The following is a 55,894-nucleotide window of genomic DNA, read 5'->3' as shown; positions in this document are numbered from 1 at the left end:
GGCCTGGGACCAGGTCGGCGAGCAGCACCCCCAGGGGGCCATGCGCCGACTTCTCCACCGTGCGGGCGTCGATCGCGGCGTCGTCCGCCGCTGGCGCAACGAGGCCGACAGCCGCGGCCGCTGGCGCCGCCGCCTGGTCAACGAGGCCCTGCGCCCGGCCGAGGCCACCGCCGACTGGCTGGCCCAGATCGCCAAGCTGCGGGCGGAGTCCGCCAGAGTCGACCCGATCGCCGAGGGCCTGTCGGGCCTGTCCCTCGTCAACGCCTCGGGCGAGGAAGAGGCCGCCCTGGCCTGCGCCCTGCTGCTGCGCGAGGCGCTGGAGACCCCGGGCAAGACCGCCGCCCTCGTCACCCCCGACCAGCAGCTGGCCCGCCGGGCGGGTCTCTATCTGGCCCGCTGGGGCGTCGTGCCCGACAGCTCGGCCGGCGCGCCGCTGGCGGCCTCGGCCCCGGCGGTGCTGGCCCGCAAGCTGGCCGCCCTGGTGCTGGCCCCGCTGGATCCCGTCGGCCTGCTGTCGGTGGCCAAGCACCCGCTGCTGAAGGCCGACGAGGCCGCCCGGACGCTGGAGCTCAAGGGCCTGCGCGGCCCCGCGCCGGTGGACGCCGCCGCCCTGGAACGCCGGATCGCCGAACACCCCGAGGCCCAGGACCTGGCCCGCCGCATCCACGCCGCCGTCGAGATCGCCTGCGCCCCCTATGCCGCCGGTCCCGTCGCCCCGCCGCACCTGGCCGCCGAAGCGCTGGCGAAAGCGCTGGAAAGCCTGGTCGAGCCGTCACAGCTGTGGGCCGGTTCGGGCGGCGAGGCGCTGGCGGCGCTGGTCTCGGCGCTGATCGACGACGGCCAGGCCCTGCCGCCGACCAATCCGCTGGGCTTCCTCGACCTGCTGGGCCGGCTGGTCGACGAGGAGACCCTGCGCGTCGGCGGCGCCACCCATCCGCAGCTGCGCATGCTGGGCGCCATCGAGGCCCGTCTCGTCCGCGCCGACCGCCTGATCCTGGCGGGGCTGGAGGAAGGCGTCTGGCCGCAGGCCGCGCCGATCGACCCGTTCCTGTCGCGGCCGATGCGCGGCAAGCTCGGCCTGCCGCCGCCCGAGCGGAAGATCGGCCTGACCGCCCACGACTTCGCCCAGGCCGCCAGCGCCCCCGACGTGATCCTGGTGCACAGCCAGCGTCGCGGCGGCGCGCCGGCCGTCGAGAGCCGCTGGCTGTGGCGGATGAAGACCCTGGCGCGCGGCGCGGGCCTCTCCCTGACCGAGCGCTCCGACGTGCTGGACTGGGCCCGCGCCCTGGACGCACCCGGCCCTTACGCCCCGGTCAAGCGGCCCGCCCCCTGCCCGCCGGTCGAGGACCGCCCGCGCAGGATGGCCGTCACCCGCGTCGAGGCCCTGACCCGCGATCCCTATTCGGTGTGGGCGCGCGACATCCTCAAGCTCTATCCCCTCGACCGTCCGGACGAGCCGGTGGAGGCGCGGGCGCGCGGCACGGCGATCCACGCGGCGTTCGAGGTGTTCGCCTTGACCTATCCCGACGCCCTGCCGGCCGATGGCGCGGAGATATTCGAGGGCCTCTACATCGCCGAACTGGTCGCCGCCGGCATGCCGCCCTCGGCCCTGGCGCGTGAACGCGCCCTGGCCCGCGAAGCCGCCCTGTGGGTCATGGAGCTGGAGGCCCGCCGCCGCGCGGGGGCGCAGAAGATCGTGGTCGAGGCCGCCGGCGAGATCGCCTTCCAGGTCGACGGCCGGCCCTTCACCCTGACGGCCAAGACCGACCGCATCGAGCCCACCCGCGACGGCGACGCCGCCCACATCCTCGACTACAAGACCGGCGCGGCCCCCAGCCAGAAGCAGGTCGACACCGGCTTCTCGCCGCAGCTGACCCTGACGGCCGCCATCCTGCAGAACGGCGGCTTCAAGGACATCGGCCCGCGCGCGCCGGGCGACCTGACCTATGTGCGCGTCACCGGCCGCCGCCCGGCCGGCGAGGAACAGACCCGCGCCGCCGCCGGCCCCGAAAGCGAGGAGGCCGCCCGCAAGGCCTTCGACGGCCTCGTGGAGCTGATCCGCAAGTACGACGATCCCGACCGTCCCTACCTGTCGCGCACCGCGCCGCAGTTCGTGCACGACCATGCCGGCGACTACGGCCACCTGGCCCGGGTGTTCGAGTGGTCGACCAGCGGCGACGAGGGGGACGGGGAATGAGGGCGCTGGACCTGGCGCGACACGGCAATCTCCTCCCCCGTGGACCGGGGGAGGGGGACCACGAAGTGGTGGAGGGGGCGAGACTGGGCGGGGCCGCGTCCGGCGCGCGCTCGACCTGGCCCTCCCCCCCCCGCCCGGCCGCGGTGGCCCGCGCCCGGCGGCCCCCGCCGCGCGCCCGGCCCCGAGACTGGGCGGGGCAGCGGCGGTCGCCCCCTCCGTCACGCTGCGTATTCGCAGCGCGCCACCTCCCCCGCTTTGCGGGGGAGGAGTTCGCCCATGACCGTCCTCGACCCCCAACGCCTCGCCGCTGACCCCGCCATCTCGGCCTTCGTCACGGCCAACGCCGGTTCGGGCAAGACCAAGACCCTGATCGACCGGGTCGCGCGCCTGCTGCTGGGCGGCGCCGAGCCGGCGGCGATCCTGTGCGTGACCTACACCAAGGCCGCCGCCGCCGAGATGCAGCACCGGCTGTTCGACCGCCTGGGCAAGTGGTGCGTCACGCCCGACGAGGCCCTGCGCGCCGAGATCGCGGGTCTGGTCGACCGCCCGGAAAGCGACTTCGACGCCCTGGCCCTGTCGAAGGCCCGCAGCCTGTTCGCCAAGGCGCTGGAGACGCCCGGCGGCCTGAAGATCCAGACCATCCACGCCTTCTGCGAGAAGCTGCTGCGGCGTTTTCCGATCGAGGCCGGCGTCTCGCCAGGCTTCGAGGTGATGGACGACGGCGCTTCGGCCGCCGTGGCCCAGGCCGCCCTGCACAAGCTGGCCGCCTTCGTCACCGCCACCGACAACGAATTCTCCCAGGCCTATGCCCGCTTCTCGGTGGCGCTGGACTTCGCCTCGTTCGAGGCGATGTTCGCCACCTTCGAGCACCAGCGCGCCAACATCGCCGCCTATCTCGACCGCGCCGGCGGCCTGGAGGGCGTGATCGCCGACATCTGGCAAGCCTGCGGCTTTCCCGAGCCGACCACCGCCGAAGAGATCGCCGCCCAGGCCATGGACGACCTGGATCCGGTGTTCTGGCGCTCGGTCGCCGACGTGCTGTCGGGCGGCGGCAAGACCGACATCAAGTGCGCCGACCAGATGCGGGCGGTGGCGACCAATCCCGCCGCCACGCTCGACGACGCCCTGGCCGTGCTGTTCACCGAGAAGGGCGTCGGCACGCCGGCGACCTGGGTCGGCAAGACCTCGGGCCTGAAAAGCCGCGAGGACCTGCGCGAGCAGCTGCTGGCCGAGCAGGAGCGCCTGGAGGAGGCCCGTGAGTTCCTCCGCGCCGCCAAGGTGGCCGAGGACAGCGTCGCGGCCATGCGGCTGGCGGCGCTCTATCTGGCCGAGTTCATCGCGCAGAAGCAGGCCCATGGCGCGCTCGACTTCTCCGACCTGATCGAGAAGACCCGCGACCTGCTGACCCGCAAGGTCGACGCGGCCTGGGTGCTCTACAAGCTGGACGGCGGGGTATCCCACATCCTGCTGGACGAGGCCCAGGACACCGCCCCCGAGCAGTGGGAGATCCTGTCGGCCCTGACCGAGGACTTCTTCGCCGGGGCCGGGGCGCCGGGCCGCGACGGCAAGGCCGCCGACGGCCGCACCCTGTTCATCGTCGGCGACGAGAAGCAGTCGATCTATTCGTTCCAGGGCGCCCAGCCCGAGCGGCTGCTGATCGAGACGCAACAGTACATCGCCCGCATCGAGGCCGTCGGCCGGGTGGGGCGGGCCGTGCCGCTGTCGACTTCGTACCGCTCGACACGCCAGGTGCTGGATTTCGTCGACGCCCTGTTCGAGGCGCCCGACGCCCGGCTGGGCCTGGCCCCCACGGGCGAGGACATCCCCGCCCACGTGGCCTTCCGCAAGGACCATCCGGGCTGCGTCGACCTGTGGCCGCTGGAGCGCGAACCGGTCGCCGCCGAGCGGGAGGCCTGGGACGCGCCGCTCGACGTCGAGACCGAGCAGGGCGCCAACCGCCGCCTGGCCGAAAAGATCGCCGCCGAGATCAAGGCCCTGGTCGAGCGCGGCGACGCGGTGTTCGACAAGGACGCCCGCGTCTGGCGCCCCGCCCACTACGGCGACGTGCTGGTGCTGGTGCGGCGGCGCAAGGCGCTGTTCGAGGAGGTGCTGCGGGCGCTGAAGCGGCGTGGCGTGCCGGTGGCCGGCGCCGACCGGCTGTCGCTGTCGGCCCACATCGTGTTCGACGACCTCCTGGCGCTGGGCCGCTTCTGCCTGTTCCCGGACGATGATCTGACGCTGGCGGCGCTGCTCAAGAGCCCGTTCTGCGCCCTGACCGACGATGATCTCTACGCCCTGGCCAAAGGGCGGAAAGGAACGCTGTGGGGCGTGCTGTCGGCGCGGGCCGACGAGCGTCCGGCCTGGCGCGAGGCCCACGCCCTGCTGGACTGGGCGCTGACCGCCCGCCGTCGTCGTCAGCCTTACGAATTCTACGCCCTGTTCCTGGGCAAGCTCGACGCCAACCACGTCAGCAACCGCGCCCGCGCCCTCACCCGCCTGGGCGAGGAGGCCGCCGACGCCCTGGACGAGTTCCTGGCCCAGATCACCAACGCCGAGGCCCGCGGCGTGCGCGACCTGGAGACCCTGGTGGCCGAGTTCGCCGCGCTGGACATCGTCGTCAAGCGCGAGATGGAGGGCGTGCGCCGGCAGGTGCGGGTGATGACCGCCCACGGCGCCAAGGGCCTGGAGGCGCCGATCGTCTTCCTGCCCGAAACGACGATGAAGGGCGGGGCGCGCGGCTCGCCGCTGCTGGCCACCGCGGACAAGGGCTTCCTGTGGTGCGCCTCGGGCAAGCAGGACTGCGAGGCCTCGGCGGCGGCGCGGAAACTGCGCGAAGACAAGGCCCAGCAGGAGGCTTACCGCCTGCTCTATGTGGGCCTGACGCGGGCGCGGGATCGTCTGGTGCTGTGCGGCCGCATCGACGCGCGGACCAAGGACGAAAACGTCGGCGGCTGGTACGCCGCCGCCCGCGCCGCCTTCGCCCATCCCAAGGTCGAGGGTGACGTGCGGACGATCGACGAGGAGACCGGGGTGCTGCGCTACGGCCCCGATCCCCTGCCCGCCCCCCCGGCCGCCGAGCTGGTCGAGACGCCGCCCGCCCCCCTGCCCGACTGGGCCCGGCGGGCTGCGGATCCCGTCTCGGCCGGCGCCCGCTGGGCCGCGCCCTCGGCGCTGGAGGCCGAGGAGGAGGCGGTCGGCTCGGCGCCTTCCCCCTTGGCGAAGATCGAGGGCCTGGGCCGCTATCGCCGGGGCGAGATCATCCACCGGCTGCTGCAGCTGCTGCCCGATATCGTCCCGGCCGGGCGACGGGCCGCGGCCGCGCGCCTGCTGGCCGCCGAGCGCGACCTGACCGACGCCCAGCGCACCGAGATGACCGCCGCCGCCTTCGGCGTGCTGGAGGACGACCGCTTCGCCGCCGTGTTCGGCCCCGGCTCTCGCGCCGAAGCCTCGCTGGCCGGGGCCGCCGCGGCCCTGCCGGCGGGCATGGCGATCTCGGGCCGGGTCGACCGACTGGTGGTCGATCCCGAGCGGGTGCTGGTGGTCGACTACAAGACCAACCGCCCCTCGCCCGACCGCATCGAGGACGCCGATCCGGCCTATCTGTCGCAGATGGCGGTCTATGCGGCGGTGCTGGCCGAGATCTTCCCGGGCCGCCGAATCGAGGCGGCGATCGTGTGGACGGACGGTCCCAAACTGATGGTCGTTCCAGAAAACGTGCGGGCCGCGGCGCTTTCGCGCCTCTTCTGAGTTATTGCCGGACGCGTCCCCCGCGCCTACATCTTCGATCAAGAGGCGGTCGCAACCGCCACTGTTATCAATTTAGCGCGACGATCCCCCCGACCCGCCGCGCCAGCCAGGAGCCAGACCATGAGCACCGTTGCGGTGACCGACGCCACCTTCGAACAAGACGTCCTGCAAGCCGAGGGCCCCGTGCTCGTCGACTTCTGGGCCACGTGGTGCGGCCCGTGCAAGCAGATCGCCCCGGCCCTGGAGCAGATCTCCGAAGAGCTCGCCGACCAGGTCGTGGTCGCCAAGATCGACATCGACGAGAACCAGATGACCCCCGCCCGCTACGGCGTGCGCGGCATCCCGACGATGATGCTGTTCCGCGGCGGCCAGATGACCTCGATGAAGGTCGGCGCCATGCCCAAGAGCAAGATCGTCGAGTGGCTGGCCGAAGCCGGCGTCAAGCAGACCGCCTAAGCGCGGCCTCGCCTCGAAAAGAAGAAGCCCCGGTCTTTCGGCCGGGGCTTTTTGTTGCTCGAAACCCGCTCGGCCTCAGCCGCCCTTGACGATTTCCGGCAGCGACTTGCCGCTGACATTGGTGCGGGCCGCGCCGCAGACCTGGGTGGCCACGGCGCGGGCCGTGGCGTCGGTGCGCCGCAGCTTCTGGTCGTGGCCGCCGATCAGGCTGAAGCCCTCGTCATAGACGCGCACGGCGTTGATCTGCTCGCCGGTGCGGCCGCAGTCGATCCGCGAGGAGATCTCGGTGTAGCTCGACTTGTCCTCCGGCCACACGAAGTAGCGGACGAGCGCGACCTTGCCCTGGCGCTGGATCGAGCCGACGTCCACGGCAAGGTTCTGGCGGCCGGCGGGCGCGGGGCGAATGTTGCGCCGCTCCGGGCTGTAGAGCCCCGCCGGGTAGGTCATGCTGACGCCGCCATCGGAAAGGGCGCTGATCGGCAGCTGAACCGACATGTTGGTGATCTTGCTGACCCGCCAGTCCTGCTGGGGCCATTCCTGGGCCGCGGCCGGGGCGACGAACGACAGGGCGGCCAGGCCCGCGAGGATCATCTTCATGGGGTCACTTCCTCCAACGCTTTTGGCGACGCTAGGCCCTCAACCTTGAGTGCGCAACACCCTCGGCAAGGTTGCGACACCTAGAAGCCCCGCAATTCCCCCCAGGTCTCGAAATCATCCCGCCGTGAGCGCCACTGGTTCACCGGCGCGGCCTCGTCGGCGACGCCCAGCGCCATGCCGGAAAACACCATGTGGTCGTCGGGCAGCCCAAGGAATTCGGCGGAGAGGGCGCCATAGGCCGACCAGAACTCCTGGGCGCAGGTGGCCAGGCCCGCTTCGGTGGCCAGCAGCATCACCGTCTGCATGTACATGCCCAGGTCCGACCACTGCGGCGGACCCAGCTTGCGGTCGATGGAGAAGAACAGGCCCACCGGCGCCCCGAAGAACTCGGCGTTGCGGGCGAACTGCTTGAGACGGCCGATCTTGTCCTCGCGGGGAATTTCCAGCGCCCCGTAGAGGTCCTCGCCGACCTGAAAGCGGCGGGTGCGGAACGGCTCCCAGAGGTTGGCCGGATAGACCGCGTACTGCGCCTCGTCGGGCGAGCCCAGGCGAGCGGCGACCTTGGCCTTGAACTCGGCGAGCACGTCACCGGCAATGGCGTGCACCCGCCAGGGCTGGAGATTGCCGCCGGAGGGCGCGCGGGCGGCGGCCTCGAGGATGGCCCGCACCGTTTCTCCCGAGACCGGGTCGGGCTTGAACGCCCGCGCCGAGAACCGCGCGGCGACGGCCTGCGACACGGTCACTGAATCTGGCATCAAGGCCTCCCTAACCAACGCACCCTATCGGCTGTCTTCCTCGTTGGTTAGCATCCGGCCGCAAGGTCAAGGCAAGGGGCGCCCAAGTTTTGAAAGTTCTGCTGCGCAACATCTTCCTGGCGCTGTTCATCGTGCTGGTGGCCGGGCCGATCCTGGCGGTGCTGATCTATCGCTTCGTGCCGGTGCCCGCGACGCCGCTGATGGTCATTCGCGCCGTCGAGGGCAAGGGCTGGGACCACCGCTGGCGGCCGCTGAGCAAGGTCTCGCCCAGCCTGCCGCGCGCCCTGATCGCCGCCGAGGACGCCCGCTTCTGCGAGCACCACGGCTTCGACGTCGAGGCCCTGCAGAAGGCCTATGAGAACAACGAGAAGGGCAAGAAGGTGCGCGGCGGCTCGACCATCAGCCAGCAGACCGCCAAGAACGTCTTCCTGTGGCCGGACCGCTCGTACCTGCGCAAGGGCCTGGAAGCCTGGTTCACGGTGCTGATCGAAGTGGGCTGGGGCAAGCAGCGGATCATGGAGGTCTATCTGAACTCCATCGAGTTCGGCCCCGGCATCTATGGCGCGGAAGCCGCCGCCCAGCGCTATTTCGGCGTCAGCGCCGCCAAGCTGACCCCGGCCCAGTCGGCCAGGCTGGCGGCGATCCTGCCCAGCCCCCTGAAGTGGAAGGCGGTCAAGCCCGGCCGCTACGTCCAGAAGCGCTCGCGGCGGATCGGCGCCGCCTCGGGCACGGTGCGCCGCGACGGCCTGGCTGCCTGCGTGATCTGAGGAACCGCCCCTTATCCTTCGACGGGCTCAGGATGAGGGCGACTGAACGACATTCGAAAACTTCTTCCTGAGCCTGTCGAAGGACGAGGGTTTCGCGCAACGGGAGGAAACGACAATGGCCACAGCGCCCGGTCCCACGCTGGAGACCGCCCGCCTGATCCTGCGCCCGACCGCCGCCGAGGACCTCGACGGCTGGGCCGAATTGATGGGCGACGCCGACGCCGCCCAGTACATCGGCGGCTATCAGACCCGCGAGGCCGCCTGGCGGGGCATGGCCTGCATGGCCGGCTCGTGGGCGATCAACGGTTTCGGCATGTTCTCGCTGATCGCCAAGGACACCGGGCAATGGGTGGGCCGCATCGGCCCCTGGCGCCCGGAAGGCTGGCCCGGCACGGAGGTCGGCTGGGGCCTGCTGCGCAGCGCCTGGGGCAAGGGCTATGCGGTGGAAGCCGCCACGGCCGCCGTCGACTGGGCCTTCGACCACCTGGGCTGGGACGAGGTGATCCACTGCATCCACCCCGAAAACACGCCGTCCCAGCAGGTGGCCGTGCGACTGGGGGCGAAAAACCGGGGACCGCATCCGCTGCCCGCGCCGTACCAGGATCTGCCCAACGAGGTGTGGGGGCAGACCCGCGCGGAGTGGAAGGGGCGGGGCTAAAGACCCTCTCCCTGAAGGGAGAGGTGTCGGCGAAGCCGACGGAGAGGGGTGTGCTTGCGAAACAAGCCGCCTCTCGGGAAGCTGAAAACGTCCCCCCTCCGGCCCTCCGGGCCACCTCCCCCAGAGGGGGAGGATCTATTGGCCCCCCTAAACCTTCGGCCGCCAGTCCTCCGGCGCCAGTTCGAAGCCCTCGAAGCGGAAGCCCGGCGCCACGGTGCAGCCGACCAGGGTCCAGGCCCCCAGCGACACCGCCGTCTGCCACCAGCCGACCGGCACCACCACCTGCGGGCGGCAGCCGGCGCGCAGGTCCGGGCCCAGCGTGTGGGGCGTGGCGCCGACGCCATCGGGGGGCGACAGGGTCAGGCGGATCGGGGCGCCGGCATACCAGTGCCAGACCTCGACCGCGTCAATGCGGTGCCAGGCCGACATCTGCTCGGCCTCCAGCAGGTAGTAGATCGCCGTCGAGGCCGGACGACCGTCGGGGCCGGGGGCGTCCTCGAACATCCGCACGTACCAGCCGCCCTCGGGGTGGGGCGCCATGCCCAGCAGGCGCACAATCTCCTTGGCGCCCAGATCGCCCGAAATCCCCGCAACGCTCATCGTACTCATCCCTTGAAACTGTCCTTGGCCGCGCGGATCTCGGCGAAGGCCTGGGCGGGCGCGAGGCCCGGCCGCAGCGCCGGGGCGCGCAGGAACGGATTGGTGGCCTTCTCCAGGCCGATGGTGGTGGGCACGGTGGCCTCGCCGCGCTCGCGGGCGGCGAACACCTGCTCGGTGCGGGCCTTCAGGGCCGGATCGCTGTCGACCGACAGGGCGAAGCGGGCGTTCGACGCAGTGTATTCGTGGGCGCAGTAGACGGTGGTGTCGTCGGGCAGGTCGGCCAGTCGCGACAGCGAGGCCCACATCTGCTCGGGATCGCCCTCGAACATCCTGCCGCAGCCCAAGGCGAACAGGGTGTCGCCGACGAAGGCCACGCCGTCCTCGGCGTCGTGATAGGCCACGTGGCCCAGGGTATGGCCGCCGCTGTCGATGACGATGAACTTCGTCTCGCCCAGTTCGACCACGTCGCCGCCGGCCACCACGCGATCCAGGGGCGCGATGCGGGTCACCTCCTGCGGGCCGACGATGGTCGCGCCGGTGGCGGCCTTGACCGCCTCGTTGCCGCCGGCGTGATCGGGGTGCCAGTGGGTGTTGAGGATGAAGTCGAGCCCCCAGCCCAGCTTCTCCAGCTGCATCAGTATGGCGTCGGCCTCCGGCGTGTCGATGCAGGCGGTCTTGCCGCTCGCCACGTCGCGCACGAGAAAGCCGTAATTGTCGGAGAGGCAGGGAAACTGGTGGATTTGCAGCGGCATGCGAGCAGCCTCGGTCACGGACGGGGGTTGGCGGGCGTGACGCGGAGGATTCGCCCGCCTACATAGATGGCCTCGACGCCACGGAGAGACAATGCGCCGCGACGTGCTCGACCTCAGAGCCTTCTATGCCGCCCCGCTGGGCCGGGTGGCGCGGGAGATGCTCGGCCGCAAGGTGGCCGAGGCCTGGGGCGACGCCAATGGCCTGGACGTGCTGGGCCTGGGCTACGCCACGCCCTTCCTCGACGAATGCCGCGCCAAGGCCCGCCGGGTGGTGGCCGCCATGCCCGCCACGCAAGGCGTCGAGGTCTGGCCGGTGGGCGAGCGCAACCAGGCCGCCCTGGTCGAAGAAACCGCCCTGCCCTTTCCCAACGCCATGTTCGACCGGATCCTGGCCGTCCACGCGCTGGAGGAGGCCGACGACCCTTCCGCCGTGCTGCGCGAACTGTGGCGGGTGATGGCGCCGTCGGGCCGCTTGATCGTCGCGGTGGCCTCGCGCGACGGCGTCTGGGCCCGCGCCGAGGGCACGCCCTTCGGCCACGGCCGTCCGTTCAGCCGCAGCCAGTTGGAGAACCTGCTGCGCGAAGCCGACCTGGAGCCCGCCGGCTGGACCCGGGCGCTCTATGCGCCGCCGGCCGGCTTCACCGTCGGCTGGGCCGAGGGCTTCGAACAGGTCGGCGCGCGCCTTTGGCCGCGCTTCGCGGGCCTGATCCTGATGGAAGCGGTCAAGCAGACCTTCGCGGTCAAGCCGCGCGGCACGCGGGCCCGGGCGCGGGTGTTCGCGCCGGTCATGCCCCCCGTCCCGGCGGGCGTGGCGCCTGTTCGAAAGGCGCCGGGAACCGTAAGGACCGGAATACTATTGGAAGCTGTGGCGCCAGGGCCTAGCCTTGAGTCGCCGACCAAGCCGTAAACCGGCCGCGTAAAGGGGAATTCGCGCCATGAAGATGATCGTCGCCGTTATCAAGCCCAGCCGCCTGGACGCCGTGCTCGAGGCGGTCACCGAGGCGGGCGCTTCGGGCCTGACGGTGACCGAGGTGCGCGGCTACGGCCGCCAGAAGGGCAAGACCGAGGTCTATCGCGGCGCCGAGTACGAGGTGAAGCTGCTGCCCAAGGTCAAGCTGGAGATCGCCGTGCCCACCGACGTGGCCGACGCGGTGATCGAGGCCCTGCAACGCACCGCCAACACTGGCAAGATCGGCGACGGCAAGGTCTTCGTCCTCGATCTGGAACAAGCCCTGCGCATCCGCACGGGCGAGCGCGACGCGGCCGCCATCGCCGGCTGATCACGCGCCGCTCAGGCGGGATGATTCAGGACAAGCCGCGGTCACAAGCGGAGCTTTACACTGCCTCGCGCGTTGCAGCAGCAGTACGGGCGTAGGGGCGACATGGCGCAAATCGAAACCGTCTTCACTCCGGGCTCGACCTGCTGGCGGGTCGAGACCGCCGAGCGTCTGGCGCTGTTCATCGACAACGACGAGGCCTTCGACGCGCTAAAGGCCCTGCTGCTGTCGGCCAAGCACTCGATCTGGATCCTGGCCTGGGTGTTCGATCCGCTGACGCGGCTCGACCCCGACCGCGTGAAGAAGAGCCGCGACCCCGTCCACGCCGACCGCATCGGCCTTCTGCTGCGTCGTCAAGCGGCGCTGAACCCGGCGCTGGACGTGCGGGTGCTGGCCTGGGACATGCCGTTCCCGATCGCGGCTTCGCAGCTGTTCGGCCCGCAGCGGGGCGCGGCCTTCTTCGCCGGCTCCAAGGTCAAGTACCGCCTGGACAACACCCTGCCCGCCAGCGCCTGCCATCACCAGAAGGTGGTGGTGATCGACGGCGTCACGGCCCTGGTCAGCGGCGGCGACATCGGCGTCGACCGCTGGGACACCACCGCCCACCTCGACAACGACCCGCGCCGGCGCCTGCCGACCGGCCACCACTATCCGGCCCGCCACGAGGTCGCCGCCCTGGTCGATGGCCCGGTCGCAGCGGCCCTGGCCGAGCTGTTCGCCGAGCGCTGGCGCAAGGCCACAGGCGAGACCCTGGATCCGCCCGAACGCCCGCTGGTCGCCCCCTGGCCCGAGCACCTGGCGCCGGTGCTGCGCCGCCTGCCGGTGGCCATCGCCCGCACCCAGCCGCACTGGCGTCGCGACGCCGAGATCAACGAGTGCCTGCTGCTGCACCTGGAGATGATCCGCACCGCCCAGTGGCTGATCTATATCGAAAACCAGTACCTGACCTCGCCGATCGTGGTCGAAGCCCTGGCCGAGCGCCTGGCCGAGCCCGACGGACCCGAGGTGGTGACGGTGGGCCCCGCCCGCAGCCCCAGCTACTTCGACCAGATCACCATGGACAGCGCCCGCACCGCGGCCATCAACCGCCTGCGCGAGGTCGACGTCCACGGCCGCTTCTACGCCTTCAGCGCCCGCACGCCCAAGGGCGCGCCGATCATCGTCCACTCCAAGGTGGCGGTCGCCGACGATCGGGTGCTGCGTCTGGGCTCGGCCAATCTCAACAACCGCTCGATCGGCCTCGACACCGAATGCGACATCGGTTTCGAGGCTCGCGACGAGGACCAGCGCCTGGCCATCGCCGCCTTCCTGGGCCGGCTGATCGGCCACTTCCTTGGGGTCGAGACCGAGTTGGTGCTCGAGGCCTTCATCGAGCAAGGCGGCCTTGGCCCCGCCATCGAGGCGCTGGACGGCAGGACCGGCCCGCGCCGGCTGGAGCCCGTGGGCGTCATGCCGCTGAAGGGGATGAAGAAGTTCGTCGCCGACTGGAGCCTGGGCGACGCCATCGCCCCCGATGACGCCTGGCGCCCCTGGGGCCGCCGCAAGCGCCTGAAGCACGACCTGGCCAGGCTGACCGCCCCTCCGCCGGAGCCGCCGGAGCATCTTCAGCTTTAAATCCCAACCACCGTCATCCCGGAAAGCCCGCAGGGCTTATCCGGGACCTAGGGGACTGGGCTCTGGGGTTGGGTCAAGCACCCCAGCTGGAATGACGGAAAAAGGTCGAGGCCTTCCGGCCAGAGTTGAAACCTCTCACCCTCCCACCGCTTCGCGGCGGGCCCCTACCTCTCTCAAAGAGAGAGGGTATTTACGCTTCGATCTCCAGATCCACCACCAGCGGCAGGTGGTCCGACGCCACCCGGGCCAGGGCGTCATAGGGCGAGAACACGTTCAGCGTCTTCAGGCCCTTCGTGAGAAAGACGTGGTCGATGCGCATGAACGGGAAGGTCGATGGGAAGGTCGCCGTGGGCGCCTTGGCCCAGCCGGCCGAGACGCTCTGGGCGTCGCGGGCGGCGGCTTTCAGCAGGCGGTAGGTGGCCGAATAGGGCGTGGCGTTGAAGTCGCCCAGCAGCACGCCCGGCGCCTTCCAGCGGTCGGACGCCATCCAGGCCTCGCCGACCAGGGCGGCGGCCTGGCGCTTCTGCTCCTGCGGGATCAGGCCAAGGTGGGTGTTGATGATCTGCACCGGGGTGTCGCCGACCATCACCTCGATCCACAGCGCCCCGCGCGGCTCCAGCCCCGGCACGGCGCGATAGAACGGCAGCGGGCCGAACTTGATCAGCTTTTCGGGCAGGTGGGTAAGGATGGCGTCGCCATAGAGCTCTTCCTCCACCGTCATCGCCGGGTGGAAGTGGAAGCCCATCTTCAGGAGTTCGGCCAAGCGATGGGCCTGATCGACATGGCCGGTGCGCAGCCGGCCGACGTCGAGTTCCTGCAAGGCCACGACGTCGGGCTCGTGGGCCGAGATCACCTCGGCCACGCGTTCCACGTCGAGCCTGCGGTCGCCGCCCACGCAACGGTGGACGTTGTAGGTCATCAGCCGCAGCTTCATGGGACCAGAAGATCGCCTGAAACCGCGCCGGGTTCCACACGCTCAGCGGGCGCCCCGCGGCTGAGCAGGAAAAGACAGGTCTCCGAGCGCCAGTTTTCCAGCGCCTTGGTCGGGTCGATCGGCCGTGCGGGGCCGTTTCCGGCGAAGGCGGCGCTGGAGTCCACGCGCACGCCGAGGTCTTCGGTCAGGGCCATGAAGTCGGCCAGGGTGCACAGGTGGATGTTGGGCGTGGCCCACCACGGGACCGGCAGGGCCTTGGTCGTCGGCATCCGTCCCCGGCTGAGCAGCGACCAGCGCACGCTCCAGTGGCCGAAATTGGGGAACGACACGATCGCCCGGTCGGCGATGCGCAGCAGCTCGTCCAGCACGTGGCGCGGATTGCGTGTGGCTTGCAGGGTCTGGGACAGCACCGCGTAGTCGAAGGTCTTGTCGGGGAAGTGGTCGAGGTCTTGGTCGGCGTCGCCCTGCACCACCGACAGCCCTCGCGCCATGCAGGCGGCCACCCCGTGGGCGCTGATCTCCAGCCCCCGGCCATCGACCTCCTTCTGTTGGGTCAGCAGCTCCAGGAGCGCCCCCTCGCCGCAACCGACGTCGAGCACCCGCGCGCCGGGACGCACCAGGCGCAGGATCTCGCGGAAGTCTTCGCGGATCATCACCAAGATCCTCCCCCTCTGGGGGAGGTGGCCCGGAGGGCCGGAGGGGGGCCGTTTTCAGCTTCCGAGACGCTGGCCGACATCGCAAAGACTTCCCCCTCAGTCGGCTTCGCCGACAGCTCCCCCTTCAGGGGGAGCATCCTGAACAGCGCCCTCATCGCCCGATCCCCCGCTCGCGTTCCACCGACGCCATGAAGCCCGTCAGGGCCGCGTCCATCACCGGCTCGTCCAGCAGGAAGGCGTCGTGGCCCTTGTCGCTGTCGATCTCGGCGAAGGCGGCGCGGCAGCCCGCGGCGGTCAGGGCGCGGACGATATGGCGGCTCTCGGCGGTCGGATACAGCCAGTCGCTGGTGAAGCTGAGCACGCAGAACCGCACGTCGCGCGCGGCCTTGAAGGCGTTGGCCAGCACCCCGCCGTGCGGCGCGGCCAGGTCGAAATAGTCCATGGCCCGGGTGATGTAGAGATAGGAGTTGGCGTCGAAGCGGTCGACGAACGCAGCCCCCTGGTGGCGCAGGTAGCTCTCGACCTGGAAGTCGGCGTCGAAGCCCCAGGACAGGCCGTCGCGCTGAAGCTCTCTGCCGAACTTGCGCTGCAGGGCCGGCTCGGAGACATAGGTGATGTGGGCGGCCATGCGGGCCACGGCCAGGCCCTTCTCGGGCCGTGAGCCTTGGGCCGCATAGGCGCCGCCGCGCCATTCGGGATCGGCCATGATCGCCTGGCGGCCCACCTCGTGGAAGGCGATGTTCTGGGCCGAGTGGCGCGAGGTCGAGGCCACGACGACGGCGCTGAACACCTTCTGCGGATAGTCCACCGCCCACTGCTGCACCTGCATGCCGCCCATCGAGCCGCCGACCACCGCCAGCAGGGTGTCGACCCCCAGGGCGTCGATCAGCATGGCCTGGGCCCGCACCATGTCGGCGATGGTGATGATCGGGAACGACAGGCCGTAGGGCTCGCCGGTCGCCGGATTGACCGAGGCCGGCCCCGTGGAGCCCATGCAGCCGCCGATGACGTTGGCGCAGATGACGAAGTGCCGGGCCGGGTCGATCGGCTTGCCGGGACCGACGAGGCGCGTCCACCAGCCGGGCTTGCCGGTGGTCGGGTGGGTGGAGGCCACGTACTGGTCGCCGGTCAGGGCGTGGCAGATCAGGACGGCGTTGGTCCCGTCCTCGTTCAGCGAGCCGTAGGTCTGGTAGGCCACCTCGAGGCCGCTGATCTTCGCCCCGGAATCCAGCACCAGCGGCCGGTCGGCGGGGAAGCGCCAGACACCGCCGCCGAGCGGCGCGGAAACGTCCAGATCAAGGTCGGCCATGTCGCCTTGGACCGCCTGTCGACGAAGGTGTCAACCATGCGCTTTGCGCCTGGGCGGCGGGCTCGTATGAGGAGATGACGAAGACGGCGTTTCTCGCCATTTGCCCAGCTTTAAAACCGCTTTATGGAGTGCGCCATGGACCGTCTGATCCTGATGCGCCACGGCAAGGCCGAGCGGCACGCCGCCCAGGGCGGCGACTTCGAGCGCGCGCTCGCCGAGCGCGGCCGCCAGGACGTGGCGTTGATCGCCTCGGCCCTGGCCTCGGAAGGCCTTTCGCCGGACCTCGCCCTGGTCTCGGCCGCCCGCCGCACCCGCGAGACCTGGGAGGCCGCCGCCGGCGCCTTCCCGGGCGCGACGGCCGAGGTCCTGCGCAATCTCTATCACGCCGAGGCGCAGGAGGTGCTGGCCGCCGTGCGCGAGGCCGACGCGCCCGCCGGCACGGTGATGGTGGTCGGCCACAATCCCGGCCTGCACGATCTTTCGCTGCGACTGGCCCAAGGGGGGCAGGCACAGGGCGGTCCGGCCGAGCCGGCCGAGCTCGCCAAGCTGCGCTCGCGCTTCCCTACCGCCACGGCGGCGGTCTTCGACATCGACGCGTCCGGCGCCCCGCGGCTGGCGCGCGTCTTCTACGCATCCGAACACGGCGGGCACGGCGGCGAATGACCCTGGTCTACAAGATCCTTCCGAAGACGCTCTGGGACGAGGCCAAGGCGGCCGGCCAGTTCACCGGCGCGCCCATCGACCACGCCGACGGCTACATCCACCTGTCGGCCGCCGAGCAGGCCCAGGAAACCGCCGCCCTCTATTTCAAGGGCCAGGAAGACCTGCTGCTGGTCGGCTTCGACGCCGATGCGCTCGGTCCCGAGCTGAAGTGGGAGGCCTCGCGCGGCGGAGCGTTGTTCCCGCACCTCTTCCGCAGCCTGTCGCCCGACGAGGCGATCTCGGAAAAGCCGCTGGCGCTCGACGCCGACGGCGTGCCGCAGTTGGGCCTTTCCTGATGGCCCTGCACGACATCGCCGCCCGCGCCCTGCACGCGCTGGATCCCGAAGACGCCCACGGCTGGGCGATCCGCGGCCTGAAGTGGGGCCTTGGCCCGCGCGACGGCGGCGTCGACGATCCGATCCTGGCGACCAGCGTCGCGGGCCTGCCGCTGGCCAACTGCGTGGGCCTGGCCGCCGGCTTCGACAAGAACGCCGAGGTTCCCGACGCCATGCTGGCCGCCGGCTTCGGCTTCGTGGAGGCCGGCACGGTCACCCCCCTGGCCCAGGCCGGCAATCCGCGCCCGCGCCTGTTCCGCCTCACCGAGGACCAGGCGGTGATCAACCGCATGGGCTTCAACAACGAGGGGCTCGAGCCATTCGCCGCGCGCCTGGCCGCCCGCAAGCACGCCCACGCCGACCGGCTTGGCGTGTTCGGCGCCAATATCGGGGCCAACAAGGACGCGACCGACCGCATCGGCGACTACGTCACCGGCCTCTCCCGCCTGTGGGGCCTGTCGGACTACTTCACGGTCAACATCTCCTCGCCCAACACGCCGGGCCTGCGCGCCTTGCAGACCAAGGCGGCGCTGGAGGAACTGCTGGGCCGTCTGGCGCAGGCCCGGGCCGAGCTGAAGAAGGACGGCGCCGACTATCCGATCTTCCTCAAGGTCGCCCCCGACCTGGAAGAGGGCGAGGTCGAGGCCATCGTCGAGACCGTGCTGGCCTGCGGCCTGAACGGCATCATCGTCTCCAACACCACCATCGCCCGCCCCGACACGCTGAAGTCGGCGCAGAAGGGCGAGGGCGGCGGGCTTTCGGGCGCGCCGCTGCTGGTCGCCTCGACCCGGGTGCTGGCCGAATTCCACGCCGCCGCCAAGGGCCGCGTGGCGCTGATCGGGGCCGGCGGCGTCGCCAGCGGCGCCGACGCCCTGGCCAAGATCAAGGCCGGCGCCTGCGCGGTGCAGCTCTATTCGGCCCTCGTTTATGGCGGCCCGGGCCTGGTGGTGCGGATCAAGAAGGATCTCGCCGCCCGCCTGCGGGCCGAGGGCTTCACCAGCGTTTCGGACGCGATCGGGACCGCATGACCCCTGACCAGAGCCTGGCCTGGCTGCGACGCTTCGGACCGCTGGCGGTCCTGGCGCTGTTGCTCGTGGCGGCTCTGGCTTCGGGCGTGGCCGGCAAGCTTTCCCTGGAGACCCTGCAGGCCGAGGGCGAGGCCTTGCAGGCCTTCGCCCACCATCATCCGCTGCAATGCGCCGTGGCCTTCGTGCTGATCTACGTGGCCACGGTGTCGGTCTCGCTGCCCGGCGCCCTGATCCTTTCGCTCAGCTCCGGATTTCTGTTCGGACCGCTGGGCGGCTTCCTGGCCCTGACCGGGGTGACCGGCGGCTCGACCGTGGTCTACGCCGCCTGCCGCACCGCCTTCGGCGACTTCCTGCGGCGCAGGCCCGGGGCCCTGCTGACGCGCATCGAGGAGGGGTTCAGGGCCGACGCCTTCTCCTACCTTTTGACCTTGCGGCTGATCCCGGCCTTTCCGCTGCTGCTGGTCAATGTCGCCTCGGGCCTGATGAAGATCCCGCTGCGCACCTACCTGCTGGCCTCGGTGCTGGGCATGGCGCCCAGCTCGTTCGTCTATGCCGGGATCGGTTCGGGCCTGGGCCACCTGTTCGCCGAGGGCGATCCGGTGACCCTGGCCACCCTGGCCTCGCCGCGCATCTACCTGCCGATCATCGGCCTGGGCGTGCTGGCCCTGCTGCCGCCGCTTTGGAAGGCCGCGCGCAGGCGCCGCGTTGCCCCCGCCGCCGACGTGAAGTAACCCAGACGAATGGCCGAACCGGTCACGCCGCCCGTCGCTCCCCACAAGCCGCCCGGAAGACGCCTTCCGTGGCCCGGCGGCCTGTCGGCGCGCCTGCTGCTGCTGACCGCCCTCTTCGTATTCGTGGCCGGCGCCTTCATCCTGCCGCCGGCCCTGGCCGACCTCGAAAAGCAGTGGCTGCTCGACCGGGTGCGGTCGGCCGAACTGGCCTCGACCATCGCCGACGCCGATCCCGAGCGCCGGGTCACCGACCAGGTCTCGCAACGCCTGCTCGACCAGGCCGGGGTGATCATCGTGGCCTTGCAGGTCGACGGCGCCCGCCGCCTGGTGCTCCCCACCGAGCCGCGCGCCATCGAACAGCCCTACCTCGTCGACCTGCGCGGCCAGAACCCCGGCTCGTGGCTGGCCGCCCCGTTCTTCACCCTGAAAAGCAAGCCCGGCAGCCTGGTGCGCGTCATGGCCGAGCCGCGCTTCCGCCAGGAGGCCGAGTTCGTCGAGATCGTGCTGCCCGACGCCCCGCTGAAGGCCCACCTGATCGCCAACTTCTGGCGACTGGCGGGGGTGACCCTGTTCGCAGCCGGCCTGGCCGGGGGGCTGATCTATCTGTCGCTGAACTTCCTGCTGGTGCGGCCCATGCAGCGCATCACCAAGGCCATGGAGCGCTTCCGCGCCGATCCCGAGGATCCCGAGGCCCGGGTGGTGGTGTCGCGCCGCCGCGACGAGATCGGCCGCGCCGAGGCCGAGCTCGACGCCATGCAGACCGACCTGCGCACCGCCTTGCAGGCCAAGGCCCGCCTGGCCGCCCTGGGCGAGGCGGTGGCCAAGATCAATCACGACCTGCGCAACATGCTGACCAGCGCCCAGATGGCCTCGGACCGCCTGGCCGCCCTGGGCGATCCCAAGGTGGCCCAGGCCCTGCCGCGCCTCGAACGGGCCCTGGACCGCGCCATCACCCTGGCCAGCGACGTCATGGCCTACGGCAAGTCCAAGGAGCCGGCCCCGGTGATCCGCACCGTGGCCCTGCGCGCGGCGCTGGACATGGCGGCCGAAGACTCCGGCCTCACCCCGCAGGGCGTGGCCCTGGAGACGGTGATCGACGCCCGCGAGCAGATCCAGGCCGACCCCGACCAGCTGCATCGCATCCTCACCAACCTGCTGCGTAACGCCCGCGAGGCCATCGAGGGCGCGCCCGACCGCAGCGGCAAGGGCCGGGTGTTCGTCGAGCTGCGCCGCGCCGACGGCATGAGCCACCTTAGACTGTCGGACGACGGCCCCGGCGTGCCGGCCCGGGCGCGGGCCAACCTGTTCCAGCCGTTCGTGGGCTCGGTGCGCCGCGGCGGCACGGGCCTGGGCCTAGCCATCGCCCGCGAGCTGGCCCAGGGCCACGGCGGGGATCTTGCGCTGGTCGAAACCGGCCCCGGCGGCTCGGTGTTCGACCTTACCCTAGCGGGTACGCCGGAACCCGCCCCGGCGCCCGAAGAGGGCGAGCCGGCGAAGTCGAAGCCGTAGATACCCTTCGTTGCCGTCTGGAACCGAGGACCTCCAAGGGTGGTTTGCGGAGATCAAATCCCTCTCTCATGGAGAGAGGGAGGGGCCCGCGCCGAAGGCGTGGGAGGGTGAGTGGGTAGGCGAAGCCCTCGGGAAATCTTGGCGCCGTTGCGGGCGATGTGCCGGCACGCCGGCTGAGGGTGTAACCACTCACCCTCCCATCGCTACGCGATGGGCCCCTCCCTCTCTCTAAGAGAGAGGGATTCCGGACCGCGCCAGTCCGCCACAAGGCCGGGAATGACGGGAGGTCAGGAGGTCAGGGAGGCCCGAGCCTCAGACCTCGTACTGCTTTGGCAGAGGCGCGCCCTGTTCGGCCGGGGCCAGCGGCGCGCGCAGTTCGACGGGCTCGCTGGTCAGCGTGTCGGGCGCGGGGGCCGGAGCCAGGATTCCGGTCGCCAGCACACCGGCGACCATAAGGCTGCAACTTCCCAGGCCAAGGCCCAGGGCTATGGTCTTCTTCAAGGTCATGCTCAAAAAGTATCCGCGTCGGGGAGGGCGCTTTTACTCACCAGGAACCAAGCCTCTGATGGGCCCTGAGGTTCCCAGGTCCCGCCAGAGGGATCACGTCCATCTCACGGGCGGACGTGCTTTTGCCTGTAAACCATCCACAGGTCCAGCATGGGGCGCCTTAAGGGCGATCTCGCCTCATTTGGGCGAACAGTGGTTGCATAGCCTCGCCGTGAGGCGCATCGCCGTCGCGCGTCAGCAACCGTTCGCGACGCGCCCAGCGAGGGTTCCGGCGCAGCCCCGATCCCCTTATGTTCGCCGCCATGACCGACGCCGCCGCGCCCGAATCCGCCCAGACCCGCCCCCTCACCCAGGACGGCCCTCCCCTGCGCCTGTTCCTGGTGGACGGCTCGGCCTATCTGTTCCGCGCCTATCACGCCCTGCCGCCCCTGACCCGCAAGAGCGACGGCCTGCCCGTCGGCGCGGTGCAGGGCTTCTGCAACATGCTGTGGAAGCTGATGCGCGACATGCAGGGCGACGCCCCCACGCACCTGGCGGTGATCTGGGACCACTCGGAAAAGACGTTCCGCAACAAGCTGTACGACCTCTACAAGGCCAACCGTCCGCCGCCGCCGGAAGACCTGATCCCGCAGTTCCCGCTGGTGCGCGACGCCACCCGGGCCTTCGGCGTGCCCGCCATCGAACTGCCCGGCTACGAGGCTGACGACCTGATCGCCGCCTATGCCTGCGCCGCGCGCGACGCCGGCGGCGAGGCCGTCATCGTCTCGTCCGACAAGGACCTGATGCAGCTGGTCGGCGACAGCGTCTCGATGTTCGACCCGATGAAGGGCGTCCGGATCGGCCGCAACGAGGTGTTCGAGAAGTTCGGCGTCTATCCCGAGCAGGTGGTCGACGTGCAGTCGCTGTGCGGCGACAGCGTCGACAACGTGCCCGGCGCCCCCGGCATCGGCGTCAAGACCGCCGCCCAGCTGATCACCGAATACGGCGACCTCGACACGCTGCTGGCCCGGGCCGGCGAGATCAAGCAGCCCAAGCGCCGCGAGACCCTGATCAACTTCGCCGACCAGATCCGCCTGTCCAAGGCGCTGGTCACGCTGGACTGCAACACCCCCCTGCCCGAGCCGCTGGACGACCTGGTCGTGCGCGAGCCCGACAAGGCGGTGCTGGCCGCCTTCCTCGAAGAGATGGAGTTCAGGACGCTCGCCCGCCGGGTGGGCGACGGCAACGCCGCGGCCGCCCCGCGCACGCTCGATACGCGCCCCTCGGACAAGCCGGTAACCGCCCCGGTGACCAGCGTATCCTACGTCTCGGCCGCCGCCCGCGCCGCGGCCAATCCGGTCGCCGAGCCCGTCGCCATCGACACCGCGGCCTATGTCTGCGTGCGCGACCTGCCAACCTTGCAGGTCTGGATCGACAAGGCCCGGGCCAAGGGGATCGTCGCCTTCGACACCGAGACCGACGCCCTGTCGTCGGCCAATGCCGGCCTGTGCGGCGTGTCGCTGGCCATCGCGCCTGGCGAGGCCTGCTATATCCCCGTCAGCCACGAGGAGAAGCCGCAGGACGGGGGCCTGGCCTTCGAGGCCCCGGCCAAGCTGGAGCAGATCTCCGAGGAGGAGGCTCTGGCCGCGCTGAAGCCGCTGCTGGAAGACCCTTCGGTGCTGAAGGTCGCGCAGAACGCCAAGTACGACATCGCGGTGATGGCCCGCCGGGGGATCGCCGTCGCCCCGATCGAAGACACCATGCTGATCAGCTACGTGCTGGAAGCGGGCCTGCACGGCCACGGCATGGACGAGCTTTCGGAGCTGTGGCTGGGCCACAAGCCGATCCCCTTCAAGGAGGTGGCCGGCACGGGCAAGAGCCAGATCAGCTTCAAGCACGTGGCGCTGGACAAGGCCACGGCCTATGCCGCCGAGGACGCCGACGTCACCCTGCGGCTCTACAACGTCCTGCGCCCGCGCCTGGCGGCCGAGGGCCTGCTGACGGTCTACGAGACCCTCGAGCGGCCGATGCCGGGCGTGCTGGCGACCATGGAGAACGACGGCGTCCGCGTCGATCCCGAGACCCTGCGCCGCCTGTCCAACGAGTTCTCGCTGCGCATGGCCGACTTCGAGGAGCAGGCCCAAAAGCTGGCCGGCCGCCCGTTCAACCTGGGCAGCCCCAAGCAGATCGGCGACGTGCTGTTCGGCGAGCTGAACATGAAGGGCGGCAAGAAGACCGCCACGGGCCAGTGGTCGACCGACAGCGACGTGCTGGAAAGCCTGGCCAACGAACACGAGCTGCCGCGCGTGCTGCTCGACTGGCGCCAGCTGTCCAAGCTGAAGGGCACCTATACCGAGAACCTGATCGCCGCGATCAGCGAGCGCACGGGCCGGGTGCACACCTCCTACGCCCTGGCCGCCACCACCACGGGCCGCCTGTCGTCGTCGGACCCGAACCTTCAGAACATCCCGGTGCGCACCGAGGAAGGCCGCAAGATCCGCAAGGCCTTCGTGGCCGAGCCCGGCAAGGTGCTGATCAGCGCCGACTACAGCCAGATCGAGCTGCGCCTGCTGGCCCACATCGGCCAGATCCCGCAGCTGCAGCAGGCCTTCCGCGACGGCCTCGACATCCACGCCATGACGGCCTCGGAGATGTTCGACACCCCGATCGAGGGCATGGACCCGCTGATCCGCCGCCGGGCCAAGGCCATCAACTTCGGCATCGTCTACGGCATCAGCGCCTTCGGCCTGGCCAACCAGCTGGGCATCGGCCAGGGCGAGGCCGGGGCCTATATCAAGACCTATTTCGAGCGCTTCCCCGGCATCCAGGCCTATATGGACGCCACCAAGGCCTTCGTGCGCGAGCACGGCTACGTGACCACGATCTTCGGCCGCAAGATCAACATCCCCGACATCCACGCCAAGTCGGTGGGCCAGCGGCAGTTCTCCGAGCGGGCGGCCATCAACGCCCCGATCCAGGGCGCGGCCGCCGACGTCATGCGCCGGGCCATGGCCCGCATGCCCGCCGCGCTCGAGCAGGAGGGCCTGAAGGCCCGCATGCTGCTGCAGGTGCACGACGAACTGGTGTTCGAGGCTCCGCAGGAAGAGGCCGACGCGGTCTGTGCGGTCGCCCGCCGGGTGATGGAGGGCGCGGCCGAACCGGCGGTGGCGCTGTCGGTGCCCCTGACCGTCGAGGCGCGCGCCGCAGCGAACTGGGACGAGGCCCACTAACTTCGCCCCCGGCCCGGAATATTTTCAGGCCGAATTTTTGTCGCACCCTCGCTCCGCCACAGGTGGAGCGGGACACTGGTTATCAGCGGTAACACCTTACACACCGCAACCCTGGGGAGTCGAAAACGCCTGGTCGCCGATCGGCGGCATATAACCCGGGTCGCCGGGTGCGACATTCCGCCACGGCACGGTTAATCCCGTGGAAACCGCGATCTCGCCAGAGCTTGCAGCGAGGACGTGTGCTGTTGCGCACATCGTCGGGGCAGATATCCGGAGGCGGGACGTGCGTTTTGGTGACTTGAAGATTCCCCAGAAGCTGATGGTCGTGTTCGGCGTGATGCTGGCCGCGATCGTGGCGATGGGCGTTACGCTGTTCGTTAACCAGCAAGCCTACAAGGGCTCGGTGCAGCGCACGGCCGTGGCGCACGCCAGCCTGCGCGCCGCCGACACCGCCGCCTTCCGCCTGACCCGCCAGGAGAACTCGCTGCGCGGCTTCCTTCTGTCGGGCGACGCCTACTACGTCGACCGCCTGGAAAACGCTCACAAGCCCAAGTTCGTGGCCGCGCTGGACGAGCTGCGCAAGCTGGCCGGCAAGGACGAGGCGGATCTGGCCCGCATCGCCGCCGTCGACGCCGCCTACGCCAACTATCGCGCCCAGGCCATCGAGCCGGCCGAGAAGCTGGGCGCCGATCCGGCGACCCGCGCCCAGGCCATCGACCTGGTCAAGCATGACGGCGTCGCCGACAAGGCCGTCGAGCCGGTCGAAAACGCCATCGAAGCCATCACCACCGACGCCGAGGCCGTCGTCGCCGCCGAGACCGCCGCCCAGGCCGCCGCCTCGCTGCGCAGCACCCTGGTCCTGGCCGGCGGCATCGCCATCGCCCTGGCGGTCGCAATCGGCGGCGGCCTGATGCTGACCGGCGGCATCGCCGCCCCGGTCGCGGCCATGACCACCGCCATGCGCCGCCTGGCCTCGGGTGACAACAGCGTCGCCGTGCCGGCCTCGGGCCGCAAGGACGAGATCGGCGAGATGGCCGGCGCCGTCGCCACCTTCAAGGACGCCGCCATCCACAAGCTGCGCCTGGAAGAGGAGGCCGCCGCCGCCGCCGCCCGCACCGAACGCGAGCGGGTCGAGCGCGAGGCCGAGAAGGCCGCCGAGGCCGAGGTCGACCGCATCGCCATCACCGCCCTGGCCGAGGCGCTCGGCTCGCTGGCCGACGGCGACCTGACCTACCGCATCAACGCCGAGTTCGCGCCGAAGGCCCAGCAGCTGAAGAGCGACTTCAACGCCGCCGCCGGCCGCCTGCAAGACGCCCTGCGCGGCATCAACGGCGCCACCGGCGGCATCCGCGCCGGCTCCGAAGAGATCGCCCAGGCTTCGGACGACCTGTCGCGCCGCACCGAGCAGCAGGCCGCCAGCCTGGAAGAGACCGCCGCCGCCCTCGACGAGATCACCGCCACCGTCCGCAAGACCGCCGCCGGCGCCAAGGAAGCCTCCAGCGTGGTCGCCGCCGCCCGCGCCGACGCCGAGCGCTCGGGCGCCATCGTCAGCCAGGCCGTCAGCGCCATGACCGAGATCGAGCAGTCCTCGGGCCAGATCGGCAACATCATCGGCGTGATCGACGAGATCGCCTTCCAGACCAACCTGCTGGCCCTGAACGCCGGCGTCGAAGCCGCGCGTGCGGGTGATGCGGGCAAGGGCTTCGCGGTCGTCGCCCAGGAAGTGCGGGCGCTCGCCCAGCGCTCGGCCGAAGCGGCCAAGGAGATCAAGACCCTGATCTCGACCTCCAGCCAGCAGGTCGGTGCGGGCGTGGCCCTGGTCGGCCAGACCGGCGAGGCCCTGCAGCGCATCGTCGACCAGGTCGCCACCATTGACAGCCTGGTCACCGAGATCTCCGCCTCGGCCACCGAGCAGTCCACGGGCCTGCACCAGGTCAACACCGCCGTGAACCAGATGGACCAGGTGGTTCAGCAGAACGCCGCCATGGTCGAGGAAGCCACCGCCGCCACCCACTCGCTGAAGGGCGAGACCGGCGAGCTGGCCGCCCTGGTCGGCCGCTTCAAGGTCGGGGCCGAAGGCGCCGCCCGCGCCGCGACCCCGGCCGCCCCGGCCGCGCCGCGCGCCAACCCGGTGCACGCCGCCCAGGCCCGCGCCCAGACCTTCGTCCGTCCGGGCCGCCCCGGCGGCTCGGCCGCCCTGGCGACCAAGGTCGACGAGTGGGAAGAGTTCTGAGCCGAAAAGCTCAGCCGGAAACGGAAAGGGCGGCTCGCAGGGGCCGCCCTTTTTCGTTGCGCGCGGCGACGAGATGAACCACGTACCGAACATCGGTCTCCAGTCGGGGCCGGATCGTGTCGGGGGACATCGAATGCGACTGCGGATGATCGGGCTGGCGCTATCGGCCCTGGCGCTCGCCTCCTCGGCGCCTGCGCCTGAGATCCTCCCTCACAAGGTGGTCGACCGGCCGGAACGCCGCATCATCTCGCTGACGTTCGACGCCGTCGACGAAAAGCCTGTCTGCATGATCGAGGACTGGGTCCTGACCGGCGGACCGGGCGGCGGTCCCGTCGTGCTGGAGGTCGCCGGCAAGCGCTACCCGCTGAAATCAGGCGCGGTCGGACGCTGCGAGCGCGACTGCGTCGTGCGGCTGGTCAAGGGCTACGCCCAGAACACCCACATTCCCTACGACGCCTTCGACCTGCCCGAAGCGCTGGACGAAGCGCCCAAGACCGTCGACGCGACGCTCGTGGCCTCCTCCTGCGAAGGCACCAAGCCGCTGCGCGAGGAAAGCTACAAGGCCACGGAGTGGATGCCGCTGGGATCGAGCGAGCAGCAGATCTGCAAGGTCTTCGGAGAGGTCACGCGCTGGGAGAACCGCGACCGCATCCGCAACGCCCGACAGGCCGGCGAGAGCCCCCGCCGCGTCCCCGACTACGATCGCCAGCAACTGCCCGGCGGCGCGATCTTCGACTACTACCTGTCGCGGCCGGACGCCGAGATGGCCGATCCGAAGGAGTTCAGCCGCGACTTCCGCTTCTACATCCTGGGCGAACGCGGACGGGTCGCGGGCGCGCCCAGACTCGAGCAGATGCGCGACTTCCTGATCAGCGCCCTGCCGCCGGCCAGCGAAATTCGCGACTTCGGCGGCGAGGGCGAAAGCGTACGGTTCAAGCAGAGCAATGCGTTCGGCGTCTACATGCCCGCCATGTGCCGCATGCAGGACCTCTGCCGTCCCCACGGCGTGGTCCGCACGACCCACAAGCTGCCATGCGGCGACATCCAGGAGCTGCCCCGCTAGAACCAGCCCGCTTCGCGCAGGGCCTTGGCGTAGGCGCGGCTGACGGGGGCCTCGGCGCCGCCGGCCAGGGTCAGCACGGCCCGGCCGTCGCCGCGCCTGGCCTCGACCACCGCCGCGCGCGCCACCCACCACGAGCGGTGGGTCTGGGCGCCTTCGATGCCTTCCAGCTCGGCGACGGCGTCGGACAGCCGCATCAGGATCAGGTCCTCGCCCCTGGAGGTGTGCAGGCGCAGATAGTGGTCCTGGGCCTCGACGGCGTAGAGCCTCGCCCCGCGCAGCTTGGGCGGCAGGCGTTCGAGAAAGCGCGGCGGCGGGGCCTCGGCGGCGGCCGCGCGGGTCTCGATCGGCCTGCGGGCGACCAGGAAGTTCAGCGCCGTGATCGCCGCGGTGATGACCAGAACCGGCAGGAAGTAGTGGGGCAGGTTGGCCGTGCGCGGCAAAGCGCCGAACATCAGGCTCGACATCGCCCAGACGTAGAGCGTGCCGGGCAGGGCCACGCCCAGGGTGATGACCGCGCCGCCGACGAAGGGCCGCCGCTCGGTCAGGCCGCTGTTCTGCACGACCGCGCCCACGGCCGCCCCGGCCGCCGCGCCCGACCAGCACAGCACCAGCCAGTAGATGACGCGGATCCACAGCGGCGCGGCGCTGGTGCCGAACGCCCCGGCGAAGGCCAGGAACAGCCCGGCGACCCCCGCCACCAGGATACCGCGTCCGTGCCGCGCCGCCAGGGCCGCCATTCGCGAAGCGTGAACGGCGGGCGGCGGCGATTGGCGAAGCGGAGCCGCCTGCTCACGTAACGGCGATTGAGACACGGACCCGGCGGCTCCTACCGATCTTCGAGACGGCGACGCAGCCCGCCGCCGGACGGAGATCAAGATGCCAGAGACCAACCTGTCAATGCACGCCGCCGCCCGCGGCCTCCGCCGCCGAGGCGTGGCGGGCGTGCTCGCCGCCACCGCGCTGGCCGCCGCCCCCTTCCTGGCGCCCCGCCTGGGCGCCCACCTGCCCAACCTCGCCCTGGTCGCCGCCGCGCCGCTGAAGATTCAGGTCCACATCCTCGCCGCCCTGACGGCGCTGGCGATCGGCACGATGCTGATGATCGGGGTGAAGGGCACGCGCCTGCATCGGACCCTGGGCTGGACCTGGGTAGCGGCCATGGCGACCACCGCCGTCAGCTCTCTGTTCATTCGCGAGATGAACCACGGCGCCATGAGCTGGATCCACCTCTTGTCCGGCTGGACGATCGTCGCCCTGCCGATGGCCGTCTACGCCGCCCGCCGCCACAAGGTTCACCTGCACCGGCGCTTCATGACCGGCCTGTTCGTCGGCGGCCTGCTGATCGCCGGCGGCTTCACCTTCCTGCCCGGCCGCCTCCTGTGGAGGGTTTTCTTCGGTTGAGCGCGTTTGCATTTCGCGGTCTCTGTTTCGTCCGCGCCTTCAAGGACCCCGTCATGCGTCTTCTTCCGCTCCTGGCCTGCGCCGCCCTCCTCGCCGCTCCGGCCGCCGGCCTGTGCCAGGACATCCCCGTGATCGACGCGCCCCCGGCCGCGCCGGCCGCACCGGCCGCACCGGCCGACGCCAGCCTGACCCTGACCTTCCCGGCGCTGAAGGCCCATACCGGCGCGCTGCAGGTGGCCGTCTACGACAGCGCCCAGGCCTGGAAGGGCGGAAAGGCCGTAGCTTCGGCGAGCGTTCCGGCGGCCGAGCCCCAGCCGACCATCCGCCTGGACCTGCCGGCCGGGACCTACGCCGTGCGCGTCTACCACGACGTCGACGGCGACGGCCGCCTGGGAACCAACGCCTTCGGCATTCCCGCCGAACCCTACGGCTTTTCCAACGACGCCAAGGTCGGCATGGGCCCGCCTCCGTTCGAGGCCGCCGCCTTCACTGTCGCGCCCGGCGAGAACGCCCACGCCGTGACGCTGCGCTGAGGCGCTGGCCGCCTGACGGTCGAACCCAGCCTTGCCTATGGGATTCCAAGGGAATTTCACGGCCTGACCCGACATCCTCGAAACGGCCGCGCTCTTGCCAGGGCGCCGGAAGCGGGCCTATCCGGGGAACAACGCTGTTCACGGATGGGTCTCTTCCACATGACCGCCGCCAAGACCCGCGCCCGCTCCGGCGGGCGGGGCCGTCCTTCCAAGGCCACGGGCCTGGACCTGAAGGAGACCATCCTCGACTCCGCCGAGGGCCTGTTCGCGCGCCATGGCTTCCACGGCGTGACCACCCGCCAGGTGGCCTCGGAGGCCGGCGTCGACACCGCCCTGATCCACTACTATTTCGGCGCCAAGCGCGAGCTGTTCGACGCGGTGTTCCTGCGCCGGGCCGACATTCTCAACCAGGCCCGCAGCGTCTCGATGAACGCCTATGTCGAGACCTTCGGCCCGCGCATGACGGTGGAGGGGGTGATCACCGCCTTCATCGACCCCCTGCTGCGCATCTCGCAGGAGGGCGGCGGCGGCTGGAAGAGCTATTTCGCCCTGGTCGCCCAGGTGAACAACACCCCGGCCTGGGGCGGCGAAACCATGGCCCGGTTCTTCGATCCCGTCGTCCACCAGTTGGTCGACACGCTGAAGATCGTCCGTCCCGACGCGGAATATCGCGACCTCTACTGGTGCTACCAGTTCCTGACCGGCTCGATGATGCTGGCCCTGTCGGAGACCGGGCGGATCGACTCGCTGTCGGAAGGCCTGTGCCATTCCAGCGACCTGGAGGCCGTGCGCGCCCGCCTGTTCGCCTATTGCGCGGCTGGTTTCGAGGCGGTCGTGGCCAGGTCCGGCAAGGCCTGAACGCCTTACCTTCCGCCCGCGGATTACGCTTTTCACCACCTGGTGAAAAAAGGCTGGCGCATTTCCTCAACCTAGGTGACAGTGAAGTCGAATTCCCGCGACGGTGAAATCGTGCGGGAAACGCTGGAAACGAGGCTGCTTGAGACGGCCCGGCCGGCGTGAGGGACGAAACGCATCTAGGTAAGAGGGGCTGTCCATGAAAACGATGTGGAAGGCTGCGCTGCTGGCCGGCGCGGCGTGGGGCGCCGCGAGTAATCTCGCGGTTGCGCAGGAACAGGCGACCACGACCGGAGAAACGGGCGTCGGCGTCGAAGAGGTGGTCGTCACCGCCCGCCGGCGCGAAGAAACCCTGAAGGACGTGCCGGTGGCCGTCTCGGCCTATGGCGCCGCCGCGCTGGAGCGCATGGGCGCCTCGGACATCACCAGCCTGCAGCAGTCGACCCCGAACCTCACCCTGCAGGTGGCGCGCGGCTCCAACTCGACCCTGATCTCGTTCATCCGCGGCGTCGGCCAGCAGGACCCGCTGTGGGGCTTCGAGCCCGGCGTGGGCCTCTATGTCGACGACGTCTACATCGCCCGTCCGCAGGGCGCGGTGCTCGACGTATTCGACATCGAGCGCATCGAAGTGCTGCGCGGCCCGCAGGGCACCCTCTACGGCCGCAACACCATCGGCGGCGCGGTGAAGTACGTGACCCGCAAGATCGGCCCCGAGCCGGAACTGCGCCTGAAGGCCTCGCTGGGCAGCTACGACCAGCGTGATTTCCTAGTCTCGGCCAAGGCCCCGATCGGCGACAAGCTGGCGGTCAGCTTCGCCGCCGCCAGCTTCGATCACGACGGCTACGGCAAGAACCTCAACACCGGCGCCGAGCACTACGACAAGGACGTCGCCACCGGCCGCGTCAGCGTCGAGTACACGCCGAACGAGGCGCTGTTCTTCCGGCTGTCGGCCGACACCACCCGCGACAAGTCCAACCCCCGCCACGGCCACCGCGAGGTGCAGGCCCTGAACGTGCTGGGCCAGCCGATCCCCGGCGGCGAGGTGCTGCCCGACGTCTACGACACCCGCGCCGGCTCGGGCGACAGCAACCGCGTCGAGAACAGCGGCGTGTCGCTGCTGGGCCAGTGGACGATCAACGACCTGATCACCGTCAAGTCGATCACCGCCTACCGCTCGGGCAATACCGAGGGCACCATCGACTTCGACGAACTGCCGGGCGCCTATCTCGACATCCCGGGCCGCTACAACGACCACCAGTTCAGCCAGGAATTCCAGGCGCTGTTCACCGGCGACCGCTGGCAGGGCGTGGCCGGCGTCTACTACATGAACGCCACCGCCGCGGGCGCCTTCGACACCGTGGTCAGCCAGATCAACACGACCATCGCCACCGCCGGCAATGTCGACACCGAAAGCTATTCGGCCTTCGCCGACGTCAGCTACGACCTGACCGAGCGCCTGTCGGTCTCGGTCGGCGGCCGCATGACCCGCGACGAGAAGTACGGCCGCGTCTATCGCCAGAACTTCACGGGCATCCGCAGCCCGCTGTTCGGCAACAACGCCGCCGTGCCCGGCCTGCTGCGCTCGAGCTTCACCAACAAGAAGACCTTCTCGAAGTTCACCCCGCGCCTCAGCGCCAAGTACGAGATCAGCGACGACCTGAACGCCTATGTCTCCTACAGCCAGGGCTTCAAGTCGGGCGGCTTCGACATGCGCTCCGACCAGATCCTGACGCCCAACTCGGCCGACGGCTACGAGCCCGAGACCGTCGACTCGTTCGAAGGCGGCCTGAAGGGCTACTTCTTCGACCGTCGCCTGAGCCTGAACACCGCGGTGTTCTACTCCAAGTACAAGGACATGCAGGTCACCCAGCAGACCCCGGTCGGCGCCTCGATCGCCAGCCAGGTGCTGAACGTCGGCCGCGCCCACATGTCGGGCTTCGAGGTCGAGGGGATCGCCAAGCTGGCCCACTGGGTCAGCGCCAACGTCTCGCTGGGCTACATCAAGGCCGAATTCGACGAGTACAAGGCCCTGGACCTGACCTCGACGCCGCCGGTGGTGCGCGACTTCTCCGACTCGCGGGTGTTCCAGAACACCCCGAAGTGGACGGGCAATTTCGGCCTGAACTTCAGCCACGACCTGGGCGACAACGGCTCGATCACCTTCACCCCGACGGCCTCGTACCGCTCGTCCTACCACATGTTCGAGATCCCCTCGGCGCTCGATCAGGGGTCCTACTGGCTCTATGACGCCAGCCTGATCTGGACCTCGGCGCAGGGCCGCTACAAGGCCGCCCTGACCGGCAAGAACCTGGGCGACGAGCGCTATCGCATCGGCGGCTACAACTTCCCGCAGTCGGCGGCCGTGTTCTACGGCAACTCCGTCAGCGCCTTCTACGGCCCGCCGCGCACGGTGACGGCGTCGTTCGAAGTGAAGTTCTAGGCGAACGCCTCGGGCGACGGCTTGCTGCAACAGGCCGTCGCCCTTTTCTTATCCGGGCTACACAAAAGCCGAGTTTGATTCCCTGGGGGCATGGCGATGGACGACGGTCGCAAACCTGACGAGGCCGCGCCGGCCCCGAGCTATCGCTACGTGGTGCTGGCCACGCTGATCCTCGTCTACACCCTGAACTTCCTCGACCGGCAGATCCTCGGGATCCTGGCCAAGCCGATCAAGGACGAGTTCGGCCTCACCGACGGCCAGTTCGGCCTGATGGGGGGCCTGGCCTTCGCCCTGCTCTACACCACCCTGGCCATCCCCATCGCCTGGCTGGCCGACCGCTTCAGCCGCGTGTGGATCATGACCGCGGCGCTCACCGTGTGGAGCGGCTTCACCGCCCTGTGCGGCTTCGCCGGCGGGTTCTGGCAGCTGTTTTTCTCGCGCATGGGCGTCGGCGTCGGCGAGGCCGGCGGCGTGGCTCCGGCCTATTCGCTGATCGCCGACTACTTCCCCAAGAGCCAGCGGGCGCGCGCCCTGGCCGCCTACGCCTTCGGCATCCCGCTGGGCTCTGGCCTGGGCACGCTGGTCGGCGGCCTGCTGGCCGCGACCTATGGCTGGCGCACGGCCTTCATCGTCGTGGGTCTGCTGGGCGTGGTGCTGGCCCCGATCTTCCGGGCCATCGTCAAGGATCCGCCGCGCGGCGGCGCCGACCGCATCGAGAGCGCCGCGCCCCCGGTGCCGCCCGCGCCGCCCCCGCCGTTCGGCGACGCGGTGCGCCTGCTGGCGGCCAAGCCGTCGTTCTGGCTGCTGTCGTTCGGCGCGGCCGCCTCGTCGGTCTGCGGCTACGGCGTCGCCGCCTGGCTGCCCAGCTTCTTCATGCGGAGCCTCGGCCTCACCCTGTCGCAGACCGCCTGGTACTATTCGGGCATCGCCCTGTTCGGCGGCCTGCTGGGCATCTGGCTGGGCGGCGTGGTGGCCGACAAGCTGGGGGCCAAGTCCAAGTCGGGCTATCCGATCACCCCGGCCATCGCCTTCCTGATCTCGGTGCCCTGCTTCCTGCTGGCCATGAACAGCGGCGCGCTGTTCGGCGGCCTGGGCAAGAGCGCGGCCATGACCGCCGCCTTCCTGATCTTCCTGATCCCGACGGGCCTGAACCTGGCCTGGCTTGGCCCCATCACGGCCGCCGTCCAGCACCTGGCCCCGGCGCCGATGCGCACCACCGCCTCGGCCCTGTTCCTGCTGATCAACAACCTCTTGGGCATCGCCGTCGGCATCTACTATTTCGGCCTGGTCTCCGACCTCCTCAAGCCGATGTTCGGCGCGGAGTCGCTGCGCTGGTCGATCTATACCGGCATGGGCTTCTACCTCGTGGCGGCAGGCCTGTTCTTCCTGGCCAGCAAGCGGCTGGAGAAGGACTGGGTGGACTGAAGGCCTCCCATTTTTCCGTCATCCCGGGCGAAGGCGCGTAGCGCCGTAGACCCGGGACCCAGGGGCCGGTGCATTGCGGTCGCCCCTGGGTCCCGGCTCTCCGCTTCGCTACGGCCGGGATGACGACCCTTGGAGCGCAGACTGAAGCTCACAGCCAAAAAGTCGCAGTCGCTTCAAGGCCGTTCAAGCGCCACCGTTCGGACATGATCCAGGATCATTGCGCCGCCGAAACCGTGTTATCAGCGGTATGAGCGGGGTACGGCGCGATGAGCGGCGACGATCGGCACATCTTCCATGACCCCACCGGCAAGCGGCGGCGCAGGTTCACCCTGGCGGCGGGCATAGCGCTGTCGCTGGTGGCGGCGATCGTGGCCGGCTTCCTGGCCACCCTGGCCTTCGCCCCGCGCCTGCCTGCGGTGACGCTGAAGGATCCGCACGTGCTGTCGGCGCTGCACGAGGAGACGGCCCATCGCCTCAAGCCCGGCAAGCCGCCGGCCTGGCGCGCCCTGCCCGCCCCCAAGACGCCCGCCGCCATCGGCGCGGCCAAGCCGCTCAGCGTCGGCTTCTACGTGCCCTGGGACGAGGACAGCCGCGAGTCCCTGCGCCGGCACATCGCCGGCCTCGACGTCGTCTCGCCCCAGTGGGTGGCGCTGAACGGTCCCAAGGGCCAGATCAATGTCGACGACGACCCGGTCGGCACGGCCCGCATCGCCGCCGCCCCCAATCACCCGACGGTGCTGCCGCTGGTCCACAACTCGGCTGACGCTGCGTTCAACGGCCCGATGGCCGACGCCCTGCTGGCCGATCCGGCCGCCCGCAAGGCGCTGATCGACAACCTGGTCGCCCTGGCCCAGCGGCGCGGCTTCGGCGGCTACATCTTCGACCTCGAGGCCTTGTCGCCCAAGGGCCTCTCCAACTACCCGCTGCTGCTGGACGAGGCCCGCGCGGCCTTCAAGGCCTCGGGCCGCGAGGTCTGGGTCACCGCCCCCTTCGACGAGCAGGGCTGGCCGCTGAAGCGCCTGCAGCAGTCGGCCGACACCATCGTGCTGATGGCCTACGACCAGCACTACGGCGGCGGCGACCCCGGCCCCAACGCCGGCCAGGACTGGTACGAGAGCGAGCTCGACAAGCGCTTCTCCACCCTCGACCCGGCCCGCACCGTGCTGGCGCTGGGCGCCTACGGCTACGACTGGACGCTGAAGGCCGACGGCGCGGCGGCCAGCGGCGACGCGGCCACCTTCCACGAGGCGATCCGCAACGCCCAGGACGCCGGCGCGGACATCCGCATGGACGACAACGCCCTCAACCCCACCTACGCCTACGCCGCCGACAACGGCGACAAGCACGTGGTGTGGTTCCTCGACGCGGCCACCCTGTTCAACCAGATCAAGGCCACCGACCCGTTCCGGCCGCGCGGCTATGGCCTGTGGCGCATGGGCGGCGAGGATCCCGGCGTGTGGAGCGTGCTGGGCCAGCCCTACGGCAAGGGAACGGCCGCCGCTCTGGCCCGCATCCCGGCCGGCCAGAGCGTCGATTTCGACGGCGGCGGCGAGGTGCTGCGCGTCTCGTCCCTGCCCACGCCCGGCAAGCGTTCGCTGGAATTCGATCCCGACACCGGCCTGATCTCGGGCGAGACCTACGACGTCCTGCCCAGTTCCTACGTCATCGAGCGCTACGGCCAGAAGCCGGGCCTGGTGGCCCTGACCTTCGACGACGGCCCCGACCCGCGCTGGACACCGAAGATCCTCGATATTCTGAAAGCAAAGAACGCCCCGGCGACCTTCTTCGTCATCGGCCAGAACATGCAGAAGCATCCGGGCCTGGTGGAGCGCGAGATCCGCGAGGGTCACGATGTGGGCGGCCACACCTGGACCCACCCCAATATCGGCGAAACGCCGCTGCCCCAGACCCAGGTCGAGCTGAACGCCACCCAGCGCCTGTTCGAGGTGGTCACCGGCCGCTCGATGCGCCTGTTCCGCCCGCCGTTCTTCGGCGACGCCGAGCCCTCGACCCCGCGCGAGGTCGATCCGCTGGTGATCGCCCAGACCCTCGGCTACCTGATCGTCGGCCTGCGGATCGACACCGACGACTGGCAGAAGCCCCCGCCGCAGGTGATCATCGACCGCGCGCTGGACCGCCTGGACCATCCGGGCGCCAATCCCGGCCAGGTGGTGCTGCTGCACGACGCCGGCGGCAATCGCGAGAACACCATCAAGGCCCTGCCCGGCCTGATCGACGGCATCCGCGCCCGCGGCTACCGGCTGGTCACGGTCGGCGAGCTGGCCGGCATGACGCCTGAGCAGGTGATGCCCAGGAGCGAGCGCGACCCGGTCGGCCTGGCGCTGGATCGCCTGGGCTTCGGCTTCTTCCGGGGGCTGAACGCCCTGCTGGTCGGGCTCTTCATCACTGCCATTGCTCTTGGTGTCGCGCGCCTCGTCTTCCTGGCGTGCCTGGCCCTGGTCCACAAGGCGACCGAGCGCACGCCGCAGGATCTGGATCCCGCGAGCGGCCCGCTGGTCAGCGTGCTTATCCCCTGCTTCAACGAGGAGAAGGTGATCGCCGCCTCGGTGGCGCGGATCCTGGAGAGCGACTGGAAGAACATCGAGGTGCTGGTCCTCGACGACGGCTCCAAGGACCGCACGGCCCAGGAGGTGCGCGACCACTTCGCGGGCGATCCGCGCGTGACGCTGCTGTCGTTCGAGAACGGCGGCAAGGCCCGCGCCGTCAACCGGGGCCTGGCCGTGGCCAAGGGCGAGTTCGTGGTGGCCCTGGACGCCGACACCCAGTTCCCCAAGTCGACCATCGGCCGGCTGGTGCGCTGGTTCGCCGATCCGAAGATCGGGGCGGTGGCCGGCAACGCCATCGTCGGCAATCGCCTCAACATCGTCACCCGCTGGCAGGCCCTGGAATATGTCACCGCCCAGAACCTGGAGCGGAGGGCGCTGGCGGCCCTGGGGGCGGTGACCGTGGTGCCGGGCGCCGTCGGGGCCTGGCGCAAGAGCGTGCTCGACGTCCTGGGCGGCTATCCCTCCGACACCCTGGCCGAGGACCAGGACCTGACCATCGCCTGCCAGCGCGCCGGCTGGAAGGTGGCCTTCGATCCGGCCGCCCGCGCCTATACCGAGGCCCCCGACACGGTGAGCGGCCTGCTCAAGCAGCGCTTCCGCTGGTCGTTCGGCACCCTGCAGTGCGTGTGGAAGCACCGCGCGGCGCTGTTCAATCCCAAGACCCCGGTGCTGGGTTTCGTGGCCCTGCCGCAGATCTGGCTGTTCCAGATCCTGCTGGCCGTGGCCGCGCCTCTGGTCGACCTGGCCGTGGTCTGGAGCCTGGTCTCGGGCCTCTACGCGGCGCTCGCCCACCCGCTGGAATGGCGGCCCGACGACATGGTGCGCGGCCTGCTCTACTGGGCGGTGTTCATTCTCGTCGACCTGTCGGCCGGCGCCCTGGGCATGGCCCTCGAGAAGCGCGCGCCGTGGGCCGACCTGCCCTACCTGCCGGTGCAGCGCTTCGGCTACCGCCAGCTGATGTACTACGTGGTGGTGAAATCGGTGCTGACCGCCGTGCGCGGCGGCCGCGTCGGCTGGGGCAAGCTGGAACGCCGCGCGACCGTGGCGGTGAAGTGAAAATGCAAAGCCCTCCCCCTCGATGGGGAGGGTTGGGTGGGGGTGGCTAGGGCGGCGGCGGCCGAACCGCCGCGTCACCCCCATCCCCGACCCTTCCCCCATCAAGGGGGAAGGGAGAGAGGCTTAAGCCCGCCGCCTCACGGCTTGCTTCACCGCCCCGCCGCTGCTGACCTCGAAGCGCGACACCAGCTCCGCCAACTCGCCGGCTTCCAGCTTCAGGCTGGCCGAGGCGACGGTGGCTTCCTCGACCATGGCCGAGTTGCGCTGGGTGACCTCGTCCATACGGTTGACGGCGGTGTTGACCTCCGACAGGCCGGTGGCCTGTTCGCGCGAGGACTGGGCGATCTCCAGGATCAGGCCGTCGATCCTGCCGACCTTGTCGACGATGGTGGCCAAGGCCTCGCCGGTCTCGCCGACCAGGCGCACGCCGCGGCCCACCTGCGAGGTGCTCCTGGCGATCAGGGCCTTGATCTCCTTGGCGGCTTCCGCCGAGCGCTGGGCCAGGGCCCGAACCTCGGAGGCCACGACCGCAAAACCCTTGCCCGCGTCGCCCGCGCGAGCGGCCTCGACCCCGGCGTTGAGCGCCAGGAGGTTGGTCTGGAAGGCGATCTCGTCGATCACGCCGATGATGCTGGTGATCTTGCCCGAGCTTTCCTCGATCTCGCCCATGGCCGCGACGGCCTCGCCGACGATCTCGCCCGAGCGGGTGGCGTCGATGCGGGCGGCCGAGGCCACCTGCGAGACCTCGCGCGCGCCCTCGGCGCTGCGGTTGACGGTGGCGGTGATCTGGTCGAGGGCGGCGGCGGCCTCCTCGAGGTTCGAGGCCTGGATCTCGGTGCGGCGCGACAGGTCGTCGGCGGCGATCGAGATCTCCTGCGCCCCGGCCCCGACGCTCTGGGTGGCCGAGGCCACCACGCCCATGGCCCCGTCCAGCGCCGACATGGCGCTGTTGAAGTCGTCGCGCACCTTGGCGAACTGCGGGTCGACCGGCTTTTCGATGCGGTAGGTCAGGTCGTTGCGGGCCAGATGGTCCAGGCCCGCGGCGATCTCGTTGACGGCGTCGACGCGGCCGGTGACCACGGTGGCGAACTTCACGACCTTGGCGATGCGGCGCTTGTGGTCGAAGATCGGGTTGTACGAGGCCTGGATCCATACCGCGCGGCCGCCCTTGCCCAGGCGCTTGAACTCGGCGGCGACGAATTCGCCCGCGTTCAGCCGGGCCCAGAAGGCGGCGTAGCCGGGCGCATTGGCCTCGGCCGGCTCGACGAACATCCGGTGATGCCGCCCCTGGATCTCGCCCAGCGAGTAGCCCAGCGCGTCGAGGAAGTTCTGGTTGGCGGTCAGGATCTCGCCGGCCGGGGTGAACTCGATCACCGCCTGGGCCCGGCCGATGGCCTCCATCTTGCCGTGCTGCTCGGCGGCGCGGCGCTTCTGGTCGGTGATGTCGGTGGCGATCTTGACGATCCGGGTCACCGCGCCGCGCGCGTTGCGGATCGGATTGTACGAGGCCTGGATCCAGACCTCGCGGCCGCCCTTGCCCACCCGCAGGTATTCGCGGGCGTCGAACTCGCCGCGGCCGAGCTTGGCCCAGAACGCCGCATAGTCGCTGCTGGCGGCGTAGTCGGGCTCGACGAACAGGCTGTGGTGCTTGCCGACGATCTCGGCCAGGTCGTAGCCCATGGCCGAACAGAAGTTCTCGTTCGCCGTCAGGATCCGGCCCTTGGGGTCGAACTCGATGGTCGCCAGCGACCGGTCGAGGGCCGCGAGGGTCTCGACGGCCTGCACTTGCGAGCGGTTGAACATGGAAGCCCTTCCAATGCCTATCCGGGATTTTTCCCTGGGCGCATCCGGCAAGAAGAAGCTTCGAGACGGTCAATAAATGATTGATACTTTCAAGCCACGGCGTCGCACCGAGTATATCCTGCCCCGGTTCTCCGGTTTTGCACAAAATGCATCGTATTTAAGTCGTTGTTTTTCAAAGCGACGCAGCGTTGCAGGCCAGCGCCGCAGCAATACTTCGTCACGAAGCGCGGCAAATGCGCCCGACCGGCCGAAAAGCGCAACCGCAGTGCACAAGCAGGCAAGCTCTCGCGATAAAAGTGAACGGTAACATCGTTCGCGCAAGCGCCGCTCGGGCCCCAACGCCTTGCCAGGCCCGGCCTGTGGACGATTTCCGAAAAGATCAGGCTTTTCGATCACCCGGCCCAGGAAGGCGGCGCCGTTGTCCGTTCGGACAACGGATCGAAAATATGGGGGGCGGTTATCGTCCAAGTGCGGTTGCGCCTGCGAAATCACGCTCCTATAACGCCGCCACATTCAAGAACCGTCGCGGAAGACCGGTCCCTCATGAACATTCACGAGCATCAAGCTAAAGCCGTCCTCGCGGAGTTCGGCGCCCCCGTCCCGCGTGGCTTCGCGGCGTTCACCGTCGATGAAGCCGTCGCCGCCGCCGAGAAGCTGGGCGGTCCGGTCTTCGTCGTGAAGAGCCAGATCCACGCCGGCGGCCGCGGCAAGGGCAAGTTCGAGGGCCTCGGCCCCGACGCCAAGGGCGGCGTCCGCGTCGTCAAGTCGGTCGAAGACGTCAAGACCAACGCCGCCGAAATGCTCGGCCGCGTGCTGGTGACGCACCAGACCGGCCCCAAGGGCAAGCAGGTGAACCGCCTCTACATCGAGGAAGGCGCCGCGATCGCCAAGGAATTCTACCTGTCGCTGCTGGTTGACCGCGCCTCGAGCAAGGTCTCGGTCGTCGCTTCGACCGAAGGCGGCATGGACATCGAGGACGTCGCCGCCTCGACCCCGGAAAAGATCCACACCTTCACCATCGATCCGGCGACCGGCGTGTGGCCGACCCACCAGCGCGCGCTGGCCAAGGCCCTGGGCCTGACCGGCGGCCTGGCCAAGGAAGCCGCCGTCCTGCTGAACCAGCTGTTCACGGCCTTCATGGCCAAGGACATGGCGATGCTGGAAATCAACCCGCTGATCGTCACCGCCGACGACCACCTGCGCGTCCTGGACGCCAAGCTGTCGTTCGACGGCAACTCGCTGTTCCGTCACCCGGACATCCGCGAGCTGCGCGACGAGACCGAAGAAGACCCCAAGGAAATCGAAGCCAGCAAGTACGACCTGGCCTACATCGCCCTCGACGGCGAAATCGGCTGCATGGTCAACGGCGCGGGCCTGGCCATGGCCACCATGGACATCATCAAGCTGTACGGCGCCGAGCCGGCCAACTTCCTCGATGTCGGCGGCGGCGCTTCCAAGGAGAAGGTCACCGCGGCCTTCAAGATCATCACCGCCGATCCGGCCGTGAAGGGCATCCTGGTCAACATCTTCGGCGGCATCATGCGCTGCGACATCATCGCGGAAGGCGTCATCGCCGCCGTGAAGGAAGTCGGCCTGTCGGTTCCGCTCGTCGTTCGCCTGGAAGGCACCAACGTCGAACTGGGTAAGAAAATCATCTCGGAAAGCGGCCTGAACGTCATCGCCGCCAACGATCTGTCTGACGGCGCCGAAAAGATCGTCGCGGCCGTGAAGGGTGCTCGCTAATCATGTCGATCCTTATCGGTTCTGAAACCAAGGTCATCACCCAGGGCTTCACCGGCGCCCAGGGCACGTTCCACTCGGAACAAGCCATCGCCTACGGCACCAAGATGGTCGGCGGCGTCACCCCGGGTAAGGGCGGCCAGACGCACATCGGCCTGCCGGTGTTCGACACCGTCGGCGAAGCCAAGGAAGCCACCGGCGCCGACGCCTCGGTGATCTATGTCCCGCCGCCCTTCGCGGCCGACTCGATCCTGGAAGCCATCGACGCCGAAATCCCGCTGATCGTCTGCATCACCGAGGGCATCCCGGTGCTGGACATGGTCAAGGTGAAGAAGGCCCTGCAAGGTTCGCGTTCGCGCCTGATCGGCCCGAACTGCCCGGGCGTCCTGACCCCGAACCAGTGCAAGATCGGCATCATGCCGGGTTCGATCTTCTCGGAAGGCTCGGTCGGCGTCGTGTCGCGTTCGGGCACCCTGACCTACGAAGCCGTGTTCCAGACCACCAACGCCGGTCTCGGTCAGACGACCGCCGTCGGCATCGGCGGCGACCCGGTCAAGGGCACCGAGTTCATCGACGTGCTGGAACTGTTCCTGGCCGACGAAGCCACCAAGTCGATCGTCATGATCGGTGAAATCGGCGGCTCGGCCGAAGAAGAAGCGGCTCAGTTCCTGAAGGACGAAGCCAAGCGCGGCCGCAAGAAGCCCATGGTCGGCTTCATCGCCGGTCGCACGGCTCCTCCGGGCCGTCACATGGGTCACGCCGGCGCCATCATCTCGGGCGGCAAGGGCGGCGCCGAGGACAAGATCGCTGCGATGGAAGAAGCGGGCATCCGCGTCTCGCCGTCGCCGGCGAAGCTGGGCGAGACCCTGCTCGAAGTCCTCAAGGGCTAATAGACTAGACTACCGAAACCCCGCCTCGCGCGGGGCCCAGGTTTTTTGCGACCGCCAGTCGACGATCCGAAAAAATCACCTGGGCCCGCCGCAAGGCGCGGGCGACGGGAGATTGAGAGACTATATTTACGGGACCGGTGTCTAACCGGTCCCGTAAACGGATCCGAAGCGCAGCGGCCGAAAATGGATAGCGGCCAACCGGTCGTCGCGCTTCATGTTTGAAACGAGCTCGTGATCCCGCCGGATGGCCTCGGCGGGCGAGCATCGAGGCGAAGACGATGGCGGACGACGCAGGCATCATCAATCAGGTCTTGACCGAGACCTCCTTCCTCTACGGCGCGAACGCCGCCTTTGTTGAGGATCTCTACGCCCAGTGGGCGGAGAACCCCGGGTCGGTCGAGCCCTCTTGGAACGCCTTCTTCGCCTCGCTCGCCGAGCAGGCCGACCAGGTCAAGCGCGCCGCCAAGGACCCGGCCTGGACGCCCAAGAGCGTCCCCACCGCCCGCCCCGACTGGCTCTCCGCGCTTGACGGCCAATGGGCCAGCGTCGCGCCGGCCGTCGAAGCCAAGATTTCCAAGGCCGTCGAGGCCAAGGCTCCCGGCGCTTCCGCCGAAGCCGTCCGCGCCGCCACGCTGGACAGCCTGCGCGCCATCATGATGATCCGGGCCTACCGGATGCGCGGCCACCTGGCCGCCAACCTCGACCCGCTGGGCCTGGATCCCGCCAAGGACGCCAGCGAACTCGACCCGGCCACCTACGGCTTCGCCGAGGCCGACTACGACCGTCCGATCTTCCTCGACTTCGTGCTGGGTCTGGAGACCGCCACGATCCGCGAGATCCTGTCGATCCTGCGCCGCACCTACTGCGGCAATGTCGGCGTCCAGTACATGCACATCTCCGACCCGGCCGAGAAGGCCTGGCTGCAGGAGCGCATCGAGGGCCGCGACAAGGAAATCACCTTCTCCAAGGAAGGCAAGGTCGCCATCCTCAAGAAGCTGATCGAGGCCGAAGGCTTCGAACGCTTCCTGCACAAGCGTTTCCCCGGCACCAAGCGCTTCGGCCTCGACGGCGGCGAAGCCATGGTCCCGGCCATGGAACAGATCATCAAGCGCGGCGGTTCGCTGGGCGTGAAGGACATCGTCCTGGGCATGCCGCACCGCGGCCGCCTGAACGTGCTGGCCGCCGTGATGGGCAAGCCCTACCACGTGATCTTCCACGAATTCCAAGGCGGCTCCAGCGTCCCCTCGGACGTCGAGGGCTCGGGCGACGTGAAGTACCACATGGGCGCCTCGTCGGACCGTGAGTTCGACGACAACAAGGTCCACCTGTCGCTGACCGCCAACCCGTCGCACCTGGAAATCGTCAACCCGGTCGTGATCGGCAAGGCCCGCGCCAAGCAGGCCTTCACCCTGCGCGAACAGCCGGACGCCGGCCGCGGCCACGTGCTGCCGCTGCTGCTGCACGGCGATGCGGCCTTCGCCGGCCAGGGCGTCGTGGCCGAGTGCTTCACCCTGTCGGGCCTGAAGGGCTACCGTACGGGCGGCACCATCCACTTCATCGTCAACAACCAGATCGGCTTCACCACCAGCCCGCGCTACTCGCGCTCGTCGCCGTATCCGAGCGACATGGCCCTGATGGTCGAGGCCCCGATCTTCCACGTGAACGGCGACGATCCCGAAGCCGTGGTGTTCGCGGCCAAGGTCGCCACCGAATATCGCCAGATGTTCGGCAAGGACGTGGTCATCGACATGGTCTGCTACCGTCGCTTCGGTCACAACGAAGGCGACGATCCGACCATGACGTCGCCGCTGATGTACGCGAAGATCAAGGGTCACCCCTCGACCCGCGAACTGTACGCCACCCGCCTGGTCGCCGAAGGCCTGGTCACCCAGGCTGAGTCCGACGCCTGGGTCGGCGAGTTCGAGACCTTCCTCGACAAGGAATTCGAGGCCGGCAAGAGCTACAAGGCCAACAAGGCCGACTGGCTCGACGGCAAGTGGAAGGGCCTGGCCCAGCCGGGCGACGAAGAGCGCCGCGGCAAGACCGACGTGCCGCTCGCCAAGCTGCAGGAACTGGGCGCCAAGATCACGGCGATCCCGGAGCGCATCGAGGCCCACAAGACCGTCAAGCGCGCCATCGAGAACCGCCGCGACGCCATCAGCAAGGGCGAAGGCCTCGACTGGGGCACGGCCGAGCACCTGGCGTTCGCCACCCTGCTCGACGAGGGCTTCCCGGTCCGCCTGTCGGGCCAGGACTCGGTCCGCGGCACCTTCACCCAACGCCACTCCGACGTCATCGACCAGAAGACCGAAGAGCACTACACGCCGCTGAACAACATCCGCGCCGGCCAGGCCAACTACGAAGTCATCGACTCGGCCCTGTCGGAAGAGGCGGTGCTGGGCTTCGAGTACGGCTTCTCGCTGGCCGACCCAAACACCCTGACCCTGTGGGAAGGCCAGTTCGGCGACTTCGTGAACGGCGCCCAGGTGGTGATCGACCAGTTCATCAGCTCGGGCGAACGCAAGTGGCTGCGCATGAGCGGCCTCGTGATGCTGCTGCCGCACGGCTACGAAGGCCAGGGCCCCGAGCACAGCTCGGCCCGCCTCGAGCGCTTCCTGCAGTCGTGCGCGGAAGACAACATGCAGGTCGTCAACTGCACCACGCCGGCCAACTACTTCCACGCCCTGCGTCGCCAGATGCACCGTGAGTACCGCAAGCCGCTGATCGTGATGTCGCCCAAGAGCCTGCTGCGCCACAAGCGCGCCGTCTCGAACCTGAGCGACCTGGCCGAAGGCACCGCCTTCCACCGCGTGATGGTGGACGGCGCCGAGGCCGGCTGCGACGTCGGCGGCATCACGCTGAAGAGCGACGATCAGATCAAGCGCGTCATCATGTGCTCGGGCAAGGTCTACTTCGACCTGGTGGACCAGCGCGCCAAGACCGGCCGCGACGACGTCTACATCCTGCGCCTGGAGCAGTTCTATCCGTGGCCGATGAAGTCGGTCATGGGCGTCCTGAACCGCTTCAAGAACGCCGAGCTGGTGTGGGTGCAGGAAGAGCCGAAGAACATGGGCGGCTGGACCTTCGTCGATCCGTGGATCGAGCTGACCCTCGACAAGATGGACATCAAGGCCAAGCGGGCCCGCTACGTCGGCCGTCCGGCCAGCGCCTCGACCGCCGCCGGCCTGATGAGCCGCCACCTCAAGGAGCTCGAAGCCTTCCTCACCGAAGCCTTCGCCTAAGAGCACCAACCTTCAAGCCGCCGCGTCCTTAGACTTGTTCGATAGGCGCGGCGGCCTAAGTTCGTTTAGACCCCCGACCGCCAGATCAAAGAGACATCGGAACCTGACATGGCCGACATCATGACCCCCGCCCTGGGCGAATCCGTCACCGAAGCGACGGTCGCCCGCTGGACCAAGAAGGCCGGGGAGGCCGTGAAGAAGGACGAGCTGCTCGTCGAGCTGGAAACCGACAAGGTCAGCCTCGAAGTGGTCTCGCCGGCCGACGGCGTCCTGGCCGCGATCAGCGCCGAAGCAGGCGCCACCGTGGTTCCGGGCACGGTCCTGGGCGTGGTGACCGAAGGCGCGACCGCCTCGGCCGCTCCGGCCGCCGCCGCTCCGGCCCCGGCCGCTGCTCCGGCTCCCGCCCCGGCTCCGGCCCCCGCCGCCGCCGCCGCGCCTGCTGCTCCGGTCGCCGCTCCGGTCAGCCCGGCCCCGGCCCGCGTCGCCGCCGAGAACAACCTCGACCTGTCGAAGGTCGTCGGCACCGGCAAGGACGGTCGCGTGACCAAGGGCGACGCTCTCGCCGCCCTGGAAGCCCGCGCCAGCGCCCCGGCTCCGGCCGCCGCTCCGGCCGCGCCGCGCGCCCTGCACGAGCGCGAAGAGCGCGTGAAGATGACGCGCCTGCGTCAGACGATCGCTCGCCGCCTGAAGGAAGCCCAGAACACGGCCGCCATGCTGACGACCTTCAACGAGGTCGACATGAGCGCGGTCATGGCCCTGCGCGCCCAGTACAAGGACGTGTTCGAAAAGCGTCACGGCGTGAAGCTGGGCTTCATGTCGTTCTTCACCAAGGCCGTCGTGGCCGCGCTGAAGGCGATCCCGGACGTCAACGCCGAGATCGACGGCCAGGACGTCATCTACAAGAACCACTACGACATCGGCGTCGCCGTCGGCACCGACAAGGGCCTGGTGGTTCCGGTCGTCCGTGACGCCGACGTGCTGAACCTGGCCGAGATCGAAAAGACCATCGGCGACCTCGGCAAGAAGGCCCGCACCGGCGGCCTGGCCATCGAGGACATGCAGGGCGGCACCTTCACGATCACCAACGGCGGCATCTACGGCTCGCTGATGTCGACCCCGATCCTGAACGCGCCGCAGTCGGGCATCCTGGGCATGCACGCGATCAAGGAACGCGCCATGGTCGTCAACGGCAAGATCGAGATCCGCCCGATGATGTACCTGGCCCTGTCGTACGACCACCGCGTCGTCGACGGCGCCGGCGCCGTGACCTTCCTCGTGAAGGTCAAGGAAGCCCTGGAAGACCCGCAGCGCCTGCTGCTGGACCTGTAAGGGTCTGGTCATCCCAGAACGACGAAGGGGCCGCGAAAGCGGCCCCTTTTTCTTTGGTCCTCCCCCTGAAGGGGGAGGTGGCCCGGAGGGCCGGAGGGGGAAGCGGCTGCTGAAGCGCCGCTATCAACTCCCCCTCAGTCGGCTTCGCCGACAGCTCCCCCTTCAGGGAGAGCGTCTATCAATCAGCATCCCACCGGAACGCCGCATCGATCCAGTCGCCGATGCGGCCGTCCGGACGAGCCAGGCCGTAGACCGCCGCCATCTCCTCATCCGTCAGGGCGAAGTCGAAGATCGCGAAGTTCTCGGCCAGGCGAGCCGGGTTCTTGGTGCGCGGGATGGTGACCACGCCCTGCTGCACCTGCCAGCGCAGGGTCACCTGGCCCGGCGTCTTGCCGTACTTCTCGCCGATAGCCTTCAGCACCGGATCATCGCCGACCTTGCCCTGGGCCAGGGGCGACCAGGCGGTGATCGAGGCGCCCAGCTTGTCGGCCGTGGCCCGCAGGGTCTTCTGCGACAGATAGGGGTGGTACTCGACCTGGTTGGTGGCCAGCGGGGCCTCCGACAGGCCGGCGGCCTCCTGCATCAGCGCCGAGGGGAAGTTCGACAGGCCGATGGCCCGGGTGCGGCCGTCGGCCTTCACCGCGTTGAGGGCGGCGATGGTCTCGGCCAGCGCCGGCTTGGGCTTGGGCCAGTGCAGCAGCAGGAGGTCGACCTGGTCGACCCGCAGCTTCTTCAGGCTCTCGTCGACCGAGCGCTGCAAGTCGCCGTCGGCGAACTTGTCGATCCACACCTTGGTGGTGACGAAGATCTCGCCGCGCGCCACGCCGGTAGCCGCCAGGGCCGCGCCGACGTCCTGCTCGTTGCCGTAGATCTGGGCGGTGTCGACATGGCGATAGCCGACCTCCAGCGCCTTTTCCGTCATGGTCTGGGCCACGCCGTTTTCCAGCTGGTAGGTGCCCAGGCCGATGGCGGGGATCTCGACGTCGCCCGAACGGACGCCGGGGGTGGGGTTCGACATGGGAAGCTCCGCAAAATCTGGTCAGGCGGATATAGGCGCCCTCACGCGCCTTCGTCATGGGCCCTGGCGACCTTCTTGGGCACGCAGGCGCGCCAGTGACGCTCGATCAGGCGCTTGACCGTTCCCGCCTCCACCGCCGACAGCCGCGCCAGCACCGTCGGATAGTTGCGATAGTGGTCGGTGACGTAGAACGCCTCGGGCGCGGCCTCGATCAGCATCTCGCGCTCATCGAAGGGCACGCCGGGCAGCACCAGGGTGTCGCCGTCCTCCTTCAGCCGGGTCAGGAACTTGCCGTTCGCCTTGAGGCAGGGATAGCCATAGGACGTCCCATCCGCGACCAGCGGCAGGGCCAAGGCGAAGGCGCGGACCTCGTCATAGGTGATGGGCATGGGCGAAGCTTCGTTTCCGCGACTATAGAGGGACCATGAGCGCGGAAAACACCCTGAAGACGCCGATCCTCGTGCTGGGGGCCACCAGCCTGATCGGGACTTTCCTGATGGACCGGCTGCAAGCCGCCGGCCACGAGCCCATGGGCCTGTCGCGCCGCCCACCTGGCGGAGACGCCTGCTGGATCGACGCCGACCTCAAGGGCGACGATCTCGCCGAACAGCTGCCCGGCGCGGCTACCGTGTTCTCGCTGTCGCCGATCTGGCTGCTGCCGGCCGTGCTGCCGCTCCTGAAGGCGCGCGGCATGAAGCGCCTGGTGGCCTTCTCCTCGACCAGCCGCTTCACCAAGCAGGACTCGCCCGAGGCCTCCGAGCGCGCGGTGGCCAAGGCCCTGGCCGATGCGGAGGACGCCGTCGAAGCCTTCTGTTCGCAGCACGGCGTGGCCTGGACCATCCTGCGCCCGACCCTGATCTACGCCGAGGGTCGCGACGGCAATGTCAGCCGCCTGGCCGGCCTGATTCGCCGATTCAAGGTGCTGCCGCTGTCGGGCGCCGGCGAGGGGCTGCGCCAGCCGGTGCACGCCGACGACCTGGCCGCCGGCGCCATCGCCGCGGCCACGGCGCCGGCCGCCTTCGACCGCGCCTACGCCCTGGTCGGCGGCGAGACCCTGCCCTATCGCGAGATGGCCCGCCGGGTGTTCGAGGGCCTGGGCCGGCGGCCGGCCATCCTGGTTCTGCCGCCCTGGCTGTTTTCCCTGCTGCTGACCCTGGCGCGGCCGTTCTTCCCGGGAGCGACGGCGGCCATGGGCGCGCGGATGAGCCAGGACCTGACGTTCGACGCCGGCGATGCGGTCAGGGATTTCGGGTGGAGCCCGAGGGATTTCCGGCCGCGGTTCTGACCCCCTCTCCCCTTGCGGGAGAGGGTGGCCCGCGAAGCGGGTCGGGTGAGGGGTCGAAAGCCCTCTCCGCCGCGACGGCTGCTCCGCTGGATGCGGCGTTGAGGTTTTGAGAGACCCCTCATCCGTCGGCTACCGCCGACACCTTCTCCCGCAAGGGGAGAAGGCCCCCCAAGCCTAAGCCAATCCCGCCCGGCCATAATACAGCATCCCCGCCGTCGGCCGCTTCAGGCCACGACGGATCCGCGGCCCGAACTTCGTGGCCGACAGCAGGCGCGAGACCATCGCCTCGTCGCCGGCGCGGCGGAACGCCCTGGCCGAGGCTGACCAAAGCGCCGTGGTGGCCGGATGCGGCAGGACGACGCCCGCCGCCAGGCCCAGAGCCAGCAGGCCGTAGCCGGCGATGCGGTTCGAGATCGGGTCGGGACGGGTCATCGGATGTCTCCTTTCATGGGGTGGAGGAGGACCGCCGGGGGCTGGGCGGGTGGCGATCCTCCTCGGGCCGCCGAGCGAGCGTTTACTCGGCGGCGATGGGAGCCGCGTCGAACGCGATCCCCAGTCTCTGCGCGACGCCGGCGGCATAGGCCGGGTCGGCGCGGTGGAAGTGAACCAGCTGGCGACGCACGATCGCCTCGGGAACGCCCTGCATGGCCGCGGCGATGTTGCCAAACAACGCCGCCTGCTGGGCCGGGCTCATCAGCCGGAAGAGGGCGCCCGGCTGGGCGTAGTCGTCATTGCCGGCGCGGTGATCGAACCGGTCGGCGTCGCCGTACAGCGGCAGCGGCGGCTCGGCCACCGACGGCTCCTGCACCGGCCCGCCGAAGCTGCTCGGCTCGTACCAGGCCTCGGTGCGCTTCGGCGCGTCGAAGCGCATGGCCCCGTCGGCGTGGTAGTGGTTCACCGGGCAGCGCGGACGATTGACCGGCAGCGCCTCGTAATGCGTGCCCACCCGGTAGCGGTGTGCGTCGGCATAGGCGAACAGCCGGCCCTGCAGCACCTTGTCGGGAGAGAAGCCGATCCCCGGCACGATGTTCGACGGCGAAAACGAGCTCTGCTCGACCTCGGCGAAATAGTTGTCCGGGTTGCGGTTCAGCTCCAGCACGCCGACCTCGATCAGCGGGAAGTCGGCATGCGGCCACACCTTGGTCAGGTCGAACGGGTCGAAGGCCGTCTCGCGCGCCTGGGCCTGCGTCATCACCTGCACCTTCAGGGTCCAGCGCGGGTAGTCGCCGCCCTCGATGGCCTCGAACAGGTCGCGCTGGGCGCTCTCGCGGTCGCCCGCGATCACGGCGTTGCCCTCTTCGTTGGTCCAGGTGCGGATCCCCTGCTGGGACTTGAAGTGGAACTTCACCCAGACCCGCTCATTGGCGTCGTTGATGAAGCTGTAGGTGTGGCTGCCAAAGCCGTGCATGTGGCGATAGCCCTGCGGCAGGCCGCGGTCCGAGAACAGGATCGTCACCTGGTGCAGGCTTTCGGGCGACAGGCTCCAGAAGTCCCACATCGCCGTCGGCGAGCGCAGGTTCGACACCGGGTGGCGCTTCTGGGTGCGGATGAAGTCGGGGAACTTCAGCGGGTCGCGGATGAAGAACACCGGGGTGTTGTTGCCCACCAGGTCCCAGTTGCCCTCCTCGGTATAGACCTTGAGGGCGAAACCGCGCACGTCGCGCTCGGCGTCGGCCGCGCCGCGCTCGCCGGCCACGGTGGAAAAGCGCAGCAACACTTTGGACTGCGCGCCCGGCTGCAAGGCCTTGGCCTTGGTGTAGCGGCTGATGTCGTGGGTGATGGTCAGCGCGCCGTAGGCGGCCGAGCCCTTGGCATGGACGACGCGCTCGGGAATGCGCTCGCGGTTCTGGTGCGCCAGCTTCTCGATCAGCTGGTAGTCCTGCATCAGCAGCGGGCCGCGCGGGCCGGCCGACAGGCTGTTCTGGTTGTCCGCGACGGGCGCGCCGGCCGTGGTGGTCAGGATGGTCTTGGTCATGTCGCCCTCGTCGAACTTCGTAGCGCCACTGTCGGGGGCGGCGTTCGATAAATCCAATTGATCGTTTTTCGCGGCAAGATCGGAAAATCTTATCGAACCATAGCCCGGACGATCCTGCGCTTCTTGAAGCGAACCACTGGCTCGACCCGGCGGGCCCGGCGGTCTAAGCCTCCGGCATGACCGCCATCCTGCCCGACGCCGCCGCCGCCAACTGGGTCGACCGCTACGCCCCGCAATCCTTGCGCCCCTGGCTCAAGCTGGGCCGCTTCGACCGTCCGGCCGGCATCTGGCTCCTGATGCTGCCCGGCTGGCAGGGCATCGCCCTGGCCGCGGCCGAGAAGGGCCAGCTGCCCAATCCCTGGCTGCTGATCGCCTTCTTCGTCGGGGCGGCGCTGATGCGGGCGGCCGGCTGCGCCTTCAACGACATCGTCGACCGCGACTTCGACGCCCAGGTGGCCCGCACCGCCCTGCGCCCGATCCCGGCCGGCCTGATCACCGTCAAGCAGGCCTGGCTGTTCCTGGTGGGATGCAGCCTGACGAGTTTCCTCATCCTGATCTGCCTGGGCTGGGTGGCCATCGGCCTGGGCGTGGCCTCGCTGCTGCTGGTGGCCGGCTATCCGTTCATGAAGCGGATTACCTGGTGGCCGCAGGCGTGGCTGGGCCTGACCTTCAACTGGGGCGCCCTGCTGGGCTACGCCGCCGCCACCCACACCCTGTCGTGGTCGGCCGCCCTGCTCTACGCCTCGGGCATCTTCTGGACCCTGGGCTACGACACGATCTACGCCATCCAGGACATCGAGGACGACGCCCTGGCCGGGGTGAAGTCGTCGACCCGCCGCCTTGGCTCCAAGGTCCGCGAGGGCGTGGCCATCTTCTACGTCCTGGCCTTCGTGCTGGCCCTGGCCGCCGCCTGGGTCGGCGGGCTGGGCCCGCTGTTCCTGCCGCTTCTGGGGCTCTTTGGCCTGCACCTGTCGCGCCAGGCGCTGGCCACTAATGTCGACGACGGCCCCGGCGCGCTGAAGATCTTCAAGTCCAACGCCCAGGCCGGCGCGATCCTGGTCCTGGCCCTGGTGGCCGGGCTGTGGACGCCGGCAGGGTTCTAGAGCGAGACCCCTCTCCCCTTGCGGGAGAGGGTGGCCTCCCGCAAGGGAGGTCGGGTGAGGGGTCGAAAGCCCTGTCAGACTTGACGATCGATCAGCCAGGCGCGGCTTTGGGTTTCTGAGAGACCCCTCATCCGTCGGCCTTCGGCCGCCACCTTCTCCCGCAAGGGGAGAAGGGCCCGCATTTCTAGAACGGCCCCGCGCGATAGATCCGCTCCATCGACCGCTCCAGCTCGCCCAGCCGGCGGTCATAGGCCCGGTTCAGGCACGCCCGGTTGGCCTTGCAGTTCGCGCGATCGTTCAGCCAGGCCTGCTGGCCGTCCATCAGCGCCCCGCGCGCGCCCATGCCCATGGTGCGCTTGTTGATGTCGTAGAGCACGCTCATCCGCACGTCCTTGTTGTCCAGACCGCGGTCGGCGCAGATAGCCCGCTCGTCGGCCCGCCGGGCCTTGGCGCAGTCGAAGCTGGCCGCGTGGGCGCCTCCGGCGAGACCAAGCGAAACGAGGGCGGCGGCGACGAGCAAGCGCATGAATATCCTCCGGAAACGGACCTGACCTAACGGCATTCTGTCGGCCAGAACCTGAATGTGCGATGATCCGTTCCATGGCCGTCGCCGCTCGCATCAAGCCGCAAGAGCTGTTCGCGCCCGAGGAATGGGCCCGCCTGTCGGCGCGCTCATCCTGGCGCGGGATCGCCATGGTCGCCCACGCCTGGGGCGTGATCCTGGCTGCCGGCGCCCTCTTCGTGATCTGGCCCAACCCGCTGACCTACATCGCCGCGGTGATGCTGATCGGTGCGCGGCAGCTGGGCCTGGCGATCCTGATGCACGAAGCCGCGCACGGGGGCCTGCACCCCAACCTCAAGGTCAACGACTGGCTGGGCGAGTGGCTGTGCGCGGCGCCCCTGGGCGCTTCGCTGAACGCCTACCGCCCCTATCACCTGACCCACCACAAGTTCGCCCAGCAGGCCGAGGATCCGGACCTCGTGCTGTCGGCGCCCTTCCCAACCACCCGCGCCTCGCTGCGCCGCAAGATCATCCGCGACCTCACGGGCCAGACCTTCTTCAAGCAGCGGCTGGGGCCGATCATCGCCGGCCTGAAGAAGCGTAGCCACGGCCAGGCCCCGGGCGCGATCTTCGCCCGCGCGGCGGCGGGCCAGAAGCGGTTCCTGCTGATCAACCTGGCCATGCTGGTCGTGCTCAGCGCGGCGGGCCTGTGGTGGGCCTGGCCGGCGCTGTGGATCGTGCCGATGGCCACCTGGTTCCCGCTGGTCACCCGCCTGCGCAACATCGCAGAGCACGCGCTTGTGGCCAAGGACGAGCCCGACCCGTTCCGCCACGCCCGCACCACCCGCGCCAACTGGCTCGAGCGGGCCCTCGTGGCGCCCTACCACGTCAATTTCCACGCCGAGCATCACCTGTTCATGCACGTGCCCTGCTGGAACCTGCCCAGGGCGCACCGGCTGCTGCGGGAGAAGGGGCTCACGGACGGCATGCTGACCGCGCCCGGGTATCTGACGGTGCTGAAGGCGGCGTCGGGGAAGGTGAGCACCTAGCTCCTCCCCCGCCTGCGGTGCAGGGGGCGAAACTGGGCTCCGCGGAAGCTGTCGCCCCCTCCGTCACGCTGCGTATCCGCAGCGCGCCACCTCCCCCGTTTCGCGGGGGAGGAGTTGCCGCCTATAACCCGCCGCATGATCGTCCAGACCCTGGAAGGCCGCCGGGCCTTCATCGCCGACAACACCCGCCTGCTGCCCACGCCGCACGCGCCGGAACTGGTGCTGCACCTGGCCGACGAGATCACGCCGCTGTGGAAGCTGACGGAAGAGGCGTTGGAGGAGATCGGCCTGCCGCCGCCGTTCTGGGCCTTCGCCTGGGCGGGCGGCCAGGCCCTGGCGCGCTACGTGCTCGACCACCCCGAGATCGTGCGCGGCAAGACCGTGATCGACTTCGCCACCGGCTCGGGCATCGTCGCCGTCGCGGCCATGAAGGCGGGGGCCAAGAGCGTGCTGGCCGCCGACATCGACGTCTTCTGCGAAGCGGCCGTGGCCATGAACGCGGCGGCCAACGGCGTCGAGATCGCCTTCACCGACGCCAACCTGCTGGACGCCCCGCCGCCAGCGGCCGACGTGCTGCTGGCCGGCGACATCTGCTACGAGGGGCCGATGGCGACGGCCGTCATGGCCTGGCTGGCCCAGGGCCGCGCGGCCGGGGCCACGGTGCTGGTCGGCGATCCGGGCCGCACCTACTTCCCCAAGGACGGCCTGGAAAAGCTGGCCGAATACCAGGTCCCCACCACCCGCGAGCTCGAAGACCTGGCGATCAAGCGCACCAGCATCTGGACTCTGCCGTGAGCGGCAATTAGAACATAATAAGAACATTCTGAGAGGCACGCCCATGCGCGAAGACGGCAAGATCGACTACATCGAATGGGCGGGCGGCGAGCTGCCGGCGACCAAGGCCTTCTACGCCGCCGCCTTCGGCTGGAGCTTCACCGACTACGGCCCCGGCTACACCGCCTTCGAAGGCCAGGGCGCCGACGGCGGCTTCGTGGGCGACATCACCGAGGAGCCGGCCAAGCCGCTGGTCATCCTCTACGCCAACGACCTGGAAGCCATGGAGGCCAAGGTCACGGCCGCTGGCGGCGTGATCGTGAAGCCGATCTTCGAGTTCCCGGGCGGCCGCCGCTTCCACTTCATCGACCCGGCCGGCAACGAACTGGCCGTCTGGAGCGCTACCGGCTTCGAATAAAAGATCCTCCCCCTCTGGGGGAGGTGGCCCGGAGGGCCGGAGGGGGGACGTTTTCAGCCGCCGCAGACTTGGCCGCGCTCAGTCGCTTGAGGCCACCTCCCAGCTCCTTCCCCGTAAAACGGGGGAGGTGGCGCGCTGCGGATACGCAGCGTGACGGAGGGGGCGAGTGACGAAGCGCTGAGCCCGGTCACGCCCCCTCCACCGCGGAGCCTGTCCTCGGGCGCGCTTCGCGCGACCCGGGGGCGGTCCCCCTCCCCCGTTTCACGGGGGAGGAACCAGAACCCGCCGCTCCACGCCAAAACCCGGCAGCAGCCTGTCGGCAGGACGTTCCCAGCCGCCCCCAACATGCCTATCTAGCCGCCCATGAGCGATTTCGACGACGAAGACGAGACCACCGGCAAGCGCCGGGCGCTGTCCAACGGCCAGGTGCTGGGCTTCCTGGCGCGGTTCTGGCTGCGCCGCAAAGCGATCTTCGCCGCCGGCGTGATCCTGACCCTGGTGGCGGTGGCCTTCGACCTGGCCCTGCCCTGGGCCTCGGGCAAGCTGATCGACGTGGTCGCCGCCGGCCAGAAGGGCCAGGCCTGGGGCGCCTGGGCGGCCTTCGTCGGCGTCTACCTGGCCTTCTCGCTGATCCGCAACGTCGCCCACCGGTTCTGGATCCCGCTGGCCGCCCGCAACATGGAGGAGATGACCAACGAGGGCTTCGCCCGCGTCCAGGCCTTCTCGTCCGACTGGCACGCCGACAGCTTCGCCGGAGCCACGGTGCGCAAGCTGACCCGCGCCATGTGGGGCTATGACAGCGTCACCGACGCCTTCACCATCTGGCTGGCGCCCAGCCTGATCGTGCTGGTCGGCC

48 protein-coding genes and 2 pseudogenes (2 of these 50 only partly in view) are annotated in these 55,894 nt (G+C 69.6%); 32 read left to right on the top strand and 18 right to left on the bottom strand.

The annotated features are described in order from the left end of the window. The 3 genes from addB to trxA all read left to right on the top strand — a co-directional run. A protein-coding gene (addB, locus tag P7A99_RS06420) for a double-strand break repair protein AddB (protein ID WP_277793089.1) crosses the window boundary here: on the top strand, positions 1 to 2,197 show its 3' portion. It extends 758 nt beyond the left edge of the window; the window shows 2,197 of its 2,955 coding nt (coding positions 759-2,955); the start codon falls outside the window, past its left edge; the stop codon is at positions 2,195 to 2,197. Between the two features lie 276 nt (positions 2,198 to 2,473). Next, a complete protein-coding gene (gene addA / locus P7A99_RS06415) occupies positions 2,474 to 5,944 on the top strand; it encodes a double-strand break repair helicase AddA (protein WP_277793088.1) in 3,471 nt (1,156 codons plus the stop codon). 120 nt (positions 5,945 to 6,064) lie between these two features. Next, entirely contained in the window at positions 6,065 to 6,400 is a 336-nt protein-coding gene (gene trxA, locus P7A99_RS06410) for a thioredoxin (protein WP_101717002.1), read from the top strand. A 75-nt stretch (positions 6,401 to 6,475) separates the two neighbouring features. Here trxA and P7A99_RS06405 read toward each other — a convergent pair whose 3' ends face one another. Further along, the gene (locus tag P7A99_RS06405) at positions 6,476 to 6,997 is read right to left on the bottom strand and encodes a hypothetical protein (protein WP_277793087.1); all 522 of its coding nucleotides are present in this window, start codon (positions 6,995 to 6,997) and stop codon (positions 6,476 to 6,478) included. Positions 6,998 to 7,077: 80 nt separating this feature from the next. Continuing rightward, complete coding sequence (locus tag P7A99_RS06400; protein WP_277793211.1) at positions 7,078 to 7,740, bottom strand: nitroreductase; 663 nt, start codon at positions 7,738 to 7,740, stop codon at positions 7,078 to 7,080. Positions 7,741 to 7,841: 101 nt separating this feature from the next. Here P7A99_RS06400 and mtgA point away from each other — a divergent pair, with 101 nt between their 5' ends. Together mtgA and P7A99_RS06390 are read left to right on the top strand one after the other, a co-directional pair. Continuing rightward, on the top strand, positions 7,842 to 8,519 hold the full coding sequence (mtgA, locus tag P7A99_RS06395; RefSeq protein WP_277793086.1) for a monofunctional biosynthetic peptidoglycan transglycosylase: 678 nt from the start codon (positions 7,842 to 7,844) through the stop codon (positions 8,517 to 8,519). 115 nt (positions 8,520 to 8,634) lie between these two features. Beyond that, the gene (locus tag P7A99_RS06390) at positions 8,635 to 9,177 is read left to right on the top strand and encodes a GNAT family N-acetyltransferase (RefSeq protein ID WP_277793085.1); all 543 of its coding nucleotides are present in this window, start codon (positions 8,635 to 8,637) and stop codon (positions 9,175 to 9,177) included. 147 nt (positions 9,178 to 9,324) lie between these two features. On the opposite strand, the gene P7A99_RS06385 is transcribed toward P7A99_RS06390, so the two are convergent. Continuing rightward, positions 9,325 to 9,786 (bottom strand): cupin domain-containing protein, encoded by a 462-nt coding sequence (locus P7A99_RS06385; protein ID WP_277793084.1) that lies wholly within the window; start codon positions 9,784 to 9,786, stop codon positions 9,325 to 9,327. Then, positions 9,783 to 10,529 carry a hydroxyacylglutathione hydrolase gene (gene gloB, locus P7A99_RS06380; protein ID WP_277793083.1) on the bottom strand — a complete coding sequence of 249 codons (747 nt, stop codon included), beginning with the start codon at positions 10,527 to 10,529 and terminating at the stop codon, positions 9,783 to 9,785. Before gloB ends, P7A99_RS06385 begins: the two co-directional genes overlap by 4 nt. Positions 10,530 to 10,620: 91 nt before the next feature. On the opposite strand from gloB, the gene P7A99_RS06375 reads away from it, so the two are divergent. The 3 genes from P7A99_RS06375 (at position 10,621) to P7A99_RS06365 (ending at position 13,420) form a co-directional block, all read left to right on the top strand. Next, positions 10,621 to 11,436: a class I SAM-dependent methyltransferase gene (locus tag P7A99_RS06375; RefSeq protein WP_277793082.1), complete on the top strand. Its 816-nt coding sequence runs from the start codon at positions 10,621 to 10,623 to the stop codon at positions 11,434 to 11,436. A gap of 28 nt (positions 11,437 to 11,464) precedes the next feature. Next, positions 11,465 to 11,809, top strand: coding sequence for a P-II family nitrogen regulator (locus P7A99_RS06370; protein WP_058348648.1), 345 nt, complete (start codon positions 11,465 to 11,467; stop codon positions 11,807 to 11,809). A 102-nt stretch (positions 11,810 to 11,911) separates the two neighbouring features. After that, the gene (locus P7A99_RS06365) at positions 11,912 to 13,420 is read left to right on the top strand and encodes a phospholipase D-like domain-containing protein (protein ID WP_277793081.1); all 1,509 of its coding nucleotides are present in this window, start codon (positions 11,912 to 11,914) and stop codon (positions 13,418 to 13,420) included. 190 nt (positions 13,421 to 13,610) lie between these two features. Here the strand turns inward: P7A99_RS06365 and P7A99_RS06360 are convergent, their stop codons facing one another. From P7A99_RS06360 to metX, 3 genes are all read right to left on the bottom strand, one after another. After that, positions 13,611 to 14,354 carry an endonuclease/exonuclease/phosphatase family protein gene (locus P7A99_RS06360; protein ID WP_277793080.1) on the bottom strand — a complete coding sequence of 248 codons (744 nt, stop codon included), beginning with the start codon at positions 14,352 to 14,354 and terminating at the stop codon, positions 13,611 to 13,613. Next, on the bottom strand, positions 14,351 to 15,016 hold the full coding sequence (gene metW, locus P7A99_RS06355) for a methionine biosynthesis protein MetW (protein ID WP_277793210.1): 666 nt from the start codon (positions 15,014 to 15,016) through the stop codon (positions 14,351 to 14,353). Before metW ends, P7A99_RS06360 begins: the two co-directional genes overlap by 4 nt. Before the next feature lie 145 nt (positions 15,017 to 15,161). Next, complete coding sequence (metX, locus tag P7A99_RS06350; RefSeq protein WP_277793079.1) at positions 15,162 to 16,319, bottom strand: homoserine O-acetyltransferase MetX; 1,158 nt, start codon at positions 16,317 to 16,319, stop codon at positions 15,162 to 15,164. A gap of 135 nt (positions 16,320 to 16,454) precedes the next feature. Between metX and P7A99_RS06345 the strand changes: the two genes are divergently transcribed. The 5 genes from P7A99_RS06345 to P7A99_RS06325 are packed head-to-tail and all read left to right on the top strand — an operon-like array spanning position 16,455 to position 20,624. Beyond that, positions 16,455 to 16,982 (top strand): SixA phosphatase family protein, encoded by a 528-nt coding sequence (locus P7A99_RS06345; RefSeq protein WP_277793078.1) that lies wholly within the window; start codon positions 16,455 to 16,457, stop codon positions 16,980 to 16,982. Beyond that, on the top strand, positions 16,979 to 17,317 hold the full coding sequence (locus P7A99_RS06340) for a DUF952 domain-containing protein (protein WP_277793077.1): 339 nt from the start codon (positions 16,979 to 16,981) through the stop codon (positions 17,315 to 17,317). Before P7A99_RS06345 ends, P7A99_RS06340 begins: the two co-directional genes overlap by 4 nt. Next, positions 17,317 to 18,384, top strand: coding sequence for a quinone-dependent dihydroorotate dehydrogenase (locus P7A99_RS06335; RefSeq protein WP_277793076.1), 1,068 nt, complete (start codon positions 17,317 to 17,319; stop codon positions 18,382 to 18,384). Before P7A99_RS06340 ends, P7A99_RS06335 begins: the two co-directional genes overlap by 1 nt. Continuing rightward, the gene (locus tag P7A99_RS06330; protein WP_277793075.1) at positions 18,381 to 19,115 is read left to right on the top strand and encodes a TVP38/TMEM64 family protein; all 735 of its coding nucleotides are present in this window, start codon (positions 18,381 to 18,383) and stop codon (positions 19,113 to 19,115) included. The genes P7A99_RS06335 and P7A99_RS06330 overlap by 4 nt, the downstream gene beginning before the upstream one ends. Positions 19,116 to 19,124: 9 nt before the next feature. Next, positions 19,125 to 20,624 (top strand): sensor histidine kinase, encoded by a 1,500-nt coding sequence (locus P7A99_RS06325; RefSeq protein WP_277793074.1) that lies wholly within the window; start codon positions 19,125 to 19,127, stop codon positions 20,622 to 20,624. 312 nt (positions 20,625 to 20,936) lie between these two features. Here the strand turns inward: P7A99_RS06325 and P7A99_RS06320 are convergent, their stop codons facing one another. Next, a complete protein-coding gene (locus tag P7A99_RS06320; protein ID WP_277793073.1) occupies positions 20,937 to 21,131 on the bottom strand; it encodes a hypothetical protein in 195 nt (64 codons plus the stop codon). Positions 21,132 to 21,433: 302 nt separating this feature from the next. On the opposite strand from P7A99_RS06320, the gene polA reads away from it, so the two are divergent. The 3 genes from polA (at position 21,434) to P7A99_RS06305 (ending at position 27,636) form a co-directional block, all read left to right on the top strand. Beyond that, entirely contained in the window at positions 21,434 to 24,340 is a 2,907-nt protein-coding gene (polA, locus tag P7A99_RS06315; RefSeq protein ID WP_277793209.1) for a DNA polymerase I, read from the top strand. A gap of 283 nt (positions 24,341 to 24,623) precedes the next feature. Beyond that, complete coding sequence (locus P7A99_RS06310; protein WP_277793072.1) at positions 24,624 to 26,573, top strand: methyl-accepting chemotaxis protein; 1,950 nt, start codon at positions 24,624 to 24,626, stop codon at positions 26,571 to 26,573. 133 nt (positions 26,574 to 26,706) lie between these two features. After that, positions 26,707 to 27,636, top strand: coding sequence for a hypothetical protein (locus tag P7A99_RS06305; RefSeq protein ID WP_277793071.1), 930 nt, complete (start codon positions 26,707 to 26,709; stop codon positions 27,634 to 27,636). Here P7A99_RS06305 and P7A99_RS06300 read toward each other — a convergent pair. Then, positions 27,633 to 28,373 carry a LytTR family DNA-binding domain-containing protein gene (locus tag P7A99_RS06300; RefSeq protein WP_277793070.1) on the bottom strand — a complete coding sequence of 247 codons (741 nt, stop codon included), beginning with the start codon at positions 28,371 to 28,373 and terminating at the stop codon, positions 27,633 to 27,635. The two genes, P7A99_RS06305 and P7A99_RS06300, sit on opposite strands and share 4 nt — an antisense overlap. Positions 28,374 to 28,512: 139 nt before the next feature. Here P7A99_RS06300 and P7A99_RS06295 point away from each other — a divergent pair, with 139 nt between their 5' ends. From P7A99_RS06295 to P7A99_RS06275, 5 genes are all read left to right on the top strand, one after another. After that, entirely contained in the window at positions 28,513 to 29,034 is a 522-nt protein-coding gene (locus P7A99_RS06295; protein ID WP_277793069.1) for a DUF2306 domain-containing protein, read from the top strand. A 53-nt stretch (positions 29,035 to 29,087) separates the two neighbouring features. Beyond that, positions 29,088 to 29,567 carry a DUF2141 domain-containing protein gene (locus P7A99_RS06290; RefSeq protein WP_277793068.1) on the top strand — a complete coding sequence of 160 codons (480 nt, stop codon included), beginning with the start codon at positions 29,088 to 29,090 and terminating at the stop codon, positions 29,565 to 29,567. Positions 29,568 to 29,726: 159 nt separating this feature from the next. Beyond that, positions 29,727 to 30,425: a TetR/AcrR family transcriptional regulator gene (locus P7A99_RS06285; protein WP_277793067.1), complete on the top strand. Its 699-nt coding sequence runs from the start codon at positions 29,727 to 29,729 to the stop codon at positions 30,423 to 30,425. 196 nt (positions 30,426 to 30,621) lie between these two features. Next, positions 30,622 to 32,862 (top strand): TonB-dependent receptor, encoded by a 2,241-nt coding sequence (locus P7A99_RS06280; RefSeq protein ID WP_277793066.1) that lies wholly within the window; start codon positions 30,622 to 30,624, stop codon positions 32,860 to 32,862. 90 nt (positions 32,863 to 32,952) lie between these two features. Beyond that, positions 32,953 to 34,287 (top strand): spinster family MFS transporter, encoded by a 1,335-nt coding sequence (locus tag P7A99_RS06275; RefSeq protein ID WP_431307647.1) that lies wholly within the window; start codon positions 32,953 to 32,955, stop codon positions 34,285 to 34,287. 17 nt (positions 34,288 to 34,304) lie between these two features. Here the strand turns inward: P7A99_RS06275 and P7A99_RS06270 are convergent. Then, positions 34,305 to 34,445 (bottom strand): annotated as a pseudogene (locus tag P7A99_RS06270) (hypothetical protein); the annotation flags it as partial. 108 nt (positions 34,446 to 34,553) lie between these two features. On the opposite strand from P7A99_RS06270, the gene P7A99_RS06265 reads away from it, so the two are divergent. Then, complete coding sequence (locus P7A99_RS06265; RefSeq protein WP_277793064.1) at positions 34,554 to 37,910, top strand: glycosyltransferase; 3,357 nt, start codon at positions 34,554 to 34,556, stop codon at positions 37,908 to 37,910. A gap of 123 nt (positions 37,911 to 38,033) precedes the next feature. Here P7A99_RS06265 and P7A99_RS06260 read toward each other — a convergent pair whose 3' ends face one another. Beyond that, a complete protein-coding gene (locus P7A99_RS06260; RefSeq protein ID WP_277793063.1) occupies positions 38,034 to 39,713 on the bottom strand; it encodes a methyl-accepting chemotaxis protein in 1,680 nt (559 codons plus the stop codon). Positions 39,714 to 39,782: 69 nt separating this feature from the next. Then, complete coding sequence (locus P7A99_RS06255) at positions 39,783 to 40,181, bottom strand: hypothetical protein (protein ID WP_277793062.1); 399 nt, start codon at positions 40,179 to 40,181, stop codon at positions 39,783 to 39,785. A 75-nt stretch (positions 40,182 to 40,256) separates the two neighbouring features. Here P7A99_RS06255 and sucC point away from each other — a divergent pair, with 75 nt between their 5' ends. The 4 genes from sucC to odhB all read left to right on the top strand — a co-directional run bounded on the left by sucC (position 40,257) and on the right by odhB (position 46,914). Further along, positions 40,257 to 41,456, top strand: a complete 1,200-nt coding sequence (sucC, locus tag P7A99_RS06250; RefSeq protein WP_277793061.1) for an ADP-forming succinate--CoA ligase subunit beta — start codon at positions 40,257 to 40,259, stop codon at positions 41,454 to 41,456. A 2-nt stretch (positions 41,457 to 41,458) separates the two neighbouring features. Next, the gene (sucD, locus tag P7A99_RS06245) at positions 41,459 to 42,343 is read left to right on the top strand and encodes a succinate--CoA ligase subunit alpha (protein ID WP_101713616.1); all 885 of its coding nucleotides are present in this window, start codon (positions 41,459 to 41,461) and stop codon (positions 42,341 to 42,343) included. A gap of 278 nt (positions 42,344 to 42,621) precedes the next feature. Continuing rightward, positions 42,622 to 45,585: a 2-oxoglutarate dehydrogenase E1 component gene (locus P7A99_RS06240; RefSeq protein WP_277793060.1), complete on the top strand. Its 2,964-nt coding sequence runs from the start codon at positions 42,622 to 42,624 to the stop codon at positions 45,583 to 45,585. 108 nt (positions 45,586 to 45,693) lie between these two features. After that, positions 45,694 to 46,914 carry a 2-oxoglutarate dehydrogenase complex dihydrolipoyllysine-residue succinyltransferase gene (gene odhB / locus P7A99_RS06235; RefSeq protein ID WP_277793059.1) on the top strand — a complete coding sequence of 407 codons (1,221 nt, stop codon included), beginning with the start codon at positions 45,694 to 45,696 and terminating at the stop codon, positions 46,912 to 46,914. A gap of 178 nt (positions 46,915 to 47,092) precedes the next feature. Here odhB and P7A99_RS06230 read toward each other — a convergent pair whose 3' ends face one another. Together P7A99_RS06230 and P7A99_RS06225 are read right to left on the bottom strand one after the other, a co-directional pair. Next, positions 47,093 to 47,932: an aldo/keto reductase gene (locus tag P7A99_RS06230; RefSeq protein ID WP_277793058.1), complete on the bottom strand. Its 840-nt coding sequence runs from the start codon at positions 47,930 to 47,932 to the stop codon at positions 47,093 to 47,095. A 41-nt stretch (positions 47,933 to 47,973) separates the two neighbouring features. After that, positions 47,974 to 48,321, bottom strand: coding sequence for an MmcQ/YjbR family DNA-binding protein (locus P7A99_RS06225; protein ID WP_277793057.1), 348 nt, complete (start codon positions 48,319 to 48,321; stop codon positions 47,974 to 47,976). A 35-nt stretch (positions 48,322 to 48,356) separates the two neighbouring features. Between P7A99_RS06225 and P7A99_RS06220 the strand changes: the two genes are divergently transcribed. Further along, on the top strand, positions 48,357 to 49,217 hold the full coding sequence (locus P7A99_RS06220; protein WP_277793056.1) for an NAD-dependent epimerase/dehydratase family protein: 861 nt from the start codon (positions 48,357 to 48,359) through the stop codon (positions 49,215 to 49,217). Between the two features lie 174 nt (positions 49,218 to 49,391). On the opposite strand, the gene P7A99_RS06215 is transcribed toward P7A99_RS06220, so the two are convergent. After that, the gene (locus tag P7A99_RS06215) at positions 49,392 to 49,649 is read right to left on the bottom strand and encodes a hypothetical protein (RefSeq protein WP_277793055.1); all 258 of its coding nucleotides are present in this window, start codon (positions 49,647 to 49,649) and stop codon (positions 49,392 to 49,394) included. Positions 49,650 to 49,731: 82 nt separating this feature from the next. Then, a complete protein-coding gene (locus P7A99_RS06210) occupies positions 49,732 to 51,192 on the bottom strand; it encodes a catalase (protein WP_277793054.1) in 1,461 nt (486 codons plus the stop codon). A 176-nt stretch (positions 51,193 to 51,368) separates the two neighbouring features. Between P7A99_RS06210 and ubiA the strand changes: the two genes are divergently transcribed. After that, positions 51,369 to 52,295: a 4-hydroxybenzoate octaprenyltransferase gene (ubiA, locus tag P7A99_RS06205; RefSeq protein ID WP_277793053.1), complete on the top strand. Its 927-nt coding sequence runs from the start codon at positions 51,369 to 51,371 to the stop codon at positions 52,293 to 52,295. Positions 52,296 to 52,479: 184 nt separating this feature from the next. On the opposite strand, the gene P7A99_RS06200 is transcribed toward ubiA, so the two are convergent. Beyond that, positions 52,480 to 52,821 (bottom strand): lysozyme inhibitor LprI family protein, encoded by a 342-nt coding sequence (locus tag P7A99_RS06200; protein WP_101716965.1) that lies wholly within the window; start codon positions 52,819 to 52,821, stop codon positions 52,480 to 52,482. A gap of 74 nt (positions 52,822 to 52,895) precedes the next feature. Between P7A99_RS06200 and P7A99_RS06195 the strand changes: the two genes are divergently transcribed. From P7A99_RS06195 to P7A99_RS06185, 3 genes are all read left to right on the top strand, one after another. Further along, positions 52,896 to 53,846 (top strand): fatty acid desaturase family protein, encoded by a 951-nt coding sequence (locus tag P7A99_RS06195; RefSeq protein WP_277793208.1) that lies wholly within the window; start codon positions 52,896 to 52,898, stop codon positions 53,844 to 53,846. Positions 53,847 to 53,981: 135 nt separating this feature from the next. Next, positions 53,982 to 54,641, top strand: a complete 660-nt coding sequence (locus P7A99_RS06190; protein WP_277793052.1) for a class I SAM-dependent methyltransferase — start codon at positions 53,982 to 53,984, stop codon at positions 54,639 to 54,641. 43 nt (positions 54,642 to 54,684) lie between these two features. Then, positions 54,685 to 55,038: a VOC family protein gene (locus P7A99_RS06185; RefSeq protein ID WP_116488320.1), complete on the top strand. Its 354-nt coding sequence runs from the start codon at positions 54,685 to 54,687 to the stop codon at positions 55,036 to 55,038. 105 nt (positions 55,039 to 55,143) lie between these two features. Here the strand turns inward: P7A99_RS06185 and P7A99_RS25185 are convergent. Further along, positions 55,144 to 55,337 (bottom strand): annotated as a pseudogene (locus P7A99_RS25185) (hypothetical protein); the annotation flags it as partial. A 64-nt stretch (positions 55,338 to 55,401) separates the two neighbouring features. Here P7A99_RS25185 and P7A99_RS06180 point away from each other — a divergent pair. After that, positions 55,402 to 55,894, top strand: partial view of an ABC transporter ATP-binding protein gene (locus P7A99_RS06180; protein ID WP_277793051.1) — the start only. It continues 1,289 nt past the right edge of the window; only the first 493 of its 1,782 coding nucleotides appear in the window; its start codon is at positions 55,402 to 55,404; its stop codon lies off the right edge, out of view.

The sequence above is a fragment of the Caulobacter endophyticus genome (assembly GCF_029543245.1).
Taxonomy (GTDB): domain Bacteria; phylum Pseudomonadota; class Alphaproteobacteria; order Caulobacterales; family Caulobacteraceae; genus Caulobacter; species Caulobacter endophyticus_A.
This window is presented reverse-complemented; position numbering and strand designations above follow the sequence as displayed.

Bases quoted from the DNA above. Each gene is read 5' to 3' on its own strand.
- sucD (WP_101713616.1), top strand. From the start codon at position 41,459: ATGTCGATCCTTATCGGTTCTGAAACCAAGGTCATCACCCAGGGCTTC.
- P7A99_RS06305 (WP_277793071.1), top strand. From the start codon at position 26,707: ATGCGACTGCGGATGATCGGGCTGGCGCTATCGGCCCTGGCGCTCGCC.
- P7A99_RS06325 (WP_277793074.1), top strand. From the start codon at position 19,125: ATGGCCGAACCGGTCACGCCGCCCGTCGCTCCCCACAAGCCGCCCGGA.
- P7A99_RS06365 (WP_277793081.1), top strand. From the start codon at position 11,912: ATGGCGCAAATCGAAACCGTCTTCACTCCGGGCTCGACCTGCTGGCGG.
- P7A99_RS06190 (WP_277793052.1), top strand. From the start codon at position 53,982: ATGATCGTCCAGACCCTGGAAGGCCGCCGGGCCTTCATCGCCGACAAC.
- odhB (WP_277793059.1), top strand. From the start codon at position 45,694: ATGGCCGACATCATGACCCCCGCCCTGGGCGAATCCGTCACCGAAGCG.
- trxA (WP_101717002.1), top strand. From the start codon at position 6,065: ATGAGCACCGTTGCGGTGACCGACGCCACCTTCGAACAAGACGTCCTG.
- P7A99_RS06340 (WP_277793077.1), top strand. From the start codon at position 16,979: ATGACCCTGGTCTACAAGATCCTTCCGAAGACGCTCTGGGACGAGGCC.
- P7A99_RS06370 (WP_058348648.1), top strand. From the start codon at position 11,465: ATGAAGATGATCGTCGCCGTTATCAAGCCCAGCCGCCTGGACGCCGTG.
- P7A99_RS06375 (WP_277793082.1), top strand. From the start codon at position 10,621: ATGCGCCGCGACGTGCTCGACCTCAGAGCCTTCTATGCCGCCCCGCTG.
- P7A99_RS06300 (WP_277793070.1), bottom strand. From the start codon at position 28,373: ATGGCGGCCCTGGCGGCGCGGCACGGACGCGGTATCCTGGTGGCGGGG.
- polA (WP_277793209.1), top strand. From the start codon at position 21,434: ATGACCGACGCCGCCGCGCCCGAATCCGCCCAGACCCGCCCCCTCACC.
- P7A99_RS06285 (WP_277793067.1), top strand. From the start codon at position 29,727: ATGACCGCCGCCAAGACCCGCGCCCGCTCCGGCGGGCGGGGCCGTCCT.
- P7A99_RS06200 (WP_101716965.1), bottom strand. From the start codon at position 52,821: ATGCGCTTGCTCGTCGCCGCCGCCCTCGTTTCGCTTGGTCTCGCCGGA.
- P7A99_RS06185 (WP_116488320.1), top strand. From the start codon at position 54,685: ATGCGCGAAGACGGCAAGATCGACTACATCGAATGGGCGGGCGGCGAG.
- P7A99_RS06390 (WP_277793085.1), top strand. From the start codon at position 8,635: ATGGCCACAGCGCCCGGTCCCACGCTGGAGACCGCCCGCCTGATCCTG.
- P7A99_RS06385 (WP_277793084.1), bottom strand. From the start codon at position 9,786: ATGAGTACGATGAGCGTTGCGGGGATTTCGGGCGATCTGGGCGCCAAG.
- P7A99_RS06260 (WP_277793063.1), bottom strand. From the start codon at position 39,713: ATGTTCAACCGCTCGCAAGTGCAGGCCGTCGAGACCCTCGCGGCCCTC.
- P7A99_RS06335 (WP_277793076.1), top strand. From the start codon at position 17,317: ATGGCCCTGCACGACATCGCCGCCCGCGCCCTGCACGCGCTGGATCCC.
- addA (WP_277793088.1), top strand. From the start codon at position 2,474: ATGACCGTCCTCGACCCCCAACGCCTCGCCGCTGACCCCGCCATCTCG.
- P7A99_RS06320 (WP_277793073.1), bottom strand. From the start codon at position 21,131: ATGACCTTGAAGAAGACCATAGCCCTGGGCCTTGGCCTGGGAAGTTGC.
- P7A99_RS06295 (WP_277793069.1), top strand. From the start codon at position 28,513: ATGCCAGAGACCAACCTGTCAATGCACGCCGCCGCCCGCGGCCTCCGC.
- P7A99_RS06275 (WP_431307647.1), top strand. From the start codon at position 32,953: ATGGCGATGGACGACGGTCGCAAACCTGACGAGGCCGCGCCGGCCCCG.
- P7A99_RS06280 (WP_277793066.1), top strand. From the start codon at position 30,622: ATGAAAACGATGTGGAAGGCTGCGCTGCTGGCCGGCGCGGCGTGGGGC.
- P7A99_RS06230 (WP_277793058.1), bottom strand. From the start codon at position 47,932: ATGTCGAACCCCACCCCCGGCGTCCGTTCGGGCGACGTCGAGATCCCC.
- gloB (WP_277793083.1), bottom strand. From the start codon at position 10,529: ATGCCGCTGCAAATCCACCAGTTTCCCTGCCTCTCCGACAATTACGGC.
- P7A99_RS06215 (WP_277793055.1), bottom strand. From the start codon at position 49,649: ATGACCCGTCCCGACCCGATCTCGAACCGCATCGCCGGCTACGGCCTG.
- P7A99_RS06240 (WP_277793060.1), top strand. From the start codon at position 42,622: ATGGCGGACGACGCAGGCATCATCAATCAGGTCTTGACCGAGACCTCC.
- P7A99_RS06405 (WP_277793087.1), bottom strand. From the start codon at position 6,997: ATGAAGATGATCCTCGCGGGCCTGGCCGCCCTGTCGTTCGTCGCCCCG.
- sucC (WP_277793061.1), top strand. From the start codon at position 40,257: ATGAACATTCACGAGCATCAAGCTAAAGCCGTCCTCGCGGAGTTCGGC.
- P7A99_RS06290 (WP_277793068.1), top strand. From the start codon at position 29,088: ATGCGTCTTCTTCCGCTCCTGGCCTGCGCCGCCCTCCTCGCCGCTCCG.
- P7A99_RS06210 (WP_277793054.1), bottom strand. From the start codon at position 51,192: ATGACCAAGACCATCCTGACCACCACGGCCGGCGCGCCCGTCGCGGAC.
- ubiA (WP_277793053.1), top strand. From the start codon at position 51,369: ATGACCGCCATCCTGCCCGACGCCGCCGCCGCCAACTGGGTCGACCGC.
- P7A99_RS06360 (WP_277793080.1), bottom strand. From the start codon at position 14,354: ATGAAGCTGCGGCTGATGACCTACAACGTCCACCGTTGCGTGGGCGGC.
- P7A99_RS06265 (WP_277793064.1), top strand. From the start codon at position 34,554: ATGAGCGGCGACGATCGGCACATCTTCCATGACCCCACCGGCAAGCGG.
- P7A99_RS06330 (WP_277793075.1), top strand. From the start codon at position 18,381: ATGACCCCTGACCAGAGCCTGGCCTGGCTGCGACGCTTCGGACCGCTG.
- P7A99_RS06195 (WP_277793208.1), top strand. From the start codon at position 52,896: ATGGCCGTCGCCGCTCGCATCAAGCCGCAAGAGCTGTTCGCGCCCGAG.
- P7A99_RS06220 (WP_277793056.1), top strand. From the start codon at position 48,357: ATGAGCGCGGAAAACACCCTGAAGACGCCGATCCTCGTGCTGGGGGCC.
- P7A99_RS06345 (WP_277793078.1), top strand. From the start codon at position 16,455: ATGGACCGTCTGATCCTGATGCGCCACGGCAAGGCCGAGCGGCACGCC.
- metX (WP_277793079.1), bottom strand. From the start codon at position 16,319: ATGGCCGACCTTGATCTGGACGTTTCCGCGCCGCTCGGCGGCGGTGTC.
- P7A99_RS06225 (WP_277793057.1), bottom strand. From the start codon at position 48,321: ATGCCCATCACCTATGACGAGGTCCGCGCCTTCGCCTTGGCCCTGCCG.